The sequence below is a fragment of the Mangrovicoccus algicola genome (genome assembly GCF_014903745.1).
Taxonomy (GTDB): Bacteria; Pseudomonadota; Alphaproteobacteria; order Rhodobacterales; family Rhodobacteraceae; genus Mangrovicoccus; species Mangrovicoccus algicola.
The window spans coordinates 1-42,446 of sequence record NZ_JACVXA010000045.1; the positions used below are offsets into that span (position 1 = coordinate 1).

The 42,446-nt window shown below is 69.4% G+C and carries 43 protein-coding genes; 22 read left to right on the forward strand and 21 right to left on the reverse strand.

Annotated features, from left to right (window positions below; translation table 11 throughout):
- The coding region (locus tag ICN82_RS14205) for an SPOR domain-containing protein (protein ID WP_193183947.1) at positions 1 to 400 on the forward strand (400 nt) is incomplete at its 5' end.
- A 4-nt stretch (positions 401 to 404) separates the two neighbouring features.
- Here the strand turns inward: ICN82_RS14205 and ICN82_RS14210 are convergent.
- Both ICN82_RS14210 and ICN82_RS14215 read right to left on the reverse strand, forming a co-directional pair.
- Positions 405 to 1,424, reverse strand: a complete 1,020-nt coding sequence (locus ICN82_RS14210) for a hypothetical protein (protein WP_193183949.1) — start codon at positions 1,422 to 1,424, stop codon at positions 405 to 407.
- Positions 1,425 to 1,476: 52 nt separating this feature from the next.
- A complete protein-coding gene (locus ICN82_RS14215; protein ID WP_193183951.1) occupies positions 1,477 to 2,487 on the reverse strand; it encodes a hypothetical protein in 1,011 nt (336 codons plus the stop codon).
- 359 nt (positions 2,488 to 2,846) lie between these two features.
- On the opposite strand from ICN82_RS14215, the gene ICN82_RS14220 reads away from it, so the two are divergent.
- The 6 genes from ICN82_RS14220 to ICN82_RS14245 are packed head-to-tail and all read left to right on the forward strand — an operon-like array spanning position 2,847 to position 8,289.
- Positions 2,847 to 3,518, forward strand: a complete 672-nt coding sequence (locus ICN82_RS14220) for a glutathione S-transferase family protein (protein ID WP_193183953.1) — start codon at positions 2,847 to 2,849, stop codon at positions 3,516 to 3,518.
- Positions 3,515 to 4,726, forward strand: coding sequence for an acetyl-CoA C-acetyltransferase (locus ICN82_RS14225; protein ID WP_193183955.1), 1,212 nt, complete (start codon positions 3,515 to 3,517; stop codon positions 4,724 to 4,726). Before ICN82_RS14220 ends, ICN82_RS14225 begins: the two co-directional genes overlap by 4 nt.
- Positions 4,727 to 4,729: 3 nt before the next feature.
- Positions 4,730 to 5,230 carry a nuclear transport factor 2 family protein gene (locus ICN82_RS14230; RefSeq protein WP_193183957.1) on the forward strand — a complete coding sequence of 167 codons (501 nt, stop codon included), beginning with the start codon at positions 4,730 to 4,732 and terminating at the stop codon, positions 5,228 to 5,230.
- Positions 5,231 to 5,236: 6 nt separating this feature from the next.
- Positions 5,237 to 5,632, forward strand: a complete 396-nt coding sequence (locus tag ICN82_RS14235) for a GFA family protein (protein WP_193183959.1) — start codon at positions 5,237 to 5,239, stop codon at positions 5,630 to 5,632.
- Positions 5,619 to 6,098 carry a cupin domain-containing protein gene (locus ICN82_RS14240; protein WP_193183961.1) on the forward strand — a complete coding sequence of 160 codons (480 nt, stop codon included), beginning with the start codon at positions 5,619 to 5,621 and terminating at the stop codon, positions 6,096 to 6,098. Before ICN82_RS14235 ends, ICN82_RS14240 begins: the two co-directional genes overlap by 14 nt.
- Positions 6,091 to 8,289, forward strand: a complete 2,199-nt coding sequence (locus ICN82_RS14245; protein WP_193183963.1) for a 3-hydroxyacyl-CoA dehydrogenase NAD-binding domain-containing protein — start codon at positions 6,091 to 6,093, stop codon at positions 8,287 to 8,289. The genes ICN82_RS14240 and ICN82_RS14245 overlap by 8 nt, the downstream gene beginning before the upstream one ends.
- 65 nt (positions 8,290 to 8,354) lie before the next feature.
- Here the strand turns inward: ICN82_RS14245 and ICN82_RS14250 are convergent, their stop codons facing one another.
- Together ICN82_RS14250 and ICN82_RS14255 are read right to left on the reverse strand one after the other, a co-directional pair.
- Positions 8,355 to 9,203, reverse strand: a complete 849-nt coding sequence (locus ICN82_RS14250) for a universal stress protein (RefSeq protein WP_193183965.1) — start codon at positions 9,201 to 9,203, stop codon at positions 8,355 to 8,357.
- A 1-nt stretch (position 9,204) separates the two neighbouring features.
- Positions 9,205 to 10,710, reverse strand: coding sequence for a SulP family inorganic anion transporter (locus ICN82_RS14255; protein WP_193183967.1), 1,506 nt, complete (start codon positions 10,708 to 10,710; stop codon positions 9,205 to 9,207).
- 205 nt (positions 10,711 to 10,915) lie between these two features.
- Between ICN82_RS14255 and apbC the strand changes: the two genes are divergently transcribed.
- From apbC to ICN82_RS14275, 4 genes are all read left to right on the forward strand, one after another.
- On the forward strand, positions 10,916 to 12,019 hold the full coding sequence (gene apbC, locus ICN82_RS14260) for an iron-sulfur cluster carrier protein ApbC (RefSeq protein WP_193183969.1): 1,104 nt from the start codon (positions 10,916 to 10,918) through the stop codon (positions 12,017 to 12,019).
- Positions 12,020 to 12,109: 90 nt separating this feature from the next.
- The gene (locus ICN82_RS14265; RefSeq protein ID WP_193183971.1) at positions 12,110 to 13,042 is read left to right on the forward strand and encodes a cation diffusion facilitator family transporter; all 933 of its coding nucleotides are present in this window, start codon (positions 12,110 to 12,112) and stop codon (positions 13,040 to 13,042) included.
- 70 nt (positions 13,043 to 13,112) lie between these two features.
- Positions 13,113 to 13,766, forward strand: coding sequence for an NAD(P)H-binding protein (locus ICN82_RS14270; protein WP_193183973.1), 654 nt, complete (start codon positions 13,113 to 13,115; stop codon positions 13,764 to 13,766).
- An 87-nt stretch (positions 13,767 to 13,853) separates the two neighbouring features.
- A complete protein-coding gene (locus tag ICN82_RS14275; RefSeq protein ID WP_193183975.1) occupies positions 13,854 to 14,993 on the forward strand; it encodes a capsular polysaccharide export protein, LipB/KpsS family in 1,140 nt (379 codons plus the stop codon).
- Positions 14,994 to 15,045: 52 nt separating this feature from the next.
- Here ICN82_RS14275 and ICN82_RS14280 read toward each other — a convergent pair whose 3' ends face one another.
- Positions 15,046 to 16,074, reverse strand: a complete 1,029-nt coding sequence (locus tag ICN82_RS14280) for an LLM class flavin-dependent oxidoreductase (protein ID WP_226898503.1) — start codon at positions 16,072 to 16,074, stop codon at positions 15,046 to 15,048.
- Positions 16,075 to 16,139: 65 nt separating this feature from the next.
- On the opposite strand from ICN82_RS14280, the gene ICN82_RS14285 reads away from it, so the two are divergent.
- From ICN82_RS14285 to ICN82_RS14300, 4 genes are all read left to right on the forward strand, one after another.
- On the forward strand, positions 16,140 to 16,535 hold the full coding sequence (locus tag ICN82_RS14285) for a VOC family protein (protein ID WP_193183977.1): 396 nt from the start codon (positions 16,140 to 16,142) through the stop codon (positions 16,533 to 16,535).
- 188 nt (positions 16,536 to 16,723) lie between these two features.
- The gene (locus ICN82_RS14290) at positions 16,724 to 17,746 is read left to right on the forward strand and encodes an aspartate-semialdehyde dehydrogenase (RefSeq protein WP_193183979.1); all 1,023 of its coding nucleotides are present in this window, start codon (positions 16,724 to 16,726) and stop codon (positions 17,744 to 17,746) included.
- A gap of 375 nt (positions 17,747 to 18,121) precedes the next feature.
- Positions 18,122 to 19,096, forward strand: coding sequence for an alpha/beta hydrolase (locus ICN82_RS14295; RefSeq protein WP_226898504.1), 975 nt, complete (start codon positions 18,122 to 18,124; stop codon positions 19,094 to 19,096).
- Complete coding sequence (locus ICN82_RS14300) at positions 19,093 to 20,226, forward strand: dienelactone hydrolase family protein (protein ID WP_193183981.1); 1,134 nt, start codon at positions 19,093 to 19,095, stop codon at positions 20,224 to 20,226. Before ICN82_RS14295 ends, ICN82_RS14300 begins: the two co-directional genes overlap by 4 nt.
- A gap of 50 nt (positions 20,227 to 20,276) precedes the next feature.
- Here the strand turns inward: ICN82_RS14300 and ICN82_RS14305 are convergent, their stop codons facing one another.
- Positions 20,277 to 20,948 carry a carbonic anhydrase gene (locus ICN82_RS14305; protein WP_193183983.1) on the reverse strand — a complete coding sequence of 224 codons (672 nt, stop codon included), beginning with the start codon at positions 20,946 to 20,948 and terminating at the stop codon, positions 20,277 to 20,279.
- Between the two features lie 177 nt (positions 20,949 to 21,125).
- Between ICN82_RS14305 and ICN82_RS14310 the strand changes: the two genes are divergently transcribed.
- The 3 genes from ICN82_RS14310 to ICN82_RS14320 all read left to right on the forward strand — a co-directional run bounded on the left by ICN82_RS14310 (position 21,126) and on the right by ICN82_RS14320 (position 23,771).
- The gene (locus tag ICN82_RS14310) at positions 21,126 to 21,488 is read left to right on the forward strand and encodes a hypothetical protein (protein ID WP_193183985.1); all 363 of its coding nucleotides are present in this window, start codon (positions 21,126 to 21,128) and stop codon (positions 21,486 to 21,488) included.
- 98 nt (positions 21,489 to 21,586) lie between these two features.
- A complete protein-coding gene (locus ICN82_RS14315; RefSeq protein ID WP_193184028.1) occupies positions 21,587 to 22,987 on the forward strand; it encodes a leucyl aminopeptidase family protein in 1,401 nt (466 codons plus the stop codon).
- Positions 22,977 to 23,771, forward strand: a complete 795-nt coding sequence (locus ICN82_RS14320) for a C40 family peptidase (RefSeq protein WP_193183987.1) — start codon at positions 22,977 to 22,979, stop codon at positions 23,769 to 23,771. Before ICN82_RS14315 ends, ICN82_RS14320 begins: the two co-directional genes overlap by 11 nt.
- Before the next feature lie 17 nt (positions 23,772 to 23,788).
- Here the strand turns inward: ICN82_RS14320 and ICN82_RS14325 are convergent, their stop codons facing one another.
- Positions 23,789 to 24,145, reverse strand: coding sequence for a DUF2794 domain-containing protein (locus ICN82_RS14325; RefSeq protein ID WP_407943767.1), 357 nt, complete (start codon positions 24,143 to 24,145; stop codon positions 23,789 to 23,791).
- A 131-nt stretch (positions 24,146 to 24,276) separates the two neighbouring features.
- Between ICN82_RS14325 and ICN82_RS14330 the strand changes: the two genes are divergently transcribed.
- A complete protein-coding gene (locus tag ICN82_RS14330; RefSeq protein WP_193183991.1) occupies positions 24,277 to 24,942 on the forward strand; it encodes a phosphatidylserine decarboxylase in 666 nt (221 codons plus the stop codon).
- Between the two features lie 3 nt (positions 24,943 to 24,945).
- Positions 24,946 to 25,698 carry a CDP-alcohol phosphatidyltransferase family protein gene (locus ICN82_RS14335; protein ID WP_193183993.1) on the forward strand — a complete coding sequence of 251 codons (753 nt, stop codon included), beginning with the start codon at positions 24,946 to 24,948 and terminating at the stop codon, positions 25,696 to 25,698.
- Positions 25,699 to 25,719: 21 nt separating this feature from the next.
- Here ICN82_RS14335 and ICN82_RS14340 read toward each other — a convergent pair whose 3' ends face one another.
- The 4 genes from ICN82_RS14340 to ICN82_RS14355 form a co-directional block, all read right to left on the reverse strand.
- Positions 25,720 to 27,438: a methyl-accepting chemotaxis protein gene (locus ICN82_RS14340; protein WP_193183995.1), complete on the reverse strand. Its 1,719-nt coding sequence runs from the start codon at positions 27,436 to 27,438 to the stop codon at positions 25,720 to 25,722.
- Entirely contained in the window at positions 27,435 to 27,737 is a 303-nt protein-coding gene (locus ICN82_RS14345) for a hypothetical protein (RefSeq protein ID WP_193183997.1), read from the reverse strand. Before ICN82_RS14345 ends, ICN82_RS14340 begins: the two co-directional genes overlap by 4 nt.
- Before the next feature lie 147 nt (positions 27,738 to 27,884).
- Complete coding sequence (locus ICN82_RS14350) at positions 27,885 to 30,296, reverse strand: mechanosensitive ion channel domain-containing protein (RefSeq protein WP_193183999.1); 2,412 nt, start codon at positions 30,294 to 30,296, stop codon at positions 27,885 to 27,887.
- Positions 30,297 to 30,568: 272 nt separating this feature from the next.
- A complete protein-coding gene (locus ICN82_RS14355) occupies positions 30,569 to 31,690 on the reverse strand; it encodes a TFIIB-type zinc ribbon-containing protein (RefSeq protein WP_193184001.1) in 1,122 nt (373 codons plus the stop codon).
- A gap of 161 nt (positions 31,691 to 31,851) precedes the next feature.
- Here ICN82_RS14355 and ICN82_RS14360 point away from each other — a divergent pair, with 161 nt between their 5' ends.
- The gene (locus ICN82_RS14360) at positions 31,852 to 32,238 is read left to right on the forward strand and encodes a hypothetical protein (protein ID WP_193184003.1); all 387 of its coding nucleotides are present in this window, start codon (positions 31,852 to 31,854) and stop codon (positions 32,236 to 32,238) included.
- Between the two features lie 23 nt (positions 32,239 to 32,261).
- Here the strand turns inward: ICN82_RS14360 and ICN82_RS14365 are convergent, their stop codons facing one another.
- From ICN82_RS14365 to ICN82_RS14410, 10 genes are all read right to left on the reverse strand, one after another.
- Positions 32,262 to 33,371, reverse strand: coding sequence for an SPFH domain-containing protein (locus ICN82_RS14365; RefSeq protein WP_193184005.1), 1,110 nt, complete (start codon positions 33,369 to 33,371; stop codon positions 32,262 to 32,264).
- Positions 33,372 to 33,468: 97 nt separating this feature from the next.
- Positions 33,469 to 34,542: a DUF2927 domain-containing protein gene (locus ICN82_RS14370; protein ID WP_193184006.1), complete on the reverse strand. Its 1,074-nt coding sequence runs from the start codon at positions 34,540 to 34,542 to the stop codon at positions 33,469 to 33,471.
- A gap of 10 nt (positions 34,543 to 34,552) precedes the next feature.
- A complete protein-coding gene (locus tag ICN82_RS14375) occupies positions 34,553 to 35,689 on the reverse strand; it encodes a toxic anion resistance protein (RefSeq protein ID WP_193184008.1) in 1,137 nt (378 codons plus the stop codon).
- Complete coding sequence (locus ICN82_RS14380; protein WP_193184010.1) at positions 35,686 to 36,576, reverse strand: 5-bromo-4-chloroindolyl phosphate hydrolysis family protein; 891 nt, start codon at positions 36,574 to 36,576, stop codon at positions 35,686 to 35,688. The genes ICN82_RS14375 and ICN82_RS14380 overlap by 4 nt, the downstream gene beginning before the upstream one ends.
- Positions 36,577 to 36,937: 361 nt before the next feature.
- Positions 36,938 to 37,483: a translation initiation factor IF-3 gene (infC, locus tag ICN82_RS14385; protein ID WP_193184030.1), complete on the reverse strand. Its 546-nt coding sequence runs from the start codon at positions 37,481 to 37,483 to the stop codon at positions 36,938 to 36,940.
- A gap of 134 nt (positions 37,484 to 37,617) precedes the next feature.
- A complete protein-coding gene (locus ICN82_RS14390) occupies positions 37,618 to 38,475 on the reverse strand; it encodes a ferredoxin--NADP reductase (RefSeq protein WP_193184012.1) in 858 nt (285 codons plus the stop codon).
- An 81-nt stretch (positions 38,476 to 38,556) separates the two neighbouring features.
- On the reverse strand, positions 38,557 to 38,973 hold the full coding sequence (locus tag ICN82_RS14395) for a DUF934 domain-containing protein (protein WP_193184014.1): 417 nt from the start codon (positions 38,971 to 38,973) through the stop codon (positions 38,557 to 38,559).
- Entirely contained in the window at positions 38,970 to 39,725 is a 756-nt protein-coding gene (locus ICN82_RS14400; protein ID WP_193184016.1) for a phosphoadenylyl-sulfate reductase, read from the reverse strand. The genes ICN82_RS14395 and ICN82_RS14400 overlap by 4 nt, the downstream gene beginning before the upstream one ends.
- The gene (locus tag ICN82_RS14405) at positions 39,715 to 41,391 is read right to left on the reverse strand and encodes a nitrite/sulfite reductase (protein ID WP_193184018.1); all 1,677 of its coding nucleotides are present in this window, start codon (positions 41,389 to 41,391) and stop codon (positions 39,715 to 39,717) included. The genes ICN82_RS14400 and ICN82_RS14405 overlap by 11 nt, the downstream gene beginning before the upstream one ends.
- A gap of 49 nt (positions 41,392 to 41,440) precedes the next feature.
- Positions 41,441 to 41,743, reverse strand: a complete 303-nt coding sequence (locus ICN82_RS14410; protein WP_193184020.1) for a DUF2849 domain-containing protein — start codon at positions 41,741 to 41,743, stop codon at positions 41,441 to 41,443.
- Positions 41,744 to 41,882: 139 nt separating this feature from the next.
- On the opposite strand from ICN82_RS14410, the gene ICN82_RS14415 reads away from it, so the two are divergent.
- The gene (locus tag ICN82_RS14415) at positions 41,883 to 42,362 is read left to right on the forward strand and encodes an Lrp/AsnC family transcriptional regulator (protein WP_193184022.1); all 480 of its coding nucleotides are present in this window, start codon (positions 41,883 to 41,885) and stop codon (positions 42,360 to 42,362) included.
- Positions 42,363 to 42,446 lie beyond the last annotated feature (84 nt).

Below are 42,446 nucleotides of genomic sequence, written 5' to 3' on the forward strand. Positions count from 1 at the left end.
CGACGCCGCGGGCTGCGCCCATGTGGCGGTCAAGCTGGGTGGCCGGGCGCTCTGGGCGCCGCTGGTCGGGGCGGAGGGCGCGCCGGTCTGCGCCCCGGCGCCGCAGGCCGCGGTGGTGCCCGCGGTGCCGCGGAAATCGCGGGTGCGCTCGCCGCAATTCCCCGAGCCGGGCTATTACATCCAGGTCGCGGCCTTCCGGCAGACCGCCAATGCCGATCAGACCGTGCGCTGGCTGCAGGGCGCGGGGCTGGAGGCGCTGCGCCAGGACTTCCCGCGCAGGCACGGGGTCCTGCGGCTGATCTATGCGGGGCCTTTCGGCGACCGCGCGGCGCTGGCGGCGGGGCTGGCGGCGGTGCGGGGGCTGGGCTTCCGCGACGCGTTCGTCTGGGACCGGCGCTAGCGCCTCAGCTGCAGATCGCCTGCAGCCGCAGCCAGTCGGCATCGCTCATGAGCGGCTGCGGCGTGCCGTCCGGGAAGGGGTCGTCCTCGATCATCTCGATCCAGCTGTCGCCATCGGCAAAGGCGGTCAGCCCGTAGGGGCGCGCCGAGAGTTCCGCCTGCGCGAAGCGGCGCAGCAGCGGCGCGGCATCCGACAGCGGCGGCACCTGGCCAAGCGCAAGCGCATCCGCCGCCGGTCCCATCAGCTCCTGCGGCACGAGGCCGGTGGTCAGGATGCGGAAAGTGGCCCAGGGACCGGCCCGGTCGAGGAACCACAGCATCGGGTCGTTCTGGCTGCTGCGTTCCGCCGCCGCCAGCAGATGTCCGGCCACCATGTCGGGGCTGTCCTCCTCCGACAGGAGCCCGCCGCCGATCACCAGGATGCCGCCGGGCAGGACCTTCACGTCCTCGCCGTTCTCCAGCACGCGCAATTCCCAGGGCGCGTCGCCGAACAGCCGTTTCTGCAGCTGTCCCAGGGCGCGGCGCCCGTCGATGTCGCGGCAGGGCCGGCCCGAATAGGGTTCCAGCGCGATGACCAGCCGGCGGCCGATATCCTGCCGCGTGGCCTCGGGCAGGGCGCTGGCGGTATGGGTGACAAGCGCGCCGGGCAGCCACAGCACCGCCGCCGCCAGCGCCGCCGCGCCAAGCGCAAGCGTCATCGCGACCCGGAGCGCCCCGTGCCGGGGCTGGCTGCGGGCGACGGCGCGGCGCACCGTCTCGATCGCGGCGATCATCTCGGGATCGGTCAGTTCCAGCCGCTCGTCATCCTCGGGGCCGGGGGCGTAGATCGCGGGATCGGTGCCGGGGGCGATCCGGCGGATCGCCGCCAGCGACCAGTGGGTCAGCGCGGCATCGGTCCGGTCGCGGATAACCAGCGTCGCCTCGCCCAGCGACACGAAGACGTCGCGCCGCTGGCTGTCGGGGCTTTCATGCCAGATTCCCGGGGCCTCTAGCCGCTGGTACTGCGTCAGGGCGGTCTTCGGCACTGCTGCTGGTCCTTGCCTTTTTCCCGTGCTTAGCCGATGGCGCAGCGTTCGTCTATCGCCCGTGTCCCGCCCCGCGGGGGCGGAACAGCAGGTCCAGCACCGTCGCCAGCAGGATCGCCAGCCCCGAGGCCATGATCGCCGCCTCGCCGCGGAACAGCGCCGCATCCGGCGTCGGTGCGGTCAGAAGCAGCAGCGCCACCGTCATCAGCGCCGGGGTCAGGGGCGGTCCGGCAGGCAGGCTGCGCAGCCCTGCCACCAGCGCCGCCAGCGCCAGCAGGATGCCCCAGGGCGGCAGGCCCAGACCGGCGGTCTCGATCACCAGCGCCGCCGCCGTCCCGGCCAGCACCCCCAGGGCGAATTGCAGCGCCGAGGCGCGGGCCATGTGGCCCGGGGCCAGCCCGCGCAGCACGAAGAACTGCACCAGCCAGATCGAATGGGCGTTCTGCAGATGGCCCGCCAGCGCCACGGCCAGCGCCAGTCCCAGCCCCAGGAACAGCGTGTGTCGCAGACCGGCGGCAGGGCCTTCCGGCGGCCGCGCGGGCATCCGGGCCAGGCCCAGCACGCGCGCCAGCCCCAAGCCCGCCAGAAGCCCCGCGCCATAGGAGGGCAGCGCCAGCCCCGGCGCGGCCCCGGCATGTTGCGCCGCCACCAGCAGGCCCAGGGACATCAGCGCCATGGTGAAGGCCCGCCCGCCGCGCTGCGCGGTTTCCCAGCCCGCCGCCGCCGGCAAGGCCAGCGCCAGACGGTGCAGGTCGATCCCCGGCGCCGCGAGGTGCAGCAGCGACAGCGCCAGCACCAGTGCGCCCCCCGCGGCGGCGCGTCCGCTGCTGCCCAGCAGCGTGCCGCCCAGGCCCAGGACCATGCCTCCCGCCGTGGCCGGGACGGCCAGCGGACCGGCCGCCGCCCAGGCTGCCAGGCAGGCCAGCAGCGCCCCCGCCGCGATCCCCGGCACGACCCGCCAGGGCAGGCGCGGCGCCTTTGCGCGGGACGGTGCCGGGGGCGGCGCCCCGGCGGAGGAGGTCGGGGCGTGGTCGGTCGGGGTCGGTCGGTCGGGGGGCGTCACGGCGGCGGCTCCGGCGGCAGAAATGGGTCCCCGGCGGTTCTGCCACGGGCCCGGCATCCCGGCAATGCCCGGCAGAACCCGATTCGTTAACCATGCATGGGCCAGATGGAGCCGCGGAACAGGCCGGCGGGCCGATGCCCGCGCCGTTCCCCGGGACGGGACCAAGCCGCAGACGGAACGTTGCCTCCCCGCGCCAGCTTGCCTGCGGCGCATCACCCACACCCCCGCCCGCAGGACGCGACGCCCGTTCCCTGCGTCTGCCGGGGACGCAACGTTCCGCTTCCGCTCACGGAAATTTCCCTTCCCCGTCCGCCATGCCCGGCGCTAGCGTGAGGCCAGCGCATCAGCGGGAGGACGCGATGACATTGAAACTCTACTGCTTCGGCGAGAGCGGTCATAGCTACAAGGCCGCGCTGGCGCTGGAGCTGGCGAGGCTGGACTGGGAGCCGGTCTTCGTCGATTTCTTCGCCGGCGAAACCCGCGCGGCGGCCTATCGCGAGACCGTCAACGAGATGGGCGAGGCGCCGGTGCTGGTCGATGCCGGCGGGCTGCGCCTGAGCCAGTCGGGCGTGATCCAGCAGGTGGTCACGGAACTCAGCGGCCGGTTCGGCGGCGAGACCCCCGACGAGGCGCGCGAGGTGCTGCGCTGGGTGCTGTGGGACAATCACAAGCTCAGCTCGATCGCGGGGATGGTCCGGTTCCAGATGAATTTCCTGCCCGAGGAGAAGCGCGACCCGGCGGTGATCGCCTTCCTCCAGGGGCGGCTGCAGGCGGCGCTGCAGATCCTGGAATCGCATCTGGCGGGACGCGACTGGATCGTCGGCCGGGGCCCGACCAATGCGGACCTGACCTGCGCGGGATACCTGTACTATCCCGAACCCTTCGGCTTCGACCGCCAGGCGCATCCGGCGATCCATGACTGGCTGGGACGGCTGTCGCAGCTGCCGGGATGGAAACATCCCTATGACCTGATGACCCCGGCCCATCCGGAGGTCCGCAAGATCTACCAGAAAGAAGCGGTGAGCAAATGACCGACGCCTATATCTACGATGCCATCCGCACGCCCCGCGGGAGGGGGCGCAAGGACGGCGCGCTGCACGAGGTGACCGCGCTGCGGCTCTCTGCGCTGGCGCTGAACGCCGTCAAGGAACGCAACGGGCTGGACACCACGGCGGTGGAGGACGTGATCTGGGGCAATGTCACCCAGGTCGGCGAACAGGGCGGCTGCCTGGCGCGCAGCGCCGTGCTGGCCTCGGATTTCGACCAGAAGGTGCCGGGCCTGTCGATCAACCGTTTCTGCGCCAGCGGCATGGAGGCGGTGAACCTGGCCGCCAACCAGGTGCGCGCGGGGGCCGGACAGGCCTATGTCGCGGGCGGGGTGGAGATGATGAGCCGGGTGCCGATGGGGTCGGACGGCGCGGCCGTGGCGGTCGATCCCTCCCTCGCCATGGCGCAGTATTTCGTGCCCCAGGGCATCTCCGCCGACATCATCGCCACCGAATACGGATTCTCGCGCGATGACGTGGATGCGCTGGCGGTGGAAAGCCAGCGCCGCGCCAAGGCGGCGTGGGATGCGGGCCGTTTCGCCCGCTCGGTCGTGCCGGTGACGGACCGCAACGGTCTGACCATCCTCGATCGCGACGAGTACATGCGCCCCGAAACCGACATGCAGAGCCTCGGCGCGCTGAAGCCGTCCTTCAAGGAGATGGGCGAGACAATGCCCGGCTTCGACCAGGTGGCGATCATGAAATACCCGCATCTGGAACGGATCTCGCATGTCCATCACGCGGGCAATTCCAGCGGCATCGTCGATGGCGCGGCGGCGCTGCTGATCGGCTCGAAGGCCTTCGGCGAGGCGCATGGGCTGACGCCGCGGGCGCGCATCCGCCACACCGCCAAGATCGGCACCGATCCGACGATCATGCTGACGGGGCCGGTGCCGGTGACCGAGAAGGTGCTGGCCGAGACCGGCATGGCGGTGTCGGATATCGACCTGTTCGAGGTCAACGAGGCTTTCGCCGCGGTGGTGCTGAGATTCCTGCAGGCTTTCGGCGCGGATCCTGCTAAGGTCAATGTCAATGGCGGCGCCATCGCCATGGGCCATCCCCTGGGCGCGACCGGCGCCATCATCATCGGCACGCTCCTCGACGAGCTGGAGCGGCAGGACAAGGAAGTCGGTCTGGCGACGCTTTGCATTGCCAGCGGCATGGGGGCGGCGACGGTGATCGAAAGGGTCTAGCGGTTGGAAACCGGGGCGGCGGCAGAGGCGGTCACGATCGAGATGGTCCGGACATTCCTGGACCGCATGAGCGCGGCCGTCACCGAGGCAGATTTCGACAGCTTCGCCGAGATGTTCGAACTGCCCTTCTCCGTCCATACCCGCCTGCATCACTACCAGCGCCGCGACCGCACGGAACTGCGCGTCACCTTCGATGTCTGGCGCCGCACGATCGAGGTCAACATGGCGACCGCGGTGGTGCTGCGCCCGCGGCGGATCGAGGCCTTCGGCTCCGACGTGCTGATGGTCGAATACGATTCGGACCTGCTGCGGGGGGCACAGAAGATGCTGCCGACCTTCGCTTCGCTGGCGCTGCTGCGGCGGCGCGCCGCGCGGTGGCGGATGGAGCAGGTGATGACCGGCACCCAGAATGCCGAGGATTCCCTGTTTCTCAGGGTGGATCCCGTCAACCCGGTGCCGCAGACCGAAACCTATATCCTGGGCAAGCGTCCCGGCAAGGACTGAGACAAGATGGAGATCACGGGCGGATGTGCCTGCGGACAGCTGCGCTATCGCAGTGCCGGGCCGGTGAAATTCGCGCTGCGCTGCGCCTGCCGGTCCTGCCAGAGGGATTCCGGCGGCGGCCATGGCACCCATGCGGCCGTCGCGCGCGAGGGCTTCGTCCTGACCGGCGAGGCGGCGCGCTGGCGCCGGACCGGACGGTCGGGGCTGGCGGTGGAGAAGCTGTTCTGCCCGGTCTGCGGCTGTGCGGTCTGCGGCCTGCCCGAGCGCGCGCCCGCGACGGCGATGCTGGTGGCCGGATCGCTGGACGACCCCGCCCTGATTGCGCCGGAACGGGTCATCTACCGTCACGAGGCGCCGCCCTGGGACCTGCTGCCGAAGGAGGAATGCGATGCCGAAACTTGATGCCGCCCGCGCGCCGGTGAAGGCCGGTTCCATCTATCCCGCGCCCTATGATGCCCGGATGGCGGGGCGCTCCTCGATCCGGCTGGGCCAGGCGGGGGGGCTGACGCAATTCGGCGTCAACCTCGTGACGCTGGAGCCGGGGGCGCGGTCCAGCCTGCGCCATTGGCATGTCGCGGAAGACGAATTCGTCATGGTGACGGAGGGTGTGCTGGTGCTTTTGGATGATGAGGGCGCGCATCCGATGGGTCCCGGCGACTGCGCGGCCTTCCCCGCCGGGGACGGCAACGGGCACTGCCTGGAAAACCGCGGCGACGCGGTGGCCCGGTTCCTGGTGGTCGGCGGCCGCGCCGCGCGCGAAACCGTCACCTACAGCGATGTCGACCTGAAACTGGATATCGAAAACGGCAGGGCCGCCTTCACCCGCAAGGATGGCAGGCCCTATGAACGGGAGGAAAACGATGGCTGATTTTGCGTATGAGGTGGATGGCGACGGCGTCGCGGTCCTGACCTGGGATGTGCCGGGCAAGTCGATGAATGTCATGAGCCTGGAGGGGCTGGCGCTGTTCGAGGAGCTGATCGACCGGGCGCTGGCCGACGCGGCCGTGAAGGGCATCGTCCTGACCTCCGGCAAGGACACGTTCGCGGGGGGGATGGATCTGAACATCATCGCCCGGATGAAGGCCGAGGCGGGCGACAATCCGGCGAAGGGCCTGTTCGACGGGCTGACCCGCATCCACGCGATGATGCGCAAGCTGGAACGCGCGGGGATGGATCCCAAGACGCTGAAGGGCGGCAAGCCGGTCGCCGCGGCGCTGCCCGGCACGGCGCTGGGGCTGGGGCTGGAACTGCCTCTGGCCTGCCACCGGATCTTCGCCGCCGACAATCCCAAGGCCAGGATCGGCCTGCCGGAAATCCTGGTCGGCATCTTCCCGGGCGCGGGCGGCACGACGCGTCTGTCGCGCAAGCTGGGCGCGATGGCGGCCTCGCCGGTGCTGCTGGAGGGGCGGCTTTTCTCCCCCGACAAGGCCAAGGGCGCGGGGCTGGTCGACGAGGTGGTCCCGCCCGCGGAGCTGCTGGCGCGGGCGAAGGCCTGGGTGCTGGCGGCGCAGGATGCCGATATCGTCAAGCCCTGGGATGCCAGGGGCGAGAAGATCCCCGGCGGCACGCCTTATCACCCGGCCGGGTTCATGACCTATGTCGGCGCCTCGGCCATGGTCAACGGCAAGACCAAGGGCGTCTACCCGGCGGCGAAGGCGCTGATGTCGGCGGTCTACGAGGGCGCGCAGGTCGATTTCGACACGGCCATCCGCATCGAGGCGCGCTGGTTCACCAATGTCCTGATGAACCCGTCCTCCGGCGCGATGATCCGGTCCCTGTTCATCAACAAGGAGGCGCTGGAGAAAGGCGCGCGGCGGCCCGACGTGCCCGACCAGAAGGTCGCGAAGCTCGGCGTTCTGGGCGCGGGCATGATGGGGGCGGGGATCGCCCATGTCGCGGCGATGGCCGGGATCGAGGTGGTGCTGATCGACCAGAGCATGGCGGCCGCCGAAAAGGGCAAGGCCCATTCCGAGGGGCTTCTGTCGAAGGCCGTCAGCCGCCGCAAGTCGACGCCGGAGAAGATGGCCGAGGTGCTGGGACGGATCACCCCCGCGACGGATTTCGCCGCGCTGGCCGAGTGCGACCTGGTGATCGAGGCGGTGTTCGAGGACCCGAAGGTGAAGGCCGAGGCGACCGCCAAGGCCGAGGCGCATCTGCCCGCAACGGCGATCTTCGCCACGAATACCTCGACCCTGCCGATCGGCGAGCTGGCGAAGGCCAGCGGGCGGCCGCAGGATTTCATCGGCATCCATTTCTTCTCGCCGGTCGACAAGATGATGCTGGTGGAGATCATCCGCGGCAAGCAGACCGGCGACCGCGCGGTGGCCAGGGCGCTGGATTTCGTGCGCCAGATCCGCAAGACGCCGATCGTCGTCAATGATGCGCGCTATTTCTTCGCCAATCGCTGCATCCTTCCCTATGTCGACGAGGGCGTGCGCATGGTCCGCGAAGGGGTGGCGCCGGCGCTGGTGGAGAATGCCGCGCGGCTGGTCGGCATGCCGGTCGGGCCGCTGCAGCTGATCGACGAGGTGTCCATCGACCTGGGAGCCAGGATCGCGCGGGCGACGAAGGCGGCCATGGGCGATGCCTATCCGGCGGAGAATACCGATGACGTCATCTTCTGGATGGAGGAACAGGGACGGCTGGGCCGCAAATCCGGTGCCGGGTTCTATGCCTATGACGAGAAGGGCAGGCGCACGGGGCTGTGGGACGGGCTGGCGGAGCGGTTCGACGCGACGGGGACGCAGCCCGAGCTGACCGAGATCCAGCACCGCCTGCTGATGGTCCAGGCGCTGGAGGCCGTCCGCGCGCTGCAGGACGGGGTGCTGATGGATGTCCGCGAAGGCGATGTCGCCTCGATCCTCGGCTGGGGCTTCGCGCCCTGGTCGGGCGGCGTGCTCAGCTGGCTCGACATGATCGGCGCGGCGAAGGCGGTGGAGATCTGCAACGGGCTGGAAGCCAGGTTCGGCGCGCGCTTCGCGGCACCGGATCTGCTGCGCGACCTCGCGGTCAAGGGCGAGGGGTTCTATGCGCGCTACCTGCCCGCGCAGGCGGCCTGAGACGGGCGGCCTGAAACGTACCGGGGGAGGGCTGCGGCGCTCCCCCGATGAGTGGGCGGCCGGGGTCAGCGGATCAGCAGCACCGGCACCTGGCAGGCCCGCACCAGTTCCGACGTGGTCGACCCCAGGAGAAGCCCGCGGATCCGCGAATGGCCATAGGCGCCCATCACCAGCATGTCGGCCCCGCGCGTGCCGATTTCGCGGGCGATGACCTCGTCGGGACTGCCGGGCAGGATGTCGCCCTCGGCATTGTGTCCCGCCCCGCGCAGCATGGCCAGCGCGCCGTCCAGGCGGCGGCGGCCTTCGACCGACTCGGACCCGGCCATGATCACGTGGAAATCCAGCCCCGCGAAGATCGGGTCGCGCATCGCGTGATCGACCGCCTTCAGCGCGGCGGGCTTGCCGTCGAAGGCGATCATCACCTTCGAGACCGGCTTGAAGGCGCGCGCGGCGACGATGATCGGGCAGGTGGCGGAGCGGGCCACGCGCTCGAAATTCGACCCCAGGTGCAGCTTGGCGTAATCGGCCGCCTCGCCGCGCTTGCCGATCAGCAGGTAGTCGGCGCCGGCCTCCAGTTCCTGCATCGCCTCCACCAGGTCGCCCGAGCGCAGGCGGACCTCCACCTCGGCGATGCCCGCCTCGGCGATGCGGGCCTGGGCATCCTCCAGGATGGCGCGGCCGCGCTTCTGCGCCAGCCGCGCCTGGGCGGCGTCCAGCTCGGCCAGCTCGTCCAGAAGCTGCGTGCGCGCGCCCAGCCCGATATTGCCCGACAGGTCCTGTTTCACCCCCTGGCGATGACCCATCACATGGGCGACGGTGATCCCGGCGCCGGTCCGCGCGGCGGCCCAGGCGGCCAGGTCGCAGACGCTTTGGGAATAGGTGGAGCCGTCCACCAGCGCGATCATCTTGCTCATCTCAATGCCCCAGCAGGTCTTCCATCGCCCCCGGTTTATCATGGACCGCCAGCCGGTCCACGATCGTCTCGGAAGCCTCGTTCAGCCCGACGATCTCCACCTCGGCGCCGTCGCGGCGGAATTTCAGCACCGCCATGTCCAGCGCCTGCACCGAGGAGATGTCCCAGATATGCGCCTGCGACACGTCGATGACCACCTTTTCCAGCGCCTCGCCATGGTCGAAGCTCTGCGCGAAGGCCGAGGCCGAGGCGAAGAAGATCTGCCCGCGGAACCGGTAGGTGCGCGTCAGCCCGTCCTCGGACAGGGTGCTGTCGACGCGGAACAGCTGGGCGATCTTGGCGGCGAAGAAGATCCCCGACAGGAGAACGCCGGTCAGCACGCCGTAGGCCAGGTTATGCGTGGCCACGGTCACGGCGACGGTGGCCAGCATCACCACCGAGGAGGACCGCGGATGGTCCTTGAGCGAGCGGATCGAGGACCAGGAGAAGGTGCCGATCGAGACCATGATCATGATCGCCACCAGCGCGGGCATCGGGATCTTGGAAACCAGCACATCGCCCAGCAGAACGCAGAGGATCAGCAGGAACACCCCGGCGGAGAAGCAGCTCAGCCGCCCGCGGCCGCCGGATTTGACGTTGATCATCGACTGGCCGATCATCGCGCAGCCCGCCATCCCGCCGATGAAGCCCGAGGCGACATTGGCCAGGCCCTGGCCCACGCATTCGCGGTTCTTGTCGGAGGTCGTGTCGGTCAGGTCGTCCACCAGCTGCGCGGTCATCAGGCTTTCCAGCAGCCCCACGACGGCGATCGCGGCCGAGACCGGCAGGATGATCAGGATGGTCTCCAGGCTCACCGGGATGTCGGGGATCAGGAAGACCGGCAGGCTGTCGGGCAGATCGCCCATGTCGCCCACGGTGCGCACGTCCAGCCCCAGCGCCAGGGCCAGCGCGGTCAGGACGATGATGTTGACCAGCGGCGAGGGCACGGCGGTCGTCACCCGCGGCAGCAGGTAGATGATGGCCAGCCCGCCCGCGATCATCACGTAGGTCAGCCAGTTCACCCCCGGCGTGGCGGGGTTCATCTCGGGGATCTGGGCCAGGAAGATCAGGATCGCCAGCGCGTTGACGAAACCGGTCATCACCGAGCGCGACACGAAGCGCATCACCTGGCCCAGCTTCAGCGCGCCCAGGCCGATCTGGATGATTCCCGCCAGCACCGAGGCGGCCAGCAGGTATTCCAGCCCGTGATCGCGCACCAGCGTCACCATCAGCACCGCGGTGGCGGCGGTCGCGGCCGAGATCATGCCGGGCCGCCCGCCCGCGATGGCGGTCACCACGGCGATGCAGAAGGAGGCATAGAGCCCGACCTTGGGGTCGACCCCGGCGATGATCGAGAAGGCGATGGCCTCGGGGATCAGCGCCAGCGCCACCACCAGCCCGGCCAGAAGGTCGGCGCGGACATTGCCCAGCCAGTCCTGCCGGAGATTGTCGAAAACGGATGCGGTCACGCGCGGGCCCTCTCTTGCTCATGTCCTGACGGTGCCGCCTTATCGCAGATCCGCTGCGGGAATCGACCCGGTTCCGTGCCCCGGGCCGGGGCGCGGTGCCGGGGCCACACCGGGGCGGCCTTGCAGCCCGGCGCCAACGCGCGCACAATCCCGCCGAAATGGCAGGGCCTCCCGCGCGGGCGGGAGAGGACAAGGAGACACGGCGATGGTGACCGAAGCAGATGTGAAAGCCAAGCTTTCCCTTGTCGCGGGTCCGGACCGGACCGGCGACCTGATCTCGCTGGGGCTGGTCGAGGGGCTGTCGCTGCGCGGCGACCGTGTCACCTTCGTGATCCGCGTCCCGGCCGAGCGGGCCCGCGAACTGGAACCGATGCGCCGCGCCGCCGAACAGGTGGTGGGCGAATTGCCCGGCATTGCCGGGGTGACGGCGGTGCTGACCGCGGAACGGGCCCCCGGCGCCGCCCCGGAACCGCCGCGGCTGAAACCTGCCGCTGCGCGCAAGGCGCCGCCGCATGGCGGGCTGAAGCCCAAGGCGCCGATCGAGGGCGTGGGCCGGGTGATCGCCGTGGCCTCCGGCAAGGGCGGCGTCGGCAAGTCCACGACCGCCGTGAACCTGGCCCTGGCGCTGCAGGCGGAAGGCCATCGCGTCGGCATCCTCGATGCCGATATCTACGGTCCGTCCCTGCCGCGGATGCTGGGGGCCGCGGATCGGCCCGAGACGGTCGAGAAGCGCATGAAACCGGTCGAGGCGCAGGGGCTGCAGGTGATGTCGATGGGCTTTCTCGTCGACGAGGCGGCACCGATGGTCTGGCGCGGGCCGATGGTGATGTCGGCGCTGACCCAGATGATGCGCGAGGTCGACTGGGGCCCGCTGGACATCCTGGTGGTCGACATGCCGCCCGGCACGGGCGACGCGCAGCTGACGCTGTGCCAGTCGGTGCCGCTGGCCGGGGCGGTGATCGTGTCGACGCCGCAGGACATCGCGCTGATCGACGCCCGCAAGGGGCTGAATATGTTCCGCAAGGTCGAGGTTCCGGTCCTGGGCATCGTCGAGAACATGAGCTATTTCCTCTGCCCCTCCTGCGGCGACCGGTCGGACATCTTCGGCCATGGCGGCGCGCGCGAGGAGGCGGAGAAACTGGGCATCCCCTTCCTCGGCGAGGTGCCGCTGCACATGGAGATCCGGCGCAATTCCGACCAAGGGACGCCGGTCGTGGCCAGCGCGCCGGAGGGGCCCCATGCCGGGGCTTACCGCGCCATCGCCCGCGAGGTTCTGGCCGGGCTGGAGACGGTGGCGGTCACGGCCTGATCGCGGGCATGTGGGGCCGTTGGTGATAGTATCACCGCGGCTGTCCCGGCTAGGATCGCGGCCGGGACAACCGCCAGCCCGGAGGGGCAGATGCCGCATCATCACCACCATCATCACGGCCACGGCCATCACCACCATGTCGATCCCGAGGCCGGGGATGCCCGCGTCGCCGCGGCGGTGGGGGTCAACCTGGCGCTGACCGTCGCCCAGGTGATCGGCGGCATCCTCTCGGGCAGCCTGGCGCTGATCGCCGATGCGCTGCACAACCTGTCGGATGCGATGGCGCTGGTCATCGCCTTCGCCGCGCGCAAGATCGCCCGCCGCCCGGCCGATGCCGACATGACCTTCGGCTATGCCCGCGCCGAGGTGGTCGCCGCGCTGATCAACTACACCACGCTGATCGTGCTGGGGCTGGTGCTGGCCTATGAGGCGGTGATGCGGTTCTTCGCGCCCGAACCCGTCGCGGGCTGGACGGTGGTGATCGTGGCGGGGGTGGCGCTGGCCGTCGACCTGGTCACCGCCGCGCTGACCTACACGATGTCGAAGGACAGCGTGAACATCCGCGCGGCCTTCCTGCACAATGTCGCGGATGCGGCGGGGTCGGTGGCGGTGATCGTCGCGGGGACGCTGGTGATCTTCTTCGACTGGTGGCTGGTCGACCCGCTGGTGACGCTGGCGATCGCGGGATACATGCTGTGGATGAGCTTCGCCGAGATCGGCGGGGTAATCCGCATCCTGATGCTGGGCAGTCCCGGGGATGTCGATTCCGACGCGGTGCTGGCCACGGTGCGTGCCACCGACGGGGTCGCGGACGTGCATCACGCGCATCTGTGGCTGATGGATGAACGCGGCGCCTCGCTGGACCTCCATGTGGTCGTGGCCGAGGGCGCCTGGGACCGGGCCGACCGCATCAAGGCGGCGGTGCGGCGGCGCCTGCGCGAGGTGCACGGCATCGGCCATGGCATGATCGAACTGGAATGCGCGCGCCATGCCTGCACGGGGGCGCGGCTCTGGGGGCATTGAGCGCGGCGCGGCGGAACATGGCCGGGGGCGCCACGTTGACCCGCTCAGCTGGCCTGAAAGGAGCACCCCCATGTCCCGCATCTTCGTCTTCGGCGCCACCGGCGGAATCGGCCGCAGGCTCTGCCTGAGGCTGGTCGCCTCCGGACACCGCGTCTCGGGGCTGCACCGCGCCCCGGAGCAGGCGGAGGCCCTGCGGGAGGCCGGGGTGGTCCCGGTCGCGGGGGACCTGATGGCGCTGGGCGTCCCCGAAATGACCCGGTTGCTGCAGAATCACGATATCGCCGTCTTCTCGGCCGGCGCGGCGGGCAGCGGGGCCGACCGCACCCGCACCATCGATGGCGAGGGTCCGGCGAAGCTGGCAGAGGCGGCGCAGGCGGCAGGGGTCGGGCGGGTCTACCTGGTCTCGGCCTTTCCCGAGGCGGGACGCGGCCGCGAGCCGAAGGAAGGGTTCGAGCTGTACATGCGCACCAAGAAGGAGGCCGATGCCGCGCTTGCCGCCTCGCCGCTGGACTGGGTGATCCTGCGTCCCGGCACGCTGCTGCACGAGGAAGGCGGCGGGCGCGTTGCGCTGGGGCCGGCGCTGACCTACGGGTCGGTGGCGCGGGGCAACGTGGCGCGGGTGCTGGCCGGGCTGATCGACCGGCCCGGCATCCGACGCCGCGTGCTGGAGCTGACCGACGGCGCCACCCCTGTCATCGAGGCGCTGGCCGCGCTGGACCCGTGACGCGGCGGTGCAGGCCGGGCGCCGGGGGCTTTGCCATTTCCGCGCCGTCCTGCTAGGTCGCGCGGGACGGCAGGCGCGGAGGCGGCGATGTTCTACTACCTCAAGGATGGCGATCCCGAGATCGACGGCATGATGGCGTCGGTCTGCGCGACGGGCGGGCAGGAAAGCTGCGTGTCGAAGGCGCGCTGGAGCTTCTCCGACTTCCCGCAGACGCAGGCGCGGGCGGCCGAATCGCTGCAGCATGCCAAGCACCAGCCGCGGTCTTCCAATACCCGCGCGCTGAAATCGAAGCTCTATGCGGTGCAGTACAACTGGTTCCGCCGGAAATTCGAGAGCGATCCGGAGGCGGTGGCCGTCGCCTGGAACGGGCTGACCGGGACGCGACGGGCCTTCATGTCGGCGGCCAAGGATACCGGCACCCCGCATATCTACATGGAACGCGCGCCGCTGCCCGGGCGGGTGACGGTCGATCCGGTGGGCGTCAACGAGGTCAGCGGCCTGGCGCGCGAGATCGGGTTCTACCGCGACTGGGCCGATGCCGAGAACGGCCATGGCGATGGCTGGCGCGCGCTGAAGGACATCCTGGTGTCGCGCAAGGCCAAGAAGCGCAGCGATGTCGGCCAGGGCGACGCGGCGGCCGACCTGGCCGATACCCCCTATATCTTCTGCCCGCTGCAGGTGCCCGACGACACGCAGATCAAGATGTTCGGCGGCTGGGTGAAGAACATCAACCGCTTCATCGACCTGCTGGAGCTGGCGGCGGCGGCGCTGCCCGAGGGCTGGCACCTGCGCTTCAAGGAACATCCCAGTTCCAAGATCCCGCTGACCGAGTTCCTCGAACAGGCCGCCGCGGCGCAGCCGGGCAAGATCGTCATCGACAACACCACCGACACGTTCCAGCAGGTCGCCGCCAGCCGCGCGGTGGTGACGCTGAACTCCTCCGTGGGGCTGCAGAGCTTCTGGTACGACAAGCCGGTGCTGGTGCTGGGGCGGTGCTTCTTCCGGATGCCGGAACTTGTGACGCCGGTGGACAGCCTGTCGGATCTGGTCCGGATCTTCGGCGCGCCCGATGCCCTGGACTGGGACCGCGACGCGCGGGACGTGTTCATGAACTATCTCGACCGGGTCTATTACCCCGAGATGATCGGCAAGGGGGCGGAGGCGCGCGTCGCGCCGGAGAAGGTCCTGCCCAAGATCGCCGCCGCCCAGGCGTCACGCCGCCGCTGAGGCGGCGCGACGCAAGCGGGCAGGCCGCCGCCGGGGATGGCGCGGCGCCCGTTCAGGACGCGGCGCGGGAGCCGGTCCCGGCGGCCAGCTCCGCCATCACCTCGGCACCGATCTCGAAGGACCGCAGCCGCGCCCGGTGGTCATGGATATGGCCCGTCAGGATAAGCTCGTCGGGCTGCAGCACCTCGATCAGCCCGGCCAGACGGTCCTTCACCGTCGCCTTCGACCCGGTGACGGAAATGCGCAGCTGGTGGTTGGCCATGCGGATCTCGGGCTCGCTGGCGACCAGCGACAGGTCCTCCACCGGCCGCGGCAGCGGCCCGGCCGCGCCGCGGCGCAGATTGATGAATCCCTGCTGCATCGAGGTCCGGATCCTCGCGCCCTCGGCATCCGTGTCGGCGGCGAAGATGTTGACCGCCAGCATGAAATGCGGCCGCCGGATCGCGCCGGGGCGGAAGGATCCGCGATAGACATGGATCGCCTCCTCCAGCGCGTCGGGCGCGAAATGGCTGGCGAAGGCATAGGGCAGGCCCAGATGCGCCGCCAGCTGCGCCCCGAAGAGCGAGGAGCCCAGCATCCAGACCGGCACCTCGGTGCCGGCGCCGGGCACGGCGGTGATCTTCTGCCCCGGTTCCGCCGCGCGCAGATAGCCCATCAGTTCCATCACGTCGCCGGGGAACTGGTCCGAGCGGTCGGCGCCGCGGCGCAGGGCGCGGGTGGTCACGGGATCGGTGCCCGGCGCGCGGCCCAGTCCCAGGTCGATGCGGCCGGGGAACATCGTCTCCAGCGTGCCGAATTGCTCGGCGATGACCAGCGGCGCGTGATTGGGCAGCATGATGCCGCCTGCGCCCACGCGTATGGTCGAGGTGCGGGCGGCCACCTGGCCGATCACCACCGCCGTGGCCGCCGAGGCGATGCCGGTGGAATTGTGGTGCTCGGCCAGCCAGAAGCGGGCATAGCCCAGCCTTTCGGCATGCTGCGCCAGATCCACCGTGTTGCGCAGCGCATCCGCGGCAGTGGCGCCTTCGGGGATCGGCGAAAGGTCGAGAAGCGAATAGGGGAGCATCGGAGGCCTCGTCATCTGTTCCCCTCCGACATAGGTAGCGGGCAGGACCATGGAAACCCGCAAGCGGCAAGGAGGCCATGATGGCAAAGATGATCCACAGCATGATCCGGGTGCTGGAGGAGGCGCGCTCGGTCGCGTTCTACCGCGAAGCCTTCGGGCTGGAGATCGCCGAACGGCTGGATTTCCCGGAATTCACGCTGATCTACATGAGCAATCCCGAAACCGGCTTCGAGCTGGAGCTGACCGTCAACAAGGACCGCACCGCGCCCTATGATCCGGGCGACGGCTATGGTCACTTGGCCGTGTCGGTGGCGGATCTGGATGCCGAACATGCCCGGTTCGAGGCGGCCGGGCTGGCGCCGCGCAAGTTGGTGGAATTCGCGCCCGCGGGCACGCGCGTGGCGCGGTTCTTCTTCGTGGCCGATCCCGACGGCTACCAGATCGAGGTGCTGGAACGCTCGGGCCGCTTCGCCTGAGCCGCGCAGGGCCGGACCCGGCCGCCGTCCTTCCCGGCACTCCCGCGCGGTCGCGGTCCGGCCAGGCTGCAGGTCCGGTGCGTCCGCCCCCGGGCCGGCCGGTGCGGGACGGACATTTTCCTGCGCCCCCTTCCGTTTTGCCGCAGTTTTCGATATGCGGCCCCCGTCGAACCAAGGAGAAGCCGAATATGGGCTATAAAGTCGTCGTCTGCGGCGCCACGGGCAATGTCGGGCGCGAAATGCTCAACATCCTGGCAGAGCGCCAGTTTCCCGTTGAGGAAATCGCCGTGCTGGCCTCGCGCCGCAGCCTGGGAACCGAGGTGAGCTTTGGCGACAAGACCCTGAAGACCAAGGACCTGGAGCGGTTCGATTTCACCGGCTGGGACATCGCGCTTTTCGCGATCGGCTCGGATGCGACCAAGGTCTATGCCCCCAAGGCCGCGGCCGCGGGCTGCATCGTGATCGACAATTCCTCGCTTTACCGCTATGACCCGCTGGTGCCGCTGGTCGTGCCGGAGGTGAATCCCGAGGCGGTCCACGAGTACAAGAACAAGAACATCATCGCCAATCCCAACTGCTCGACCGCGCAGATGGTCGTCGCGCTGAAGCCGCTGCATGACCGCGCGCGCATCAAGCGCGTGATCGTCTCGACCTACCAGTCGGTCTCGGGCGCGGGCAAGGAAGGCATGGACGAGCTGTGGGACCAGACCAAGTCGGTCTACAACCCCACCTCCGACGTGCCGCCGAACAAGTTCCAGAAGCAGATCGCCTTCAACGTGATTCCGCAGATCGACGTCTTCCTCGAAGACGGGTCGACCAAGGAAGAGTGGAAGATGGTCGCCGAGACCAAGAAGATCATCGACACCTCGATCAAGGTCAGCGCGACCTGCGTGCGCGTGCCGGTCTTCGTCGGCCATTCCGAGGCGATCAACATCGAGTTCGAGGACTTCCTCGACGAGGACGAGGCGCGCGACATCCTGCGCGAGGCGCCCGGCATCATGGTCGTCGACAAGCGCGAGCCCGGCGGCTACACGACGCCGGTCGAATGCGTGGGCGATTACGCCACCTTCATCAGCCGCATCCGCCAGGATTCCACCATCGAGAACGGCCTGAACCTGTGGTGCGTCTCCGACAACCTGCGCAAGGGCGCCGCGCTGAACGCCGTGCAGATCGCCGAGACGCTGGGCAACCGCGTGCTGAAGAAGGCCTGAAGGCCGGGGCTGCGCGGCAGCCCGGGACGGAACGGGACGGGCCGGGGCGGAATGCCCCGGCCCGTTTTCCTTTGCGGCCTCCGCCTCGGCGGCTGCGGTCGCGGCAGAGCATCGCCATGGCAGCCTGCGGGTTACGGCGCGCGGGAGGATCCGGGGCGCTTGGCGCAGCCTCGCCCGTGAGGCCCGGCAGGGCGGCTGGACGGGCGGTTCATCTCCGCGCCCCGGAGACGGGATCGCGGGCAGCGAGGCCGGGCGGGGGCGGGCCTCGGCGGGGAGGCGCCTCTGCTAGCATATTAGCAGAGAAGAATCTCTTGCCATCTCCGGCGCTGCGTCCCAGATTGCGGGCATGGACCGTACTTTGGGAGGAGACCGGCCTTGACCCCTTGCCGCCGCGCGCCGCTGCGCCTGATGACTCTTGCCCTGTGCCTCACGATGGGAGTGCCCGCCATGGCCGAACCGCTGACCGACGAGGCCACGCTGAGCCTCTGGGGCGGCACAGCGCCCGGTGCCCCTGACGGCCTGGAACAGGTGGTGGTCGAACGGTCCAAGAGCCTCTACCGCGCCGACCGGGCGCTGATGGGGATCACCGATCCCAGCCTGACCGTCTTCCGTCCCGAGCATCCCAACGGCACCTCGATGATCGTCGCCCCCGGCGGCAGCTATCGCCGCGTCGTGCTGGACAAGGAGGGGATCGAGATCGCCCGCGCCATGGCCGAACGCGGCATCACCAGCTTCCTGCTGAGCTATCGCCTGCCCGGCGAGGGCCATGAGAACGCGACCGAAGCGCCGCTGGCGGATGCGCAGCGCGCGGTGCGCATGGTGCGCGGCCATGCGCAGGACTGGGGTCTCGATCCCGCGAAGGTGGGGTTCCTGGGCTTCTCGGCGGCGGGGCATCTGGGCGGCTCCATCGCGACGATGTATGACCGCGAGACCTATGACAGGGATGATGCCGATGCCGGGGTCTCGGCGCGGCCGGATTTCGTGGCGCTGATCTACCCGGTGATGACCATGGAGGACGGCCCGGTCCATGCCGGATCGCGCGAGGCGCTCTTGGGCGCGGCGCCCACCGCCGAACAGATCGCCGCCTGGTCGCCCGAGCAGCACGTGACGGCGGAGACGCCCCAGACCTTCCTCCTGCATGCCGATGACGACCCGTCGGTGGATTCGGAGAATGCCATCCGTTTCTACATGGCGCTGCACGAGGCGGGCGTTCCTGCGGAACTGCATGTCTTCCGCGATGGCGGGCACGGATTCGGCATCCGCGGCGCGGGCGACAGGCCGGTTGCGGGCTGGCCGGATCTTCTGGCCGGGTGGCTGGACGCGACCGGCATGACGGATGGCGCGCAATGAGGAGGTTGCTGATGGGGCTGGCGGCAGCGGCGGCGGCGGCCAGCGGGGCCGGAGCCGCGGAATACGAGACCCGGATCGTCGACGAGAAGAACCTGCCGGTCTTCCACGAGGCGCTGAAGGCGCGGCTGGACTATCCGCTGGCCTATGGCGGCGGCGATCCGGGCGCGTGGCATGACCGGGCGCTGCGCGCGGCGCGGGCGCTGATGCTGCCCTATGAGGCGACCGCCCCCTTTGCGCCGGAGGTGATCGACGAGGTGGATCGCGGCGACTACATCGCCCGCCGCGTGGCATTTTCCATCACCGATGAAAGCCGGGTCGCGGCGATCCTGCTGGTCCCGAAGGGGGAGGGCCCCTTTCCTTCGGCGCTGATGCTGCATGACCACGGCGCGCGGTTCGATATCGGCAAGGAGAAATGGGTCGCCCCCTGGTATGACGCGGCCCTCGCGGCCTCGGCGGAGGAATGGGCGGAGAAATATTTCTCGGGACGCTATCCGGGCGAGGAGCTGGCCCGGCGCGGCTATGTCGTGCTGGCCACGGACGGGCTGGGCTGGGGCGACCGCGAGGGCAACGGCTACGAGGCGCAGCAGGCCCTGGCCGCGAACCTGATGAACCTGGGATCCTCGCTGGCCGGGCTGATGGCGCTGGAGGACATGCGCGCGGCGGAGTTCCTGGCCGGGCTGCCCGAGACCGACCCGGAGCGGGTCGCGGCGGTGGGCTTCTCCATGGGGGCCTTCCGTGCCTGGCAGGTGGCGGCCTTGTCGCCGCATGTCGCGGCGGCGGTCGCGAATTGCTGGATGGGCACCTATGAGGGGCTGATGGTGCCGGGCAACAACCAGCTGAAGGGACAGTCGGCCTATTACATGCTGCATCCCGGCCTGCCGCGGCTGATGGATTACCCGGATGTCGCCGCGCTGGCCGCGCCCAAGCCGATGCTGGTCCATGCCGGGGCGGAGGATCCCCTGTTCCCCGTGGCCTCGGTGGAGTCGGCCTTCGAGACGATGCACGCGGTCTGGGACGCCTTCGGGGCGGATGCGGCCCTGACCACCCGCATCTGGGAGGACAAGGGCCATACCTTCACGGCCGACATGCAGGACGCCGCCTTCGACTGGCTCGACGCGGCGCTGCGCTGAGATCAGGCGCCGGGGGCCCGGGCCTCCGGCGCGTCCCGTCTCCGGGGCAGCTAAAGATTGCCGAATTCCCCGGTCTCGGGATCGTACTGGCTCAGCGTGCCCGAGCCGATATCCATGTACAGCCCGTGGACCGACAGCATCTCGCTGTCGATGGCCTGCTGCACGAAGGGGAAGGTCATCAGGTTCTCCAGCGACACGACGACGGTCTGCTTCTCCATCGCGATGCGCATCTCTTCGGGGTTTTCGGTGCCCTTGACCCGTTCATAGCCGGGACGCAGCACGTCCAGCCAGCGGCCCAGCATGCTTTCCTTGACATCCAGCTCGGGCGCGTGGCCGCGGCACATCTCGGTGCAGCCGGCCGCGCCGCCGCAATGGGAATGCCCCATCACGATCAGGTTCGCCACTTTAAGCGCGGTCACGGCGTATTCGATGCAGGCCGAGGTGCCGTGATGCTGGCCGTCGGGCTCGAAGGGCGGGATCAGGTTGGCGACATTGCGATGCATGAAGAATTCGCCCGGCCCGGCGCCGAACAGGTTGGTCACGTGCACGCGGCTGTCGGAACAGGAGATGACCATGGTGCGCGGGCGCTGCCCTTCCTCTGCCAGGCGGCGGTACCAGGCCTTGTTCTCGCGGTGATCGGTGGCGCGCCAGCCATGATAGCGTTCGCTGAGATAGGAAGGCAGCTTGCTGGTCCGGGCGAGAAGCGGGCTGGGTGCGTCCATGTCGGGTCTCCTGGGTATGCCGGGCATCAATAACCATGAATGAAAGGAAAATTTAATAGGGAATCCGCGCCCCGGCCAGAGGCGGCCTAACCGTTTCTTGAGGCTGCCTCCGCTATACCCGCCGCACGCTGTGGGGGCGTACCTAACGTGACGGGGTGTCTTGTGTCCGTGATTCCGATGACTTTCGACGAAGCGGTTCGCTTCGATCCGCGCAGGCTTGCCGATCTTTACCGGACGATGGGCGAGATCGGCGCGGAGAACGTGTTGTGCGACACGATGGAGGAACTGACCATCCAGCTGGTGCGCATCGAGAAGCTGGGCCGCCGCGCGCGGCTGCAGGAGGTGCGCGAGATCGCCGAGCGCATCGCGCCGCGGGCCGAGCAGATCGGCCTTGCCGGGCTGGCCGGGGCGGCCCGGGCCGTGGCGGATTGCGTGCGTCTGGGCGACCGCACGGGGGCGGTGGCGACGATGGCGCGGCTGTCGCGGATGGGGGACAAGTCGCTTTCGGCCATCTGGGACCCGCAGGGCATGATGCTCTAGCCGGGCAGGGCCGCGGTTAGGGCTTGCGGGGCAGGGGACACCGGCTAGAGTGGGCCCAGACCCCGGTTTCATGAGGTTTCTTCTTGCCCGATCTGCCGATGGCGTCCTTTGCCCCCGCGAAGGATGCAGCCCGTCCCCTTCATCTCGTCTTTGCCGAGGATCTCTCCGTCTTTGCCGGATCGCTGCCTCCCGCGGCGGCCGGCTGGTTGCGGGCCTGCGGGTTCCGCGCGGCGCCGGGCGAGGTCCTGCTGCTGCCGGAGGATGGCGGCGTCGGGGGCGCGGTGCTCGGTCTCGGGCCGCTGGCGCAGAAGGCGCGGCAGCGGTTCGCGGTGGCCCAGGCGGTCGGACGTCTGCCTGCCGGATCCTGGCGCATCGCCACGCCGATGACCCCCGAGGAGGCGGAAGAGGCCGCCCTGGCCTGGCTGCTGGCCGGATACAGCCACACGCTGAAATCCGGCGTCTCGCCATCCGAGCCGCCCGCGCTGGCGGCGCCGGAAGGGGTGGACGAGGCGCGGATCCTCGCCATTGCCCGGGGCGAATGCCTGACGCGGCAGCTGATCAACACGCCGGCCAACCTGATGGGCCCCGACGAGCTTCAGGCGGCGGCCGAGGATCTGGCCCGCGACCACGGCGCCGCGGTCGAGGTGATCGAAGGCACGGCGCTGCTGGATGCGAATTTCCCGATGATCCATGCGGTCGGGCGGGCCTCCGACCGGGCGCCGCGGCTGATCGACCTGCGCTGGGGCGGCTCCGGGCCGCTGCTGACGCTGGTCGGCAAGGGCATCGTCTTCGATACCGGCGGGCTGGACCTGAAACCCGCCAGTGCCATGGGGCTGATGAAGAAGGACATGGGCGGGGCGGCGGCCGTGCTGGGCCTGGCCCACATGATCATGGCGACGGCGATGCCGCTGCGGCTCAGGGTGCTTCTGCCGGTGGCCGAGAACGCGGTGTCCGGTCCGGCCTTCCGTCCGGGCGATGTGCTGACCTCGCGCGCGGGGCTGACGGTGGAGGTCAACAATACCGATGCCGAGGGGCGGCTGGTCCTTGCCGATGCCCTGGCCTATGGCGGCGAGGAGAACCCCGACCTGATGGTCTCCATGGCGACGCTGACCGGGGCGGCACGGGTGGCGGTTGGCCCAGATCTGGCGCCCTTCTATACCGGCTCCGACACCCTTGCCGCGGCGCTGTCGGCGGCCGGGCAGCAGGTGCGCGACCCGGTCTGGCGGATGCCCTTCCACGATCCCTACGAGGCGTTGATCGAACCGGCCATCGCCGATCTGGACAATGCCCCGAAGGGCGGGTTCGCGGGATCGATCACCGCCGCGCTGTTCCTGCGCCGCTTTGCCGGGGGCGCGGCGGAATACACGCATTTCGACATCTATGGCTGGCAGCCCGCCGCCGCCCCGGCGCGTCCCGCCGGCGGGGCCGGGCAGGGGGCGCGGGCGCTTTTCGCCGCGCTGCCGCGGATCCTGGGGCTGGACGGGTCCGATGCTGTTTAAGAAGAAGCCCGAGGAGATCCTGCAGGTCGCCGTGCCGGTCGCCGATATCCGCGACGGGCCCGACGGCGCGCGGCTGCGGCAGCTGGTCTTCGGCGAGCCGGTCCGGATCCTGAAGGCCCGCAAGCCCGACCATGTGGGCATCGAGGCGGTGCGCGACGGGTACCAAGGCGTGATGGCGCGGGCCGATCTCGGCGGGCTGCAACCGCAGACGCATCGCGTCTCGGCACCTGCCACCCATGTCTATTCCGCCGCGGACCTGAAATCGCCCGAGGTGATGACGCTGTCCTTCGGCGCCCGGCTGAATGTCGAGGGCGAGGAGTCGGGGTTCCTGCGGCTGCAGACCGGGGGATTCGTGCCGAAGGTCCATGTGCAGAAGGCCGTCAGCCGCTTTGCCGATCCGGTGGGGGTGGCCGAGATGTTCATCGGCACGCCCTATCTGTGGGGCGGCAACAGCCGTGCGGGCATCGATTGTTCGGGGCTTGTCCAGGTCGCCGCCATCGCCTGCGGATTGACCTGTCCGGGCGATAGCGGCGATCAGGCCGAACTGCTGGGCGATCCGCTGGAGGCGGAAGCGCCGCTGCGCCGGGGCGACCTGCTGTTCTGGAAGGGGCATGTGGCCTGGGTGGCGGCGCCCGACCGCATCGTGCATGCCAATGCCCATCACATGGCGGTGGTCTCCGAACCCATGGAACCCGCGGTGCAGCGCATCGCCGGACAGGGCGGCGGCGCGGTCACGGCGCGGCGGCGGATCAACTTGTTCCGCGAGGACAAGGCCCGGGGCTGAAAGCGCTCGCCCGCGGCTCAGTCGCCGACCGGGCGGATCAGCTTGCGCTCCAGCACCCGCAGCACCTGGCGCAGGTCATGCCCGCGCTTGAGGATCTGGCCGTCCATTCCGGTGACGGAATACATGCCTTGGCGCGCGCGCAGCCTGGGCTGCTTCTCGATGCGGTAGAGCGGATGCTCGGCCGTGCGGCGGAAGACGGAGAAGACCGCCCGGTCGCGCAGCGTGCTGATGCCGTAGTCGCGCCATTCCCCGGCGGCCACCATGCGGCCGTAGAGGCTGAGGATCACGGAAAGCTCGTCACGCTGGAAAGCCACGGCATCGGGGGCTGCCCCGGCGGCCGGGAACGGGGGGGGATGCAAGCTCATGCCGGGCATCTTGGGGGGCGCCGGGTGTGAAATCAAGCGGTTGATTGCAGCGGCGCGGCGCTCCCGGCCTGCCGCCCTTGTGCCTCCCGTCAATCTGCCTATGACTGGGAGACGATGCAAAGGGAAAGGAACGGCCGCAGATGCGGATGCGCGACACATTCATCAAGCCGATGCACCCCGAGGGACGGCGTTTCGTGGCGATCTTCGCCGCCATTGCCCTGGTGCTGTTCCTGATCTGGGAACCGCTGGGCTGGATCGGCGTGGGGGCCACGGTCTGGTGCTATTATTTCTTCCGCGACCCCGAACGGGTGACGCCGCCTCGCCCCGGCCTGGTCGTCAGCCCCGCCGACGGGATCGTGTCGCTGATCGAGCCCGCCGTTCCCCCGGCCGAGCTTGGCCTGCCGGACGTGCCGCTGACCCGGGTCAGCGTGTTCATGAGCGTGTTCAATTGCCACGTGAACCGCGTGCCGGTCGCGGGCGAGGTCACGGCGGTCGCCTATCGCCCCGGCAAGTTCTTCAATGCCTCGCTCGACAAGGCGAGTTCCGACAATGAGAGGAACGCCCTGGCGATCCGGCTGGAGGACGGGCGCGACATCGCGGTGGTCCAGATCGCGGGCCTGGTGGCGCGGCGGATCCTGTGCTTCGTCCAGCCCGGGACCCGGCTGGCGCGGGGCGAACGTTTCGGGCTGATCCGCTTCGGATCGCGGCTTGACGTGTATCTGCCGCCGGGCGTGGCGCCGATGGTGGCGGTGGGCCAGACCATGGTCGCGGGCGAGACGGTGATCGCCGAGCTGGGGGAGGCCTGATCCATGTCGCCCGCGCCGAACCGCCCCGCCAAGGAGCCCAAGGCCTTCTCGCCGATCCTGCTTCTGCCCAACATGCTGACCGTGACGGCGATCTGCGCGGGGCTGACGGCGATCCGGGCGGGGGTGCATGGCAATTACGAACTGGCGGTGCAGCTGATCATCGTGGCGGGCATTCTCGACGGGCTGGATGGCCGTCTGGCGCGGGCGCTGGGATCGGCCAGCAAGATCGGCGCGGAGCTGGATTCGCTGGCGGATTTCGTCAATTTCGGGGTGGCGACGCCGCTGACCCTGTATTTCTGGGCCCTGCAGGATAGCGGCGGGATCGGCTGGATTGCCGTTCTGGTCTTCTCCATCTGCTGCGTCTTCCGGCTGGCGCGATTCAATGTCGGCAGCAAGACCGGCGGAGGGCTGGGCGGCGCCTATTTCGAGGGCGTGCCCTCTCCGGCCGGGGCGCTGGTGGTGATGCTGCCGCTCTATGTGTCCTTCGCCTTTGCCGACCGGCCCAGCATCCCGGCGCTGTTGATCAGCTTGCACATGATCGTCATCGGGTTGCTGATGATCAGTTCCCTGCCGACCTGGTCCTTCAAGACGACGCGGATCGCGCGGGGCAACGTCAAGTTCTTCCTTGTCGGGGTGGCGGCGGTCGGCGCGCTGCTGGTCACTTATGCCTGGCGCACGCTGATCGTGCTGTGCCTAGCCTATATCGTCACGGTGCTCTGGGCCTGGCTGAACCGCAGGCGGCTCTCGCGGCGCTGATCCTCGCCGGACCGGTCCCTGTCAGGCAGCGTCGCTGCGGGCGGGGCGGGCCGGGCCGGGGGCCTCTGTCCCGGCGGTCAGCTGGAAGGTTCCGACGATGGCCAGCAGCGCCTCGGCCTGGGCGCGCAGATCCAGGTTCGACGCGGTGGTTTCCTCGAACATGGCGGCATTCTGCTGCGTGACGCGGTCCAGCCCGCCCAGTGTGGTGTCGATCTCCGCCAGGCTGGAGGATTGCCGGATCGCGGAGTCGCTGATGTCCCGGATGCGGCCCGAAATCTGGTCGATGCGTCCGCGCACGCTGTGCAGGGAGTCGCCGGTACGGTTGACCAGGCCGACCCCGTCCTGCACCAGGCGGGTGCTGTTCTCGATCAGGGTCTTGATTTCCCGTGCCGCGTCCGAGGACCGCTGTGCCAGGGCGCGGACCTCCGAGGCGACCACGGCGAAGCCGCGCCCGGCCTCGCCGGCGCGGGCCGCCTCCACCCCGGCATTCAGCGCCAGAAGGTTGGTCTGGAACGAGATGTCGTCGATCGTGGCGATGATCGAATGGATCTTTCCCGAAGCCTCCTCGATCCGGTCCATCGCCGCCACCGCGTCCCCGACCAGGGCAGAGCTGGCCTCGGCATCGGAACTGGTCGCCTGGGCCTCGCCGGAGGCGGTTCGGGCCAGCTCTGCCGCATCCTTCACCTGACCGGCGATCTGGCTGACCGTCGCCGAGACCTGGGCCAGCGAGGCAGCCTGGGTTTCCGTGCGCTTGGCCAGATCCGTGGTCGCCGCCGAGATGTCGTTCGACTGCGCCCCCACCGTGCCGGAGCGTTCCAGCACCTGGGCCATGGCTGCAGCCAGGGTTTCGCAGGCGGAATTGAAATCGGTGCGCAGCTCCTCGTATTCGTCGGGCAGCGGGTCGGGAATGCGGGCATGCAGCTTGCCGGCGGCCAGGTCCTTGAGCGCCGCTTTCAGCGTCTCGACGACGGTTTGCTGGGTCCGGCGGATGCGCGCCTGCTGCTCCTTCTCCCGCGTCTGCGCCGCGCGGGCGGCGGCATCCGCCTCCTGGGCGCGGGCCATTTCGGTGCGGGCCTGTTCCGCCGCGTCCTGCGCGACTGCCTGCGCGGCCAGCGCCTCGGCCTGCGCCTCCTCGGCCGCCTGCAGGGACTCCTCCGCCTCGCGCAGGCTGTCGCGGGCCTTGCGCCCGGCCTCCGCGATCTCCTCGGCATCCGCGACCGCGCGGGCGGCCATCCGGTTGCGGACGAGAACGCTGTAGATCAGCACGGCCGATTCGATCCCCGCGCAGGCACCGTGGATCAGCACCCGTTCGACATTCTGAAGAAGGTCGGCCGGGGGATAGATGAGCACCGGAAACAGCACTGCCAGCGTCAGGTGATGCAGCACGATCAGCGCGGTCGCCACCAGGATCGGGCGCACGCTGTCCAGCATTGTCAGGCAGGCCAGCGCGGCGAAGAAGGCCATGTGGGCGTCGACCTGCCAGGCGTGGTTCGCCAGCGCGCCGGTCAGCATCATGACCTGCCCGATCAGCGCGGCGGCCACCAGCGTCTGGCCGTTGGCCATGGCCAGGCGCGGCGCGGCCAGGGCCATTGCCGTGAAGACTGCGACGCCGACCAGAACCGGCAGGAGCGGGTTTCCGGCGCCCAGGGCGGCGAGCACCGGCAAGGGCGCGAGCAGCGCGGCGCCCCGCGACAGGAGCCGCAGCGCCCGAAGCGCCTGCGAATCGGACCCCGCCGTCATGACCGCACCCCGCAGAGCGCGGCCAGCCTCCCGGCATCCAGCACCAACCACGCGCCCGCGGCGCGCAGCCGCCGCGCGAAGGCCGGATCCTGCGACGCGGCGAGGATGGCAAGCGGGGGATGCCGCGGGCCCAGCGGGTATCCCCCGGATTCCGCCACCAGCCGGTGCCGGTCGGCCCCGGCCAGGCCGGAGATGACCAGAACGGGACGGCCGGATTGCGGCATGGCCATGGCCATCGCCAGGATCGGCGGCGCCGCGATGGCGCAGAACAGGCAAAACCAGGTCAGGGCAGTCTGCATGGAGCCTCCGGAACAGCGTCGCTTCCGGGATAGGCCGGCATGGCTTAGGCGGCGATTAACGCGGGCCTGGATAGTTAGGATTGTTCCCATTCGGGCGGTCATGCCGCCTGGCGGGGGCCGCGACGCGGCGGCCCCCGGCGCGCAGCATCAGCTGTCGTCCGGACCCTCGTCGCGATCCGGCCCGGCCTCCGGCCCCAGGGGCCGGGGACGGTGCGCGGGATCGGGATCCTCCACCCGCGTGGCGGTGGAGGTGATGGTGTCGCGGCGGGTGGCGGCCATTTCGTGCAGCCGCTCGAACAGTTCCCCGGGCATCTTCAGCTCGCGATGCGGGAAGGGGATCTCGATGCCGTAGCTGTCGAAGACCTTCTTCATCTCCTCGGTATAGGCGCGGCCGACGCCCCATTGCTGGCCGGGCAGGGTCTTGATGCGCGCGCGGATATTGACCGAGCTGTCGCCCAGCCCGACCACGCCGTGCATTTCCAGCCCCTCCAGGATGAAGGCGCCGAATTCGCCCTTCTTGACGTTGTCGAAGGCTTCGAACATCGCCTTGCGCGCCAGGTCGATATCGGTGTCGTAGCTGACCCCCGCGACCTCGACATGGTAGGAGAAGCGGCGCATGAAGTTCGACACCGTGTCCACCGCCGAGAAGGGCACCAGGTGATAGGTGCCCGACAGGTCGCGGATGCCGACCGAGCGGATCGTCAGGCTCTCCACCGCGCCGGAGATCCCTGCCACGGTCACCACGTCGCCTTCGTTGATCGCGTTCTCCAGCTGGATGAAGACGCCGGTGATGATGTCCTGCACCAGTTTCTGGGCACCGAAACCGATGGCCAGGCCGATCACCCCGGCACCGGCGATCAGCGGCGCGATGTTGATGCCCAGCTCGCTGAGCGCCATCATCCCCGCGAAGACGATCACCGCGATGGTGATGGCGTTGCGCGCCAGGCTCAGCAGCGTGCGCTGCCGCGCCGAGACGGTGCGCATCGGCGCGGTGGAGGTCAGGCGGTCGTCGATCCAGGCGCTGATCGCGGCCCAGATGGCCAGGGCCACCAGGACGATGATCAGCGCGGTGGCCAGGCCCCAGAGCCGGTCGGCCTCCATCACCCGCTCGAAATGCGCGAGGTTCCAGGCGGCAAGACCGATGACGATGGCGGCGATGATCCCCGCCAGCCCCGCCAGCACCGACAGCGTCGGCAGGAACCCGTTGACCCGCTCGACGAAGAGCTGCAGCAGCCGCCCCTTGCCCGAGGGCACGGGCATCGCGGCATGGCCGGCCTTGCCGAGGATGCGCAGGCAGGCCAGGAACAGCACCAGCGCGCCCAGGCTCCACAGCGTCGCCTTGCCCAGAACGTCGAGCATGTCATAGGGGCGGGTGATGGCGATCCAGTAGCAGGTGATGACATAGATCGCCGCCAGCGGCGGCCAGGCCTTGTTCCAGATGGTCTGGGTCGTGTCGGAGACGACATTGGCGAATTCGTCCTCCTCCCCGTCCTCGCCCTGGGCCTTGCTCTGGCGGGCCTGCTCGGCCTTCTTCTGCTCCAGCCAGCTCTGGATCACCTTGTGCATGCGGCGGATGGCCAGGAGCGCCATGATCAGCGTCACGGTCAGCAGCACCGAGCGCAGCGAGGCGGCGATGGTGAAATTGGTCCAGACCCGGGCGATGGGCACCACCGCGACCAGCGTGTAGATCAAGAGGCCGCCGACCCGTTTCACGCAGCGGAAGATGGTCGTGTCGATCTCGCGCGCCATGCCCGAGAAGGTCACGTCCCTGGGGCTGTAGGACACGAAGAGGCTGAGCACCGCGGTGAACGCCCCCACCAGCAGGAAGGCGTTCAGGTAATAAGCCTGCACCACCGCGACCGTGCCGCCGCCGAAGGCGGAGGCCAGCCCGTAGCCCGCGACCCAGGCCAGGATCAGGCCCGCGGCGCGCAAGAGCGACTGGACCGTCACCGCGATGGCGACGCGGCGGATGCTGCGGGTTTCGGGCGGCTTGACCAGCGCCCGCGCCAGCATCCGCAGCAGGCGGTAGATCGCCACCGTGGCGATGATCGTGGCAAGAAGCCGCGGCGCCTCGTGCATGATGCGGTCGCGGCGGTCCTGCGACAGAACCTCGGGGAGCGAGGCCAGCCGCTGCACATCGGTCAGCAGCGCGGCGGAGCGGGTGCGCAGGTCGTTGGCGAGGCCGGTCATCACCTCCGCCGCCTGCTGGGCGAAGCCGTGGAAATCGGGCGAGGCAAAGCTCTCCGCATCCTCTGCCGCGGCATCCCCTTCCGCGGCGGTGTCCCCCTCTGCGGCGGTGTCCCCCGTCGCTTCGCCGTCGCCGGTCCCCTCGGCAGTGGCGAGCGCATCGATCAGGCGCTGGCGCGCCTCGTCATCCTGCAGCACCTCCAGCAGGGCGTCCAGATCGCCGCCCCCGGCATCGGCCGCGGCCGTTTCCTCCTGCGAGGATCCGCCGCCGCCCCCGGTGCCGGGCAGCAGCGCCTGGGCGGGCGCGGCGGCGGGAAACAGGTGGAGGGCGAGGAAGAGGATCGGCAGGATCCGCGGGAACCAGCGTGTCATTCGGCTCCTCCGGCATCTGTCCGGGGCGTCAGAGGGCGGAGCGGTTCCGCGCGGCGGGCGTCTCGGCAGGACATGCCGAAGGGTGGGATCATCTGGGTGTTCTCTTGTGTCAGGCGTTGCTTGTGGTCTGCCGGTCGCCGGAGCGACGGCCTCGGGCGGGAACGCGCCCGGGCGGAAAAGGTTCCCGGCCCCGGCGCCATGTTGCGCGCCCGTTTTCGGGGACGCCCGCGGGGACTGTCAACCGCCCCGCCGCGCCATCGGCGGGGCCGGGCTCAGATCGCGCCCTGCTGCAGCGCCATCGCATAGCCGAGCGCCCCGGCCAGCACCGCCCCGGCCAGGATGGCGGCCGCGATCTTCCACATCGACCAGGGCCGCGCGCCCTGCACCCGGCCCGACTGGGCATTGACCAGGATGCGGAAGGCCTGCCCGCGATAGCGGTAGACGCCCACCCAGACCGGCAGCAGCACATGCTTGAAGGTGACATCCGAGATCTGCGTGTCGATCGCGTGAATGCGCTGCCGGTCGCCGCCGATATCGAAGCGCACGTCGCGGGCGATGACCTGGTCCATCTGCGCGCGGGCGCCGTGATAGGCCTCGTCCAGGGCGACGCCGTAGGCCTCGGCGCGCAGCCCGGCGAGGTATTCGGGCTTGTAGGGTTCCAGCCGCGACAGGTCCCAGGGCGTCAGCCCGGCGATCATCTCGCCGGGCAGGCTGCGGCTGCCGGGGACCAGCACGTCGTCGAAATCGCGGGACACCCGGCCGCGGGCGGGATGCCAGCGCACGCGCGCCACCTGTTCGATGCTGCCGTCATTGCGGCGGCGGCTTTCGAAATAGACCTTCCCGCGCTGGCCGGAATAGCTGGACCGCGTGCGCGCGTCGAAGGTCCAGTAGGGCAGGTAGATGCCCTCCATCCGGCGGCCCCGGCGGGCATATTGCTGCAGCCCCGAGGGCGCGAACCACAGCCGGCCCAGCCAGCGCGTCATCGCCGCGCGCGCCTCCGCCTCGCCGAGCGCGAAGGGCACCAGCGCGCGCGGGCGGATATGGCGGCTGGGGGCGGGGTCCCCCACCACCGGCGTCGCGCAGAAGGGGCATTCCCCGGCATGGATGCCGGGGCGGAATTCCACCTCCGCGCCGCAGCCGCTGCATTGCAGGACCCGGGTTTCCTCCATCTCGGCGGCGTCCAGCTGGTTCTCCAGCGCGGCGCGGAAATCCAGTTCGCGGATCGCCCGGGGCGCGCCCCATGGCCCGTTGCGGTCGTCGATCTCCGCGACATGGCCGCAATGGCCGCAGGCCAGGACGCCCCGGCCGGGGTCGAACTGCATCGGCGCGCCGCAGGCCGGGCAGGGAAAGCCCTGTCCCGCGCCGTCCTGCGCGGTGTCGCTCGTGCCGATCATGTCATCCTCCGTCCGGCTTCCCGCGGATCACGCCCGGGGGTCCCGCCCGGGCCGCCCGGGGCAGGGGATGGATTGCAATGTTGCGGGGACGGGGGCAGGATCGCGGATGATCCGCCCAGCCGCGACCCCAGCCAGGCGCCGTCGCGAAAGGATATGATCCCATGACCGCAGCCCGGCCCGCCCGCGCCTGCCTTCTTCCGGCCCTTGCCGTCCTGGCCGCCTGTTCCGGCGATGCCGGCCCCGCCGATCCCGGACGTTTCGCCCTGCGCTTCGGCGAGCGCGAGATCGAGGGGCGCTATGATCCGGCCGGGTTCGACAGCGCCGAGGCCCGCCGCGCCACGGCCCAGGTCTGTGCCGGAACGGCGCTGGCGCGCTACGAGGAAACCGGCCGCGCCGACGGGAGGCGCGACATCGCGGCCGCGTGCGAGAGCTTCACCAAGGTCAATGACGGCACCGCGGTGTTCACCCGCCGCGATGACGGCCGCATCCGGGTGCAGATCAACAGCGCCCTGGACGGCCGTTCGGGCAGCGTCAGCTACGACATCTGAGACGGGCATGACGGGGGGCCGCGTCAGCCGGCCGGCGGCGGGGGCGGCATCACGGTGAAGAGCTGCGCCAGCTCCGTCACCTCCTCGGCGCGCTTCCAGCCATCCTGGCCCTGGGTCCAGACCAGCGTGTCGCGGCGAAGCCCGCCCTCGGTCACCATCCGCCCCAGCCGCGCCTTGGAGAAGGGCCCCGTGGTCTGCCCGTTCTCGGCCAGGTGCCAGACATGCTCGACCGGCGGCGGAGGCGGCGGCGGGGGCGCGGCCTGGGCGGGGGCGGCGGGACGCGCGCCCCAGGGGCCCTGCGCCATCTGGCTTCCCATGCCCATTCCCATGCCCATTCCGATCCCGGCGCCCATGGCCGAATGCGGCGTCGCGGCGGCGGCGGTCATCGCCTCGGCCGCCGAATAGTGCTGATAGGCGGCCAGGTCGCCGATCACCCCCATCGCGCTGCGCTTGTCCAGCGCAGCCTCCACGGCCGCGGGCAGCGAGATGTTCTCGACATAGAGCTCGGGCATGTCCAGCCCGTAGCCTTCCAGCGTGGGCGCGATCCGCTCGGCCATCAGCCTGCCGAACTCGGCCGTGTTCGCGGCCATGTCCAGCACCGGGATGCCCGATCCGGCCGCCACGCGCGAGAATTCCTGCACGATGATGTTTCGGATCTGGAAGCTGATCTCGTCCGCGGTGAATTCGCCATCCGTGCCGACGATCTCGGTCATGAAGCGCGCGGCGTCCTTCACCCGGATCGAATAGGTGCCGTAGGCGCGCAGCCGCACCGGGCCGAATTCCGGGTCACGCATCATCAGCGGGTTCTTCGTGCCCCATTTCAGCCCGTTGAACCGGGTCGTGGCGACGAAATAGACCTCGGACTTGAAGGGCGAGCGGAAGCCGTGATCCCAGTGCTGCAGGGTCGTCATCACCGGCATGTTGTTGGTTTCCAGCATGTAAAGGCCGGGGGTGAAGACATCGGCCATCTGGCCTTCATGCACGAAGACCGCGGTCTGGCCCTCGCGGACCGTCAGCTTGGCGCCGTACTTGATTGCATGGCCGTGCCGCTCGAACCGCCAGACCATCGTGTCGCGGGTGTCGTCCACCCAGTCGATGACATCGATGAACTCGCCGGTGAGGAAGGAGAACATGCGCTTGGTCCTTTCGCGGGTCGGGGGCAGGGCGGGCGCGGGGCCTGCCGCGGGGCGGTTATCGCATGGCCCGGCCGCCGGGCCAAGCCGGGGGCGATCACTGTGGCGGGACCGGGGCGGGAGCGGCGGCGATCTCCACCGGCGGGGTGCCGGGCGGCTCGGGCGCATCCGGCGCGGCGGCGGTCAGGGGCGGGCGCAGCCCGGCGGCAATCTCGCGCACCGGGGCCTCCGCCTCGGCGGCGGTCATGCCGGGCCGCAGCCGCGGGTCGTAGAGAAGCTGCAGCAGCAGCAGGTCCTGGTCGGTCAGCCGCGCGTAATCCTCGTCGTCGTTGAAGATCGAGGGCCGCGCCTCGTGGCTGTCATTGGCCAGCCCCATCCCCTGGGCCAGCTCCTCGTTGAAACAGCTGCGGCGCAGGCGCGGCGGATGCTCGGCCCGGATGATCGCGACGGCGCGGACATAGGTCTGGGGCGCCTCGGGCGCCGAGAAGGCGACGACCAGGCAGAAAGTGGAGGGCAGGATGTCCAGCATCGATTCCAGCACCGGGTCGGAAATGCCGGGCACCAGGCGGCGCAGCTGCGGCCGCAGGGCCAGCCTTTCGGATTCATCGACCACGAAGACGCTGAAATTCCCGCCCGAGCCGGTCAGGCGCACCGGATGGCCGCTGGCCCCGGCGATCGCGTCCACCACCCCGGCGGCAATGCCGCGATCCGTGTCGCGCTGCGCGGGGGGCACGGAGGCGCCGAATTGCAGGGAGACCTCCACCGGCGCCGACCAGCGACGCAGGCGGCTGGCGCTTTCGCGCGCGACGAACCCGCCGTCGCTGCCGGGGGTGTATTCGTCATGCAGCGCGATGCGGATGAAGTTGGTGGCCAGCAGATCGGCATCGATCCCCTCCAGCCCGCCGCCATCCTCGCGCAGCCGTCCCTCGGAAACCAGCCGCGCCTCCAGCAGGGCATAGCGCCGGGACAGTTCCGCGCTGGTGGCCACGGGCATGTCGCGGATCGGGCCCTCGGCAGGCAGCGGGCTGGGCTGCGGGCGCGGCGAGGACCGCACGAGGCGCGGCGGCTCGGGCGCAGGGGCAGGGGCGGGCGGGGCCGAGAGGCAGCCCGCCAGGATCAGCAGCAACGCGGCCTGCGCCGCCGAAAGGGAAACCCGCCCGCAGGGTGCCATGGCGACCGCCTCAGCCCTCGCGCGCCGGCTGCCGCGCCTTCGCCGCGGCCAGGGTATCGCGCAATTCGTTCTCCATGGTCTGAAGCTCGGCCTCGGCGGCTAGGCGCCGGGCCTTGCCCTGGTCGGCGATGCGCAGGCTGTCCTCGATCGTCGCCACCAGCTCGGCATTCGCGGTCTTGATCGCCTCGATGTCATAGACGCCGCGCTCGGTCTGCTCGCGCACGGCGGCATTGGCCTGGCGCAGGTTGGCGGCGTTGGAGGTCAGCAGCTCGTTGGTCAGATCGCCCGCCTCCTTCACCGCCGCCGCCGCCGCGGAGGACCGCTGGATCGTCAGCGCCTGGGCCAGCTGGGTCTCCCACAGGGGCACGGTGTTGACGAGCGTGGAATTGATCTTGGTGATCAGCGCCTTGTCGTTTTCCTGCACCAGCCGGATCGAAGGCAGCGACTGCATCGTGACCTGCCGGGTCAGCTTCAGGTCGTGGACCCGCCGTTCCAGGTCGTCGCGCGCGGCGCGCAGGTCGCGCAGCTCCTGCGCCTTCATCACCTGCGCCTCCTCGGGGGCGGCGGCGATCTCGGCCTCCTTGGCGGGGATGTCATTGGCATCGATCGCGGCCAGGCGCATCTCGCCGGCCGCGATGTAAAGCGCCAGCTCGTGGTAGAAATCGAGCGTCTTGCCATAGAGCTGGTCGAGCGCCTTGATGTCCTTCAGCAGCGTGTGCTCGTGCGATTCGAGATTGCTGGTGATCTCGTCGATCTGGCCCTGCACATCCTCGTACTGGGACATGAATTTCGCCACATCGCCGCGCTTGCCGGTCAGCTTTTCCCACCAGCTGCGCTTGCGGCCGGGATCCAGCTCCTCGACCGAGAAGCCGCGGATGGTCGCCACCATGTCGCGCAGGCTGTCGCCCGCCGGGCCGAGATCCTTGTTGCGCACATCGGCCAGCATCGCCTGGCTGATCGTCTGCAGCTCGGCCTGCGCGGCCGAGCCGAAGCCGATGATCGTGCCGGTATCGTCGATCCGGATCTCGGCCATGCGCCGTTCGATCTCGGCCTGTCTTTCAGGGGTCGTGGCGGGCAGTTCGGCCGGTTCGGGCAGCGCGGTGGCGGCCGTTTCGGCGATCTCGGCCTGCAGCTTGGTATCGGTCATCCTTCGGTCCTCGATGGGCTCAGATGGGGCTCTCGCGACAGCCGTTCTCTCAGCACTTCCATCTCGATATCAAGCTGGGAACGGTCGTCCAGTAGCAAAGTTTCGGTCTTCTTGGAGAAGTTCCGGTCGAGGTCGTCGATCAGCGTCACGAAGGCGGTGCGCGCCTGCGGGTCGCGGCTGCGCGCGGCATAGGCGGCGTATTTCTCGGCCGCCTCGCGGGCCCCCGAAAGGTAGACCCCCAGATAGCGGCGCGCGGCGGTCAGGTCGCGCGGATCCTGTTCCACCGTGCGGAACATCTCGCGCGCGGTGGCCTGGAACCGTGCCAGGACCAGCGCCAGCTCGCGATCCCGCAGCGGATCCAGCACGCGGTTCATCGCGGCCAGCTCCGCCTCGGCGCCCTCCACCGCGCGGGCGACGCGGCCGGACTGGAAATCGTCGCCCGCGATGCCCTTGCTGCGCAGCGGGTCGGGGCCGAAGGCCAGAAGGTGCAGTCCCGCCCCGATGCCGCCCAGCAGCGTGCCGACCAGCAGCCCGCCCTGCCAGGCGGCGTCGAGGCCGAGGCCTATTCCCATGGCCGCCGCCCCGAAGATCTTGCGCGGGATGGCCGGCCGGCGGGCGACGCTGCGGGTGTCGTAGGCGGCCTGGGCGCGGATGCCCTCGCGGGTCAGCCAGGCCGCCAGCATCATCGCCCCGAAGGCGCCCAGCCCGGCGGCCATGCCCAGGGGCGGCTTGAAGAAGGCGGAGATCGCGAACAGGAAGGGCAGCACGAACAGGATGTTCACCCGCGCGCCCAGCCGCGTGGGAACCTTGCCCTGCCAGGGATGCGTGCGGGGCGCTGCCTGGGCGGCGGGATCGGGGCTATAGCTGCCGGCGTAGCGCCGCGCCATCAGCCAGCCCCCCCGAAAGCCACGTAGACGATCAGCGCCATGAGCAGAAAGAATGCGATTCGATGCAATTTGGTCTCCGCCTGTCATTCCGGCCCCGCGCCGCCGCGACCCGCGCATCCCGCGCCGCCGCCGTCCCCGGCGGAAGGGGGCGGCCGAGACGGCGGGACGGCGACCTGCGGGGATCGGGACCCCTTCACAGATAGGGGCGCAGGACGGCGGGGCAAAGTGAAGTTCGGGTGACGATGCGGTTTGCGCGCCTGCCCGCCTGCGGCATGCCGCCGCCGGGCGGGGCCGGACGCGAAAGCGGGCAGAAAAGAAAAAGGGGCGCGATGCGCCCCCCGTCCCTCCGGTTCCCGCCGCCTTACTTGGCGGTGGGGCCGATCATCATGACCATCTGGCGGCCTTCCATCTTCGGCATGTTCTCGACCTTGCCGATTTCCTTCACATCCTCGGCGACGCGTTCGAGCAGTTCGCGCCCCAGGTTCTGGTGGGCCATCTCGCGGCCGCGGAAGCGCAGGGTGATCTTCACCTTGTCGCCCTTTTCCAGGAACTTGAAGACGTTCTTCATCTTGACGTCGTAGTCATGGGTGTCGGTCCCCGGACGGAACTTGACTTCCTTGACCTCGATGATCTTCTGCTTCTTGCGGGCCTCGCTCTCCCGCTTCTGCGTCTCGTACTTGTACTTGCCGAAATCCATGATCTTGCAGACCGGCGGCGTCGCGTTGGGCGAGATTTCCACCAGGTCGAGGCCTGCGCGTTCGGCAAGTTCCATGCCGCGCGCCGGGGTGCAGAGACCGACGTTTTCGCCGTCTGCACCGATCAGCCGGATTTCAGGCGCCCGGATCCGTCCATTGATGCGGGGGCCGGTGTCACGCGTCGGGGGCGCGTTATGGGGTCTGCGAGCTATGTCAGCGTTCCTTCGATAGTGATCGGGATTGGTGCGTCAAGATAGTGCCGCGGACGCAGTGTTTCAAGCGCGATCTGCCCCGGTTTCCCGGGGAAAATCACGCTTTCCGGGCCGCGGCCGTACCTTTCGGCGGGTCAGCCGACGAAGGCCTTCTCGACCACGAAGTGCTGGGGGTCGGAATTGGCGCCTTCCTCCAGCCCGTAGCCCTCGAGGATTTCCTTGAGGTCCAGGTTCAGCCCCATGGAGCCGCAGATCATCGCCCGGTCGGTGGCCGGATCCATCCGCCCCGCCTCGATGCCCAGGTCGCGGAACGCGGTGCCGTCCTTGAGCAGGGTGGTGATGCGGCCCATCTTCGGGCTCTCCTCGCGGGTCGTGGTCGGGTAATAGCGGATCTTCTTCCAGAAGCCCTCGCCGATCAGCTCGTTCAGCAGCTCGTCGGTCTTCAGCCCCTCGATCAGCTCGGCCCCGTAGGTCAGCTCGGCCACGTCGCGGCAGGTATGGGTGATGACGATCTCGTCGTAATCCTCGTAGGTCTGCGGTTCGCGCAGCAGCGAGGCGAAGGGGGCGAAACCGGTGCCGGTGGAGAAGAACCACAGCCGCTTGCCGGGCAGAAGCGCATCATGCACCAGCGTGCCCACGGGTTTCGGGCGCAGGATGATCTGGTCGCCCACCTTCAGGTGCTGCAGCCGCGAGGTCAGCGGGCCGTCCTGCACCTTGATCGAGTAGAATTCCAGCTCCTCGTCCCAGGAGGGGGAGGCGATGGAATAGGCGCGCAGCAGCGGCTTCTGCTTGCCGGTCCTGGGATCGGGATCGCCCATCAGGCCGATCATGACGAATTCGCCCGAGCGGAAGCGCAGCGATTGCGGCCGGGTGCAGCGGAAGCGGAACAGCCGGTCGGTATAGTGCTGCACCTCGGTGACGGTCTGCGCGTCGGGCAGGGCCACCGGCTTGGAGGTGATTGCGGAGTCGGTCATGTTGTCTTGAATGGTCATCGTCTCGGCCTTCATCGCACGGGCGGCTCCTGCTGCAAAGCAGCATAAGCGCGCAGCCCGGGGTGGATAGTGGGATCGTGATCAGCCGCGCAGGCGCGCCTGGTGGTGGAATCGGGTCCAGTCGGCGCGGAAGGCCCACTGGTCTTCGGGCTGGCGATGGGCAAGCTCGTCGGAGATTTCCACCTCGTCGAAGCCCATGCGGCGGGCCATGGCATACTGGTCGGCGATCACGTGCCCGCGCGCCCGCAGCCGTCCGCGGAACCCCATCCGGCGCAGCTGCCCGGCGATGGTGAAGCCGCGCCCGTCGGAAAAGGCGGGGAAATCCACGCGGATCATGTCGATCGCATCGACCCGGTCCTTCAGCGCGGAGACGTCGCCATCGGAGGGAACATCCAGCGACAGCGTGCCCTCATGGTCCGCGGCCAGTTCGCCCAGGGCGATGAAATCGCCGGTCCAGTCATCTGCGGCAAAGCCGGTATCGGTCACGATCACGCTCATGCTGCGTCTCCCTTGGGCAGCGGGCCGCGCACGACCTTGCCGTTGATGAAATGGATGCCGCATTCCTCCTTCTGCGCGTTGCGCCAGCGTCCGGCGCGCGGATCCTCGCCCGGCGCGACCTTGGTCGTGCAGGGGGCGCAGCCGATGGAGGGATAGCCCTGCGCCACCAGCGGGTGACGGGGCAGGCGGTTGTTTATCATGTAGTCCTGGACATCCTGCGGCGCCCAGTGGGCCAGCGGGTTGACCTTGATCCGGTCGGGCCCGTCGGCCTCGAAGAAATCCAGCGCCGCGCGGGTCGCGCTCTGGAACCGCTTGCGGCCGGTGATCCATGCGTCGAAATCCGACAGCGCGGTCTCCAGCGGCACGGTCTTGCGCAGGGTGCAGCAGGCATCGGTGTCGCTGCCGTGCAGAAGTCCGTCCGGGTCCTGCGCCTCCAGCTGGATGCGCGTGGCGGAGATCCGGCGGATGTCGCTCAGCCCCAGCGCCTCGGCCAGCTCGCCCTGGTAGGCCAGGGTCTCGGGGAATAGCATATGCGTGTCGATGAACAGCACCGGCGTGGCCGGGTCGATCACCGCCACCATGTGCAGAAGCGCCACCGATTCCGCCCCGAAGCTCGACACCATCGCGACCCGCCCGACCTGGGGGTCGGACAGGGCGCGCTCCAGCACGGAGGTGGCGGAGTGATGGCGGTACCTGTCATTCAGATGCGCGACCCGCTCCTCCGTGCGGGGGAGGGGGGCTTCAAGCGGCACGGGCCCGCCCCTTCGCGTCCTCGCCGTAAAGCGCGATCTTGAACGGGTTGATGCCCACGCGGCGATAGCAGTCGAGGAATCGTTCCTCGGCGCTTTCGCGTTCCTTCAGATAGGTCGCGACGATCTTCTCGATCGCCGGCACGATCTCGTCATAGGCGAAGCCCGGCCCCGTGCGCTCGCCGATCGCGGCCGTCTCGGTGCCGTCGCCGCCCAGGGTGATCTGGTAGTTCTCCACCCCCGCGCGGTCGAGGCCCAGGATGCCGATATGGCCGACATGGTGGTGTCCGCAGGCATTGATGCAGCCCGAGATCTTGATCTTCATCTCGCCGATCTCGTGTTCCAGCTTCAGCTCGTCGAAGCGGGTGGCGATCTGTTCCGCCACGGGGATCGAACGGGCCGTGGCCAGCGCGCAGTAATCCATGCCCGGGCAGGCGATGATGTCCGAGATCAGCCCGACATTGGCCGTGGCCAGCCCGGCGCGCAGCAGTTCCGCATGGATCACGGGCAGGTCCGACTTGTGGACATGCGGCAGGATCACGTTCTGCTCGTGGCTGATGCGCAGCTCGTCATGGCCGTAGCGGCGCGCCAGGTCCGCCATCACGCGCATCTGATCGGCCGAGGCGTCGCCCGGGGTCTTGCCATGCGCCTTCAGCGAGATGGTGACGATCGCATAGCCGTCGATCCGGTGCGCGGCCAGGTTGGTATCCGCCCAGGAGCGGAAGACCGGATCGGCCTCGCGCGCGGCGTCATAGGCCTCCGTCGTGGCGTTGCGGAAGGCGGGGGCGGCGAATTCCTTCTCGATCCCTGCCAGGATCTCCTGGTCGATGCCGGTGAATTCGGGACGGATCTCGGCATAGCGGGCCTCGACCAGGTCGCGGAACGTGTCCAGGCCGTTCTCGGCGACGGTGATCTTGATGCGCGCCTTGTACTTGTTGTCGCGCCGTCCCAGCGTGTTGTAGACCGACACGATCGCCTCGCAATAGGGCAGCAGGTCCGCCTTCGGCACGAAGGGGCTGATGACCTTGCCGATCATCGGCGTCCGGCCCAGCCCGCCGCCGACCAGCACCTCGAAGCCGGGCTCGCCCGCCTCGTTGCGCACCATGCGCAGGCCGATGTCATGGGCCTTGGTCACGGCGCGGTCATTGGGGCTGCCGGTGACGGCGATCTTGAACTTGCGTGGCAGGAACTGGAATTCCGGGTGGTCGGTGGACCACTGGCGCAGCAACTCGGCCACGGGACGCGGGTCCTCGATCTCGTCGGCCGCAGCGCCGGCGAAATGGTCCGCGGTCACGTTGCGGATGGTGTTGCCCGAGGTCTGGATCGCGTGCATCCCGACATCGGCCAGCGCCTCCAGCATCTTCGGCACGTCCGGCAGCTTGGGCCAGTTGTACTGGATGTTCTGGCGGGTGGTGAAATGGCCGTAGCCCTTGTCCCAGGTCTCGGCGATATGGGCCAGCTGGTCCATCTTGCGGCTGTCCAGCGTGCCATAGGGGATCGCCACGCGCAGCATGTACGCGTGGAGCTGCAGGTACAGCCCGTTCATCAGGCGCAGGGGCTTGAATTCGTCCTCGGTCAGCGACCCGTCGATCCGGCGTTCGACCTGCTGGCTGAACTCCGCGACGCGGCGGCGGACGAAAGCATCGTCATACTCGGAATACGTGTACATCGGCGGGCTCCTGACTGGGGGCTTGCGTGGGCGCGGGGCGTCGCCGGGCTCAGGCCCGGCTCTCCTGCTTGCCATGGACGTAGTTGGACGGACCCTTCGCGCGGAAGGCTTCGCGGAAATGCACGGGCTCGGGCCCGTCGGGACCGGGGCGGGCATCGGCCAGATAGACGCCGACGACCTTGTTCTGCTGACCGCTGGCGAAAAGCAGCCGGATCTCGGCATGAGCCTCGTCCTCGATCAGCTCCGCCTCGTGGTGGTGGCGCGACCACTGATCGGTCTCGGTCAGGTAGATCACGTCGCCCTCGAGCAGATCGTTGGCGGTCACGACCTTGGGGGTGAATGCGCGGGCCATGGGGTCGTCCTTCGTTTCGGGTTGGGATGAATATAGAACAACATCCCTCAATGCCGCTAGGTTCCACGGGAAATAAGAACTTTGTTCGCATCTCGGAAGCGTGATAGAACGATCTTGCGGATTTCGAAGGAGAGAGGCCATGGCTGTTCAGCTCGACGCCGTTGATCGCAGAATTCTGGACGCGCTGCAACGCGATGCTTCGCAGTCGCTGGACGAGATCGCGCGCCGGGTCGGGGCGTCGAAGACGCCGGTCTGGAACCGGATCCGCAAGCTGCGCGAGGCGGGGGTGATCCGCGCCGATACCGTCGTGCTGGATCCCGAGGCGCTTGGGCTGGAGGCCTGTTTCTTCGTGCTGATCCGCACCTCCGAACACGAGGCGGCGTGGCAGCAGAAATTCCTCAGGACGCTGCGCGAACGGCCCGAGGTGCTGGAGGCGCACCGGCTGGCCGGGGATATCGACTATATCCTCAAGGTGCGCGTCGCCAATGCCCGCGCCTATGACGATTTCTACCAGGCGCTGATCCAGGAGGTCCGGATCTTCAACGTCACGGCGCTTCTGAGCATGGAAGAGATCAAGGCCACCACGGCGCTGCCGATCCCGCGGCTCGACGAGGACTGAGCCGCCGCCGCGGCGGCCTCGGCCGGTCACGCGGCCGGTGAGGGCAGGGGCGCGTCCTCGGCAGGCCCGGCGCGCCCCGGCCGG

Excerpts from the sequence above, each read along its gene's own strand:
- ICN82_RS14345 (WP_193183997.1), bottom strand. The coding sequence starts at position 27,737 with ATGCAGACTGCCCTGACCTGGTTTTGCCTGTTCTGCGCCATCGCGGCG.
- ICN82_RS14280 (WP_226898503.1), bottom strand. The coding sequence starts at position 16,074 with ATGACGAGGCCTCCGATGCTCCCCTATTCGCTTCTCGACCTTTCGCCG.
- ICN82_RS14355 (WP_193184001.1), bottom strand. The coding sequence starts at position 31,690 with ATGATCGGCACGAGCGACACCGCGCAGGACGGCGCGGGACAGGGCTTT.
- ICN82_RS14300 (WP_193183981.1), top strand. The coding sequence starts at position 19,093 with ATGAGGAGGTTGCTGATGGGGCTGGCGGCAGCGGCGGCGGCGGCCAGC.
- ICN82_RS14390 (WP_193184012.1), bottom strand. The coding sequence starts at position 38,475 with ATGACCATTCAAGACAACATGACCGACTCCGCAATCACCTCCAAGCCG.
- ICN82_RS14405 (WP_193184018.1), bottom strand. The coding sequence starts at position 41,391 with ATGTACACGTATTCCGAGTATGACGATGCTTTCGTCCGCCGCCGCGTC.
- ICN82_RS14340 (WP_193183995.1), bottom strand. The coding sequence starts at position 27,438 with ATGACGGCGGGGTCCGATTCGCAGGCGCTTCGGGCGCTGCGGCTCCTG.
- ICN82_RS14360 (WP_193184003.1), top strand. The coding sequence starts at position 31,852 with ATGACCGCAGCCCGGCCCGCCCGCGCCTGCCTTCTTCCGGCCCTTGCC.
- ICN82_RS14375 (WP_193184008.1), bottom strand. The coding sequence starts at position 35,689 with ATGACCGATACCAAGCTGCAGGCCGAGATCGCCGAAACGGCCGCCACC.
- ICN82_RS14415 (WP_193184022.1), top strand. The coding sequence starts at position 41,883 with ATGGCTGTTCAGCTCGACGCCGTTGATCGCAGAATTCTGGACGCGCTG.
- ICN82_RS14250 (WP_193183965.1), bottom strand. The coding sequence starts at position 9,203 with ATGAGCAAGATGATCGCGCTGGTGGACGGCTCCACCTATTCCCAAAGC.
- ICN82_RS14350 (WP_193183999.1), bottom strand. The coding sequence starts at position 30,296 with ATGACACGCTGGTTCCCGCGGATCCTGCCGATCCTCTTCCTCGCCCTC.
- ICN82_RS14285 (WP_193183977.1), top strand. The coding sequence starts at position 16,140 with ATGGCAAAGATGATCCACAGCATGATCCGGGTGCTGGAGGAGGCGCGC.
- ICN82_RS14310 (WP_193183985.1), top strand. The coding sequence starts at position 21,126 with ATGACTTTCGACGAAGCGGTTCGCTTCGATCCGCGCAGGCTTGCCGAT.
- ICN82_RS14380 (WP_193184010.1), bottom strand. The coding sequence starts at position 36,576 with ATGGCGCGGCGCTACGCCGGCAGCTATAGCCCCGATCCCGCCGCCCAG.
- ICN82_RS14290 (WP_193183979.1), top strand. The coding sequence starts at position 16,724 with ATGGGCTATAAAGTCGTCGTCTGCGGCGCCACGGGCAATGTCGGGCGC.
- ICN82_RS14275 (WP_193183975.1), top strand. The coding sequence starts at position 13,854 with ATGTTCTACTACCTCAAGGATGGCGATCCCGAGATCGACGGCATGATG.
- ICN82_RS14335 (WP_193183993.1), top strand. The coding sequence starts at position 24,946 with ATGTCGCCCGCGCCGAACCGCCCCGCCAAGGAGCCCAAGGCCTTCTCG.
- ICN82_RS14240 (WP_193183961.1), top strand. The coding sequence starts at position 5,619 with ATGCCGAAACTTGATGCCGCCCGCGCGCCGGTGAAGGCCGGTTCCATC.
- ICN82_RS14370 (WP_193184006.1), bottom strand. The coding sequence starts at position 34,542 with ATGGCACCCTGCGGGCGGGTTTCCCTTTCGGCGGCGCAGGCCGCGTTG.
- ICN82_RS14325 (WP_407943767.1), bottom strand. The coding sequence starts at position 24,145 with ATGCCCGGCATGAGCTTGCATCCCCCCCCGTTCCCGGCCGCCGGGGCA.
- ICN82_RS14315 (WP_193184028.1), top strand. The coding sequence starts at position 21,587 with ATGGCGTCCTTTGCCCCCGCGAAGGATGCAGCCCGTCCCCTTCATCTC.
- ICN82_RS14235 (WP_193183959.1), top strand. The coding sequence starts at position 5,237 with ATGGAGATCACGGGCGGATGTGCCTGCGGACAGCTGCGCTATCGCAGT.
- ICN82_RS14395 (WP_193184014.1), bottom strand. The coding sequence starts at position 38,973 with ATGAGCGTGATCGTGACCGATACCGGCTTTGCCGCAGATGACTGGACC.
- ICN82_RS14225 (WP_193183955.1), top strand. The coding sequence starts at position 3,515 with ATGACCGACGCCTATATCTACGATGCCATCCGCACGCCCCGCGGGAGG.
- ICN82_RS14270 (WP_193183973.1), top strand. The coding sequence starts at position 13,113 with ATGTCCCGCATCTTCGTCTTCGGCGCCACCGGCGGAATCGGCCGCAGG.
- ICN82_RS14305 (WP_193183983.1), bottom strand. The coding sequence starts at position 20,948 with ATGGACGCACCCAGCCCGCTTCTCGCCCGGACCAGCAAGCTGCCTTCC.
- ICN82_RS14330 (WP_193183991.1), top strand. The coding sequence starts at position 24,277 with ATGCGGATGCGCGACACATTCATCAAGCCGATGCACCCCGAGGGACGG.
- ICN82_RS14320 (WP_193183987.1), top strand. The coding sequence starts at position 22,977 with ATGCTGTTTAAGAAGAAGCCCGAGGAGATCCTGCAGGTCGCCGTGCCG.
- ICN82_RS14365 (WP_193184005.1), bottom strand. The coding sequence starts at position 33,371 with ATGTTCTCCTTCCTCACCGGCGAGTTCATCGATGTCATCGACTGGGTG.
- apbC (WP_193183969.1), top strand. The coding sequence starts at position 10,916 with ATGGTGACCGAAGCAGATGTGAAAGCCAAGCTTTCCCTTGTCGCGGGT.
- ICN82_RS14265 (WP_193183971.1), top strand. The coding sequence starts at position 12,110 with ATGCCGCATCATCACCACCATCATCACGGCCACGGCCATCACCACCAT.
- ICN82_RS14245 (WP_193183963.1), top strand. The coding sequence starts at position 6,091 with ATGGCTGATTTTGCGTATGAGGTGGATGGCGACGGCGTCGCGGTCCTG.
- ICN82_RS14410 (WP_193184020.1), bottom strand. The coding sequence starts at position 41,743 with ATGGCCCGCGCATTCACCCCCAAGGTCGTGACCGCCAACGATCTGCTC.
- ICN82_RS14220 (WP_193183953.1), top strand. The coding sequence starts at position 2,847 with ATGACATTGAAACTCTACTGCTTCGGCGAGAGCGGTCATAGCTACAAG.